The organism is Pseudoalteromonas sp. SG43-5 (assembly GCF_014164345.1).
In the GTDB taxonomy this organism is placed as follows: Bacteria; Pseudomonadota; Gammaproteobacteria; order Enterobacterales; family Alteromonadaceae; genus Pseudoalteromonas; species Pseudoalteromonas distincta.
Genome location: NZ_JACJFA010000012.1, coordinates 57,672 through 115,342, shown reverse-complemented (window position 1 = coordinate 115,342; position 57,671 = coordinate 57,672). Strand labels below are relative to the sequence as shown.

General features: G+C 39.3%; 47 protein-coding genes (2 of these 47 cut by a window edge). 8 read left to right on the top strand and 39 right to left on the bottom strand.

From position 1 onward, the window contains the following. The 4 genes in view from H5161_RS13420 to H5161_RS13405 are tightly spaced (at most 14 nt apart) and all read left to right on the top strand, a layout consistent with a single transcriptional unit that may run on beyond the window. Window positions 1-4,527 carry the 3' portion of an S-layer family protein gene (locus H5161_RS13420; RefSeq protein ID WP_182769506.1) on the top strand. It extends 1,614 nt beyond the left edge of the window, so 4,527 of the gene's 6,141 nt are visible here — the last part of the coding sequence; its start codon lies off the left edge, out of view; its stop codon occupies window positions 4,525-4,527. A 9-nt stretch (window positions 4,528-4,536) separates the two neighbouring features. Beyond that, window positions 4,537-5,370 carry an MBL fold metallo-hydrolase gene (locus tag H5161_RS13415; protein ID WP_182736652.1) on the top strand — a complete coding sequence of 278 codons (834 nt, stop codon included), beginning with the start codon at window positions 4,537-4,539 and terminating at the stop codon, window positions 5,368-5,370. Between the two features lie 14 nt (window positions 5,371-5,384). Beyond that, a complete protein-coding gene (locus H5161_RS13410) occupies window positions 5,385-7,610 on the top strand; it encodes a CHASE2 domain-containing protein (RefSeq protein ID WP_182769505.1) in 2,226 nt (741 codons plus the stop codon). After that, window positions 7,582-9,243: an HD-GYP domain-containing protein gene (locus H5161_RS13405; protein WP_182769504.1), complete on the top strand. Its 1,662-nt coding sequence runs from the start codon at window positions 7,582-7,584 to the stop codon at window positions 9,241-9,243. Before H5161_RS13410 ends, H5161_RS13405 begins: the two co-directional genes overlap by 29 nt. Window positions 9,244-9,533: 290 nt before the next feature. Here H5161_RS13405 and H5161_RS13400 read toward each other — a convergent pair whose 3' ends face one another. From H5161_RS13400 to H5161_RS13340, 13 genes are all read right to left on the bottom strand, one after another. Further along, window positions 9,534-10,961: an NAD-dependent succinate-semialdehyde dehydrogenase gene (locus H5161_RS13400; RefSeq protein WP_182769503.1), complete on the bottom strand. Its 1,428-nt coding sequence runs from the start codon at window positions 10,959-10,961 to the stop codon at window positions 9,534-9,536. 254 nt (window positions 10,962-11,215) lie between these two features. Next, the gene (gene fdx / locus H5161_RS13395) at window positions 11,216-11,554 is read right to left on the bottom strand and encodes an ISC system 2Fe-2S type ferredoxin (protein ID WP_002958430.1); all 339 of its coding nucleotides are present in this window, start codon (window positions 11,552-11,554) and stop codon (window positions 11,216-11,218) included. An 11-nt stretch (window positions 11,555-11,565) separates the two neighbouring features. Further along, the gene (gene hscA / locus H5161_RS13390) at window positions 11,566-13,428 is read right to left on the bottom strand and encodes a Fe-S protein assembly chaperone HscA (RefSeq protein WP_182769502.1); all 1,863 of its coding nucleotides are present in this window, start codon (window positions 13,426-13,428) and stop codon (window positions 11,566-11,568) included. A gap of 41 nt (window positions 13,429-13,469) precedes the next feature. Next, window positions 13,470-13,997, bottom strand: coding sequence for a co-chaperone HscB (gene hscB, locus H5161_RS13385; protein WP_002958428.1), 528 nt, complete (start codon window positions 13,995-13,997; stop codon window positions 13,470-13,472). A gap of 82 nt (window positions 13,998-14,079) precedes the next feature. Continuing rightward, window positions 14,080-14,403, bottom strand: a complete 324-nt coding sequence (gene iscA / locus H5161_RS13380; protein ID WP_002958427.1) for an iron-sulfur cluster assembly protein IscA — start codon at window positions 14,401-14,403, stop codon at window positions 14,080-14,082. Between the two features lie 12 nt (window positions 14,404-14,415). Continuing rightward, window positions 14,416-14,799, bottom strand: a complete 384-nt coding sequence (iscU, locus tag H5161_RS13375) for a Fe-S cluster assembly scaffold IscU (protein ID WP_002958426.1) — start codon at window positions 14,797-14,799, stop codon at window positions 14,416-14,418. A 41-nt stretch (window positions 14,800-14,840) separates the two neighbouring features. Then, a complete protein-coding gene (locus H5161_RS13370; RefSeq protein ID WP_002958425.1) occupies window positions 14,841-16,058 on the bottom strand; it encodes an IscS subfamily cysteine desulfurase in 1,218 nt (405 codons plus the stop codon). A 24-nt stretch (window positions 16,059-16,082) separates the two neighbouring features. Next, the gene (gene iscR, locus H5161_RS13365; RefSeq protein ID WP_002958424.1) at window positions 16,083-16,574 is read right to left on the bottom strand and encodes a Fe-S cluster assembly transcriptional regulator IscR; all 492 of its coding nucleotides are present in this window, start codon (window positions 16,572-16,574) and stop codon (window positions 16,083-16,085) included. A 237-nt stretch (window positions 16,575-16,811) separates the two neighbouring features. After that, entirely contained in the window at window positions 16,812-17,537 is a 726-nt protein-coding gene (gene trmJ / locus H5161_RS13360) for a tRNA (cytosine(32)/uridine(32)-2'-O)-methyltransferase TrmJ (RefSeq protein WP_002958423.1), read from the bottom strand. A 157-nt stretch (window positions 17,538-17,694) separates the two neighbouring features. Beyond that, entirely contained in the window at window positions 17,695-18,450 is a 756-nt protein-coding gene (locus tag H5161_RS13355) for a class I SAM-dependent methyltransferase (RefSeq protein ID WP_010554084.1), read from the bottom strand. Between the two features lie 57 nt (window positions 18,451-18,507). After that, complete coding sequence (locus H5161_RS13350) at window positions 18,508-19,686, bottom strand: response regulator transcription factor (RefSeq protein WP_182769501.1); 1,179 nt, start codon at window positions 19,684-19,686, stop codon at window positions 18,508-18,510. Window positions 19,687-19,825: 139 nt separating this feature from the next. Beyond that, the gene (prlC, locus tag H5161_RS13345) at window positions 19,826-21,865 is read right to left on the bottom strand and encodes an oligopeptidase A (RefSeq protein WP_182769500.1); all 2,040 of its coding nucleotides are present in this window, start codon (window positions 21,863-21,865) and stop codon (window positions 19,826-19,828) included. Between the two features lie 86 nt (window positions 21,866-21,951). After that, window positions 21,952-22,626: a DUF2461 domain-containing protein gene (locus H5161_RS13340; protein ID WP_138488457.1), complete on the bottom strand. Its 675-nt coding sequence runs from the start codon at window positions 22,624-22,626 to the stop codon at window positions 21,952-21,954. Window positions 22,627-22,704: 78 nt separating this feature from the next. On the opposite strand from H5161_RS13340, the gene gorA reads away from it, so the two are divergent. The 3 genes from gorA (at window position 22,705) to H5161_RS13325 (ending at window position 25,908) form a co-directional block, all read left to right on the top strand. Beyond that, window positions 22,705-24,066: a glutathione-disulfide reductase gene (gene gorA, locus H5161_RS13335; RefSeq protein WP_182671026.1), complete on the top strand. Its 1,362-nt coding sequence runs from the start codon at window positions 22,705-22,707 to the stop codon at window positions 24,064-24,066. Between the two features lie 264 nt (window positions 24,067-24,330). Continuing rightward, a complete protein-coding gene (locus tag H5161_RS13330) occupies window positions 24,331-24,963 on the top strand; it encodes a hypothetical protein (RefSeq protein WP_182769499.1) in 633 nt (210 codons plus the stop codon). Between the two features lie 108 nt (window positions 24,964-25,071). Then, entirely contained in the window at window positions 25,072-25,908 is an 837-nt protein-coding gene (locus H5161_RS13325; protein ID WP_024597410.1) for a mechanosensitive ion channel family protein, read from the top strand. Between the two features lie 153 nt (window positions 25,909-26,061). Here H5161_RS13325 and tldD read toward each other — a convergent pair whose 3' ends face one another. The 25 genes from tldD to H5161_RS13200 form a co-directional block, all read right to left on the bottom strand. Further along, window positions 26,062-27,501, bottom strand: coding sequence for a metalloprotease TldD (tldD, locus tag H5161_RS13320; RefSeq protein ID WP_182769498.1), 1,440 nt, complete (start codon window positions 27,499-27,501; stop codon window positions 26,062-26,064). Continuing rightward, on the bottom strand, window positions 27,498-28,337 hold the full coding sequence (locus H5161_RS13315) for a carbon-nitrogen hydrolase family protein (protein ID WP_182769497.1): 840 nt from the start codon (window positions 28,335-28,337) through the stop codon (window positions 27,498-27,500). The genes tldD and H5161_RS13315 overlap by 4 nt, the downstream gene beginning before the upstream one ends. Further along, window positions 28,334-32,191, bottom strand: coding sequence for a YhdP family protein (locus H5161_RS13310; protein WP_182769496.1), 3,858 nt, complete (start codon window positions 32,189-32,191; stop codon window positions 28,334-28,336). Before H5161_RS13310 ends, H5161_RS13315 begins: the two co-directional genes overlap by 4 nt. After that, window positions 32,191-33,663, bottom strand: a complete 1,473-nt coding sequence (rng, locus tag H5161_RS13305; protein ID WP_002958405.1) for a ribonuclease G — start codon at window positions 33,661-33,663, stop codon at window positions 32,191-32,193. The genes H5161_RS13310 and rng overlap by 1 nt, the downstream gene beginning before the upstream one ends. Before the next feature lies 1 nt (window position 33,664). Further along, window positions 33,665-34,234 carry a nucleoside triphosphate pyrophosphatase gene (locus H5161_RS13300; protein ID WP_182769495.1) on the bottom strand — a complete coding sequence of 190 codons (570 nt, stop codon included), beginning with the start codon at window positions 34,232-34,234 and terminating at the stop codon, window positions 33,665-33,667. Then, window positions 34,234-34,713, bottom strand: a complete 480-nt coding sequence (mreD, locus tag H5161_RS13295) for a rod shape-determining protein MreD (protein ID WP_002958403.1) — start codon at window positions 34,711-34,713, stop codon at window positions 34,234-34,236. Before mreD ends, H5161_RS13300 begins: the two co-directional genes overlap by 1 nt. Continuing rightward, on the bottom strand, window positions 34,706-35,548 hold the full coding sequence (gene mreC, locus H5161_RS13290; protein WP_173400216.1) for a rod shape-determining protein MreC: 843 nt from the start codon (window positions 35,546-35,548) through the stop codon (window positions 34,706-34,708). The genes mreD and mreC overlap by 8 nt, the downstream gene beginning before the upstream one ends. Continuing rightward, window positions 35,548-36,591 carry a rod shape-determining protein gene (locus H5161_RS13285; protein WP_002958401.1) on the bottom strand — a complete coding sequence of 348 codons (1,044 nt, stop codon included), beginning with the start codon at window positions 36,589-36,591 and terminating at the stop codon, window positions 35,548-35,550. The genes mreC and H5161_RS13285 overlap by 1 nt, the downstream gene beginning before the upstream one ends. Before the next feature lie 133 nt (window positions 36,592-36,724). Continuing rightward, complete coding sequence (locus H5161_RS13280; RefSeq protein ID WP_024605452.1) at window positions 36,725-38,773, bottom strand: formylglycine-generating enzyme family protein; 2,049 nt, start codon at window positions 38,771-38,773, stop codon at window positions 36,725-36,727. A 121-nt stretch (window positions 38,774-38,894) separates the two neighbouring features. Continuing rightward, window positions 38,895-42,635, bottom strand: coding sequence for an H-type lectin domain-containing protein (locus H5161_RS13275; RefSeq protein WP_182769494.1), 3,741 nt, complete (start codon window positions 42,633-42,635; stop codon window positions 38,895-38,897). Continuing rightward, window positions 42,632-43,123: a hypothetical protein gene (locus tag H5161_RS13270; protein WP_024594530.1), complete on the bottom strand. Its 492-nt coding sequence runs from the start codon at window positions 43,121-43,123 to the stop codon at window positions 42,632-42,634. The genes H5161_RS13275 and H5161_RS13270 overlap by 4 nt, the downstream gene beginning before the upstream one ends. Further along, the gene (locus H5161_RS13265) at window positions 43,113-43,955 is read right to left on the bottom strand and encodes a type II secretion system protein (protein WP_182724172.1); all 843 of its coding nucleotides are present in this window, start codon (window positions 43,953-43,955) and stop codon (window positions 43,113-43,115) included. Before H5161_RS13265 ends, H5161_RS13270 begins: the two co-directional genes overlap by 11 nt. Continuing rightward, on the bottom strand, window positions 43,955-44,494 hold the full coding sequence (locus H5161_RS13260; RefSeq protein WP_024594532.1) for a type II secretion system protein: 540 nt from the start codon (window positions 44,492-44,494) through the stop codon (window positions 43,955-43,957). Before H5161_RS13260 ends, H5161_RS13265 begins: the two co-directional genes overlap by 1 nt. Continuing rightward, the gene (locus H5161_RS13255; protein ID WP_182769493.1) at window positions 44,481-44,972 is read right to left on the bottom strand and encodes a type II secretion system protein; all 492 of its coding nucleotides are present in this window, start codon (window positions 44,970-44,972) and stop codon (window positions 44,481-44,483) included. The genes H5161_RS13260 and H5161_RS13255 overlap by 14 nt, the downstream gene beginning before the upstream one ends. A gap of 9 nt (window positions 44,973-44,981) precedes the next feature. Next, window positions 44,982-45,554 (bottom strand): prepilin-type N-terminal cleavage/methylation domain-containing protein, encoded by a 573-nt coding sequence (locus tag H5161_RS13250; protein ID WP_182769492.1) that lies wholly within the window; start codon window positions 45,552-45,554, stop codon window positions 44,982-44,984. Window positions 45,555-45,576: 22 nt separating this feature from the next. Next, window positions 45,577-46,161, bottom strand: a complete 585-nt coding sequence (locus H5161_RS13245) for a Tfp pilus assembly protein FimT/FimU (protein ID WP_182769491.1) — start codon at window positions 46,159-46,161, stop codon at window positions 45,577-45,579. A gap of 4 nt (window positions 46,162-46,165) precedes the next feature. Then, entirely contained in the window at window positions 46,166-47,386 is a 1,221-nt protein-coding gene (locus tag H5161_RS13240; RefSeq protein WP_182769490.1) for a type II secretion system F family protein, read from the bottom strand. Next, window positions 47,373-49,100: a GspE/PulE family protein gene (locus H5161_RS13235; protein ID WP_182769489.1), complete on the bottom strand. Its 1,728-nt coding sequence runs from the start codon at window positions 49,098-49,100 to the stop codon at window positions 47,373-47,375. Before H5161_RS13235 ends, H5161_RS13240 begins: the two co-directional genes overlap by 14 nt. Then, window positions 49,097-50,239 carry a tetratricopeptide repeat protein gene (locus H5161_RS13230; protein ID WP_182769488.1) on the bottom strand — a complete coding sequence of 381 codons (1,143 nt, stop codon included), beginning with the start codon at window positions 50,237-50,239 and terminating at the stop codon, window positions 49,097-49,099. The genes H5161_RS13235 and H5161_RS13230 overlap by 4 nt, the downstream gene beginning before the upstream one ends. Further along, entirely contained in the window at window positions 50,236-51,138 is a 903-nt protein-coding gene (locus H5161_RS13225) for an ExeA family protein (protein WP_182752290.1), read from the bottom strand. Before H5161_RS13225 ends, H5161_RS13230 begins: the two co-directional genes overlap by 4 nt. Before the next feature lie 2 nt (window positions 51,139-51,140). Beyond that, the gene (mshL, locus tag H5161_RS13220; RefSeq protein WP_182752289.1) at window positions 51,141-52,799 is read right to left on the bottom strand and encodes a pilus (MSHA type) biogenesis protein MshL; all 1,659 of its coding nucleotides are present in this window, start codon (window positions 52,797-52,799) and stop codon (window positions 51,141-51,143) included. After that, entirely contained in the window at window positions 52,783-53,109 is a 327-nt protein-coding gene (locus tag H5161_RS13215) for an agglutinin biogenesis protein MshK (RefSeq protein WP_024594540.1), read from the bottom strand. Before H5161_RS13215 ends, mshL begins: the two co-directional genes overlap by 17 nt. After that, window positions 53,087-53,764, bottom strand: a complete 678-nt coding sequence (locus H5161_RS13210; protein WP_182769487.1) for an agglutinin biogenesis protein MshJ — start codon at window positions 53,762-53,764, stop codon at window positions 53,087-53,089. Before H5161_RS13210 ends, H5161_RS13215 begins: the two co-directional genes overlap by 23 nt. Continuing rightward, the gene (locus H5161_RS13205) at window positions 53,761-54,360 is read right to left on the bottom strand and encodes a PilN domain-containing protein (protein ID WP_259398701.1); all 600 of its coding nucleotides are present in this window, start codon (window positions 54,358-54,360) and stop codon (window positions 53,761-53,763) included. The genes H5161_RS13210 and H5161_RS13205 overlap by 4 nt, the downstream gene beginning before the upstream one ends. After that, complete coding sequence (locus H5161_RS13200) at window positions 54,357-55,280, bottom strand: MSHA biogenesis protein MshI (protein WP_182752287.1); 924 nt, start codon at window positions 55,278-55,280, stop codon at window positions 54,357-54,359. The genes H5161_RS13205 and H5161_RS13200 overlap by 4 nt, the downstream gene beginning before the upstream one ends. A gap of 77 nt (window positions 55,281-55,357) precedes the next feature. On the opposite strand from H5161_RS13200, the gene H5161_RS13195 reads away from it, so the two are divergent. Next, on the top strand, window positions 55,358-56,266 hold the full coding sequence (locus H5161_RS13195) for a 1-aminocyclopropane-1-carboxylate deaminase/D-cysteine desulfhydrase (protein WP_182752286.1): 909 nt from the start codon (window positions 55,358-55,360) through the stop codon (window positions 56,264-56,266). A 3-nt stretch (window positions 56,267-56,269) separates the two neighbouring features. On the opposite strand, the gene H5161_RS13190 is transcribed toward H5161_RS13195, so the two are convergent. Then, window positions 56,270-57,671 carry the 3' portion of an EAL domain-containing protein gene (locus tag H5161_RS13190; RefSeq protein WP_182769486.1) on the bottom strand. 287 nt of this gene lie beyond the right edge of the window, so the window shows 1,402 of its 1,689 coding nt (coding positions 288-1,689); its start codon lies beyond the right edge, outside the window — the gene reads right to left on this strand; its stop codon occupies window positions 56,270-56,272.

Sequence of the window (57,671 nt, the reverse complement as noted above, 5' to 3'; positions counted from 1 at the left end):
GCTAACTTTAATGGTGTTGATCAATTTCAATATCAAGCTATAGACTCATTAGGTGCAACCTCTACAGCCACAGTAACTTTAGTAATAAACAGCGAACCCGATAACCCTGTTGCACAAAATGATGCCTATCAATTTAGCAAAAATAAACTATTTGAAGTAACAGTACAAAATGGCTTGTTAATTAACGACTTTAATATTGAGGCTGGCGATTTATCGGTTAATACCACGGCAATTAATGCAACTCAAAATGGCGAACTTACATTAAATGCTGATGGCTCGTTTACCTATCAGCCAGACTTAGGTTTTATTGGTGTAGATAGCTTTACCTATTCAATTTCAAATGAGCAAGGCTTAACTGCAACAGCTCAAGTAACCTTAAGTGAAAGCGGCGTTAATACTTTTCCAGAAGCCAATGACGATCAATATACGTTAGACGAAGACAGCTCTGCATCTTTATTAGATGTGCTAGCTAACGACACTGATGCAGATGGCGATACAATTACTATTTCTAATATAGAAAATACTGCTGGTGAAGCGACTATTGTCGCCGGAAAAATACAGTTTACTCCACCAGCAAATTTTTCAGGTGAGATAGTACTAACTTACACCATTACTGATGGTTATAGCACTGGTAATGAAGGTATAAACGACAGAACAGCAAGTGTGACGATTACCATTACACCTGTTAATGATGCCCCTACTGCAAATACTGATTCAGTAACGATGAACGAAGATGCTCCTGCGTTATTAGTTAACGTATTAGCTAACGACTCCGACATTGATGGCGATACTCTTGTGATAACAGCTGCTACTGCAGATATAGGTTCTGCATCTGTTGTTGATAATAAAATCCAATATACGCCTACTGCTAATACAAATGGAACAGCAATTATTAACTACACAATAAATGATGGGAACGGCGGTACTGCAACTACTAACTTAACAATTACTATTACTCCCGTAAACGATGCTCCAATAGCAAACGCAGACTCAGCTACAATAGATGAAGATGCAGCGCCAATACTAATAAATGTATTAGCAAATGACTCAGACGTGGATGGCGACAGCCTTGCCATAAGCGCAGCATCAGCTGATATTGGCTCTGTATCAGTGGTTGGCAATCAAATTCAATATACACCGGCAGCCGACGACAACGGCTTAGCAACAGTTACTTATACTGTAAGCGATAGCAATGGCGGCGCCAGTACAGCAACGTTAACTATCACTATTACTCCCGTAAACGATGCTCCAATTGTAAACGCAGACTCAGCTACAATAGATGAAGATGCAGCGCCAATACTAATAAACGTATTGGTAAATGACTCTGACGCGGATGGCAACAGCCTTACCATAAGCGCAGCATCAGCTAATATTGGCTCTGTATCAGTGCTTAGCAATCAAATTCAATACACACCGGAAGCCGACGACAACGGCTTAGCAACAGTTACTTATACTGTAAGTGATAGCAACGGCGGTGCCAGTACAACAACGTTAACTATCACTATTATACCTGTAAATGATGCTCCAATAGCAAATGCTGACACGGCAACGATGGATGAAGATGCAGCACCGCTACTCATTGATGTGTTGATTAATGATTTAGACGCTGATAGTGATAGCCTAAGCATAACAGCAGCGTCAGCCGATAGCGGTTCAGTATCCGTTATTGATAACAAACTACAGTACACACCGGCTGTAAATACCAACGGTATTGTTGTTGTCAGTTATACTGTTGATGATGGGAATAACGCTACAGATACTGGTAGTTTGTCAATTACGATTGCTCCTATTAACGATGCTCCAGTTGCGTCAAACCAAGGTTTTAATATTAGCGAAAACGCAACCGATGGCGACACTATTGGGACTGTCAGTGCCTCAGACATTGAGAACCAAAATTTAAGTTACACCATACTCAGTGGTGCCCCCATATTCGAAATAAATAATGATTCTGGCTTATTAACTGTAAAAGGTGAAAGCCCGTTTGATTTTGAAACAACTCCTCAGTACATATTGAGCCTAGCTATTACTGACGACGGTACGCCTAACGAAACAACTCCTATTAATATAATAATTGATATCACTGATGATATGGAGCCCCTAGTTCCTGTTGAAGATGAAACATTTGGTCGCCCTATAACAGGTGAACTTGAGCTTTCTGGAGTTTTTTCAAGCGGTGAATTTAATGACAGTATTGAGCTAAATAATAACCTTTACTTTGTAGGTTTTAGTAATAACAGCGACAAAGATATTGTTATTGCATCGTATACAACGAGTGGTGTGATAAATACAGCATTTAATGGTGATGGCGTTAAAGTATTAGATTTAGAAAATGATGAACAAGCAACAGCTATCATCTCTGATGGTACAAGCCTCTTTGTTGCTTACACTAGTTTTGATGGCACAAATACCGAAGCATGTTTGTTGAAAATGAATACCGCTGGCGTATTAAGTAATAACTCTGGAGATAATAACTCAGGTATTCACTGTACCGCATTAGCAAGCACCCTCGTGATTAATGACCTTGAATTTAGCGACAATAAAATTCAGGCTGTTGGTAAGTCATTTAATGGTAACGACAGCGATAGCTTATGGATAAAATACGATATATCTACGCTCGCTTATGAAGCCGGAAGCCCTAAAATTGTCGATGTGAGCGGCGCTAGTAGAGATGACGAAGCGTTTGCTATTAAAAACTTTAATAGCTCTGATCTTATGGTTGTTGGCAGTGTCACAAGTGCAACTGGCGATAAAGACATACTTATACGTTATTTAATTTCTGATGGTGAAAACAATGGAAGTTTTAATGGTAGCGCAGCATTATCGCTCGACTTGTCCAAGAATAATAAAGATGACGAACTATTTGCAATTGGCGGCGCTAAAAACACCGACTTTACAGCTTTTGTAGGTGGTTACATAACTCGTAATAGTGGTGAAAAAGAAGCCGTGGTTTTGGCTATTGATAAAACGGGTACTCTTATAACGAGTTTTGGTGATGCAGGTACTGCTATTTACGATATTGATGGTAATGGCGGAAGTGGAAATGGTGGGGCGGATATAACCGGCATAAAATACGAACCTATAAAAAATGAAATTATTTTGTCAGGCACAACTGGGATTTCAGCTACTGAAAAGTTATTTTCTGCTCGAATTCTAACTGCTGATGGTTCACTTGATAGTGCTTATGGCACATCTGGAATTAATATTATTTCGGGTATTAATGGCAAACAATTTGCAAAAGCAGCAACTATAGACTCAAACGACACCGTATGGATAGCTGGCGTTAATGACGACTCAAACACAAAACCTTTCGTTACTGCGATAGACGATCAAGCTGCATTATTTACCAATTTTGCTGATGTTGGCTACCTTACTTTTGATACTATAAGCGCAGAATCTGACGATCAATCAATGCACGTTTTACAACTGAGCAATGGCCCTCATGCCGGTAAGTACATTCTTGCATCAACGGCTAAATCGGACTCAGTTACTAAGTTAGTATTAACACGTTTTACGAGTGCGGGTGATATCGATACTAGCTTTAGCGAAAGTGGCCATAAAGAAATCGCCATAGATTTGAGTAAGTCGCGTGTTGCTTTAACCGAGCAAAGCGACGGCAATTTAGTTATTACAGGCTCTAAAAATAGTGAAAATGGTGAAGCGGGCTTTGTAGCTAAAGTTGATCAGTCTGGTAATTTAGACTCTTCATTTGCTACAGATGGTGTATATACAACTTCTGTCAGTGGCGCAGAATTGGTAAACCTGACAGATATTGCACTTGATAACAGCGGTAACATTATTACTGTTGGGTCAATCGTAATAAGTGGCACTCCTAGCCCAATCGTTATAATGTTGACGCCAGAAGGTACCCTTGAGCCTAACTTTGGCACTGGCGGAAGTATCATAGGCTCAGCTTTTGAGTACTATAACCGCGTACATACCGACAATGCAGATATTTTCATTGGTGGTAAGTCAGTATTAAGTGGCACTTCAAAGCTAATCGCATTGAAGTTGAGCTCAAACGGTACTGAGGTCTTTAAATATGTAGGTGAAGAAACTACAGATACCGACAATAAAATAGTGCAGATTTTAACTGACACAACGGGTAAGTTATATTTAATAGCAAACCTTATTGATTCGCCAAATAAAGCCAATGTTATTAGGTTGCTTGTTACGGGTACGCTTGATACTAGCTTTGCCGTAAACGGTGTCGGTGAATATACTTTGGCCTCAACCGGTAACACTGAGCTAAGTGGTGCAGCGCTAGATAGCAGCAATCAACTTATTTTAGCAGGCAAGGCTAACAATAAAGGAATGTTAGCGCGCATTTTAACTGACGGTACTTTAGATAATACGTTTGGAGCCAGTGGTGCCGGATTTTATGAAGCGAGCCAATGTGTCAGTACGCATGTGTTTACTTCAATCATTCTGCAAAATGATACCCAAGTTGTTGTAAGTACCACCTGTAATGACACTAACTCTAACAATGTTAGTATTTCTAAATTCAATTTTGAAGCAGATGGAGCTTAGCCTTAAATTATGAAAGTTGAATTTTTTGGTGTTAGAGGCTCGATGCCTTCAGCTGGAAGTAATACACACATTTTTGGGGGAAATACCTCATGTGTGTACATTGAACAAAACAACGGTAAAGATCTTATTTTAGACTCTGGTACCGGTATTGTAGAACTCGGTACACGTTTACTAGAAACACAAAGTCCTATCAATATTTTGCTAACGCACAATCATTGGGATCATATTCAAGGGTTTCCTTTTTTTAAACCTATCTACCAGCCCAACCGCAATATAACCATTGTAGCTGGCAACGTTGATGATAAAAAAAGCCAAGATGCCATATTAAAGCAAATGAGTGGTTCGTACTTTCCTGTGTGTTATCAGGATTTACCTGCCAATATTACGCTTAATACTGATTTATCGTCTCAAAAGCAATTTACACTTAACGGTTTTTTGGTTTCTACTGCTCCACTGAATCACCCTGGTGGCGGTACTGCTTATTGCATTAAAGCAGATGAAAAAAAGATAGCTTACGTTACCGACAATGAGCTAAACCCACCAGACAAGCTAAACACAAGTATTTGCGAATGGAGTAATTTTATTGAAGGCGCTGATTTACTAATTCACGATGCTCAATTTATAGATGCAGACTTGCCTCTTAAGCATGGTTGGGGTCATAGCACCATAGATCAGGTTGCTGAGCTTGCTATAAAAGCGAATATTAAAAATGTGATTATTATTAGCCACGATCCATCAAGAACCGATGAACAGTTAGTCTCTATAGAAAAGTATTTACACACGCAGTACGCTCAACAGGTAAAAATAGAATGCGGCCGAGAAGGACGAGTTTTTGATTTTTAGTCTATCAAGGAGCGTTGCTCATTAGCTTCTTAAAACCCATTACCTCAAAGCACTTTTTTATTGGCGCTGTTATTACATTATTAATTGCATCAATAGAGTTATTTTCAACTGGGTCGCTTGCAAAGTTAGTTAACCGTGTAGAAGGTATAATATACGACTCTCGATTATTACTGACGCTTTCAGAGACGCCTAGGCGCATAGATGAAACCGTTGTAATAATTGATATCGATGAAAAGAGCATGCAAGAACAAGGACGCTTTCCTTGGAGTCGCTCAAAATTAGCAGACCTTGTTACAAAGCTTAGTGATGCAGGTGTTATTGTTATTGCATTCGATATATTTTTTTCTGAACAGGAAGAAAACCCTGTTACAAAAATTATGTCTGAGATTCCTGATTTATCAAAAAAGTACACCATCCCCTTTGCTGAAATTACTAAACAAGTCGATGCAGACACAAAACTAGCAAGCGCATTATCTAAAAATGATACTGTTCTTGGTTTTTTACTAATTGATGAACAACTGACTAATCAAAACTTGCCAGCTAAAAACAGTGTTGTATGGGCAAGCGAAGAGCACACTAATTCACAAATAAACCAGTTTCCTGGTGCTATTGTAAATATTCCACAGTTACAAAATGCTGCAACGGGCACCGGCTTTATTAATGCACATATTGACGAAGATGGCTTTATACGTAAAGCAGCTCTTATAAATCGAGTTGGCGATAAGCTTTATCCTTCTTTAGCACTTGAAGTTGCTCGACTTTATACCCTTGCTGAAAACATAGAAACCCGTTCCAATAGGTTAGATGGTATAACCTTATTCGAAGGTATAAAGTTTCAAGATAAGTGGATTCAAACTGATGAGTATGGGCAAATATTAATTCCTTACAAAGGGCGTGCGCATAGCTTCCCCTATTATTCGGCTACCGATATTTTGACCAAAAAAATTGGTTTAGATGAATTAGAAGGCACAGTAGCCTTTATTGGTACTTCCGCCGTAGGGCTTGCTGATTTAAGATCAACACCTGTTGGTTTGCAATACCCGGGTGTGGAGGTTCATGCCAATATATTTGAAGGGTTAATGCACCCAGAGCTACTGCCATCTAAACCTAATTGGTCACAGGGAGCAAGCTTACTCATCATTGCATTGACGGGTTGCGTACTGTCGTTTTTTAGCCACGCTAAGAGCGCACGTTTTATTATTGTTTTGTCTCTTACAGTCACAAGTGTCGTTATATTTTTAAACGTTTATTTATGGTCAGTACAAAAAATTAGTTTACCTTTATTAATGCCTCTTTTACTTATCATTATATTAGCCGGTTATTACATCATTGTAGGCTCTATCGCTGAAATGAAACACAGCCGAAAAATAAAATCTATGTTTGACCAATATGTTCCTCCTGAGCGAATAAACCAAATGATACTTCAAGGTAAAAGTTTATCTCAAAAAAGTGAGCGAAAAAATATGACGGTGTTGTTTGCCGACATTCGTAGTTTCACTTCACTATCAGAAAGTATGACCCCTCATCAGTTAAGTGAATATTTAAACGAATATCTTACGGCTATTACCAAAATCATATTTGATCATCACGGAACTATTGATAAGTACGTAGGCGATATGGTGATGGCATTTTGGAATGCCCCACTAAAAGATGAAAATCACGCTCGCCATGGTGTTGAAGCCGCAATGTCTATGATCCACGGGTTAACGAAAATAAATCAGTTATTTGCAGAAAACAACCAGCCTGCAATAAAAATAGGTATCGGTTTAAGTACTGGCGACATGAATGTAGGTGATATGGGTTCGGTTTACCGTAAAGCCTATACAGTTCTTGGTGATACTGTTAATTTAGGTGCTAGAGTAGAAAGCTTGACCAAATTTTATGGCGTAGCTATTCTTGTTACAGAAGAGACAATGAAGGAATGCCCTCATATTTCATTTCGTCTAATAGATAAAGTGCAAGTTGTTGGTAAAGCAGCTGCTGTACAGTTGTTTGAACCTATAAACTTTACAGATAAGCTCGATGAAGAGCAGTTAAATGAAGTTAAAAAGTCGCAGCAGGCCATAACGCTTTTTTATAATAAAAACTGGCCACAAGCACTTAGCTTATTTAAAGAACTACACAGTACAACCGTATTTAGCCCCAACATTTATGCCATTTTTATTGAACGTATTAAGGGCACTGATTTGCAAACACTAGCTAAGGATTGGAATGGTGCCTTCAAACATACTCAAAAGTAGTAAACATATGCGACAGCACATTAAAGACAAAACAAATCTTCAACACTTTATCGATATTAGCATTAGACTAACAACCGAAAAAAACTCGTCTAAGTTACTTGATGAAATACTGCAAGTTGTAATGTCGATAGCAAATTCTGATGCTGGCAGCATTTACTCTATTACCTCAAACAAACAACTAAAGTTTGAAACAGTAATAAACAAATCATTGAATCTTTATTTAGGCGGCACATTAGGTGGTCCTGTTGATTTTCCTAATATAGATCTTTTTATTGATGGCAAACCAAATGACACCGCTATTGTTGCGCATTCTGTTAATACAGGGGAAGTAATAAATATTCCTGACGTGTATGATGCCTTGCCTTTTGATATGAGCGCTGCACGCAAAATGGATGCTCGTACGGGTTATCGTTCTGAGTCCATGCTAACAATTCCTTTAAAAGATCATGAAGATGACATTATTGGTGTAATCCAGCTTATAAATGTAAAAGATGCGCAAAATAAAAACATTCCTTTTAGTGAAGAGCTCGTCACTCTGATTCGATCTTTTGCCTCTTTAGGCGCTATTTCACTAACTAACTCTACTTTAGTTAAAGATATGGAAGTGCTTTTTTCAACGTTTGCCGAAGCTATCGCAATGGCAATAGATGAAAAGTCTCCTCACACGGGCGGCCACTGTAAGCGGGTACCAGCACTGACGTTAATGCTTGCTGATGCAGTGCATAAAATAGATAAAGGTCCACTAGCAGATTTTATAATGAGCCCAGAGGATCGCCATGAACTAAGTGTTGCGGGATGGCTACATGACTGTGGGAAAATTGCTACTCCTGATCATATTATGGAAAAGTCGACCAAGTTAGAGACTATTTTCGATCGCATAGAGTTTATTGATGCTAAGTTTGAAATAATTAGTCGAGATTTAGAACTCTCTTATCAGCAGCAAATTATTTCAGCAATAAAACAGAACAAGTCGGTTGAGGTTTTACAATTTGAACGATTGCTTGAAACTGAGCTTAAACAACTAGCCCTCGACCGTGCATTATTACAGCGGGTGAATATTGGCGGTGAGTTTTTGGGCGAAGAAGAACAAGCCCATATACTGAGAATATCAAAACAGTATTCGCTTAAAATAAACGGCGAAGAAACACCTCTACTGACTGATGATGAAGTAGAAAACCTCATGATACGACGCGGCACACTTACCCAAGGTGAGCGCGAAATCATGAAACGCCATATGGATATAACTAAAAATATATTAGATATTTTGCCGTTCCCTAAACATCTTAGTAATGTAGCTGAATATGCTTTAGGTCATCATGAAAAACTTGACGGTACTGGTTACCCAAGAGGTTTAACCAAAGAACAAATGTCGGTGCCTGCAAGGTTAATGGCTATTACGGATATTTTTGAAGCACTCTCTGCCGTAGACAGGCCCTATAAAAAAGCAAAACCGGTAAGTGAATGTTTGAATATTCTAGGGAACATGGTTAGTAATAATCACCTTGATCCTGATATTTTTGCTATTTTTATTGAGTCAGAAGTCTATAAAAATTATATCAACGAATATGCTAACCCAAAGCAGCTAGATGAGGTAGATTTTGATAACTTACCTGGTTATACACCTATAAGTTAGCACTTATAAAGTAATATCTTTATTCAAAATGTGCTTATTACAGTCTATGACTATTCAAACAAAAAAATGCCACCTGACGGTGGCATTTACACACGGGGTTATTTCTACTTATAGAAATACTTTTACTTTTTATTTGTTTTTTTTGTATTGTTTTATTAACAAAAAATATGTGCCCAAAGGTAGCATTTAGTGCTTTGTGTAGCAACAGTAAAAGATAAAGTTCATATATCTGCCATATTAACGTCATAAAAAAGCGCGAAGTAAATTCGCGCTCATAAACTTAACGGGCGTTATATTTTAATACACACGTACTTTTCTTCTAAGTACTCATCAAGCCCTTGATGACCGCCTTCTCGGCCTAAACCAGATTGCTTAACACCACCAAATGGCGCTACTGGGTTTGATATAACACCTTCATTTACGCCGACCATACCAAATTCAAGCCCTTCACTAACTCGGTAGACTTGCTTAATGTTTTGGCTGTAAAAGTAGGCCGCTAGACCAAATGGTACATCGTTAGCAAGCGCAAGCACTTCACTTTCTTCATCAAAAGGAATAACCGTCAATACTGGACCAAATACTTCTTCGTGGTAAATATCCATCTCTGTAGTTACGTTGTTTACTATTAATGGGTTTTGAAAGCTGCCACCTAAGTCACTATTATCGCCAATCAACGTCGCACCTTTATCGAGTGCGTCTTGTACTAACTGTTGTACTTTCTCTTTGGCTTTAGGGTAAATGAGTGGGCCAATATCAACATCGTCTTCAAAACCATTTGCCACTTTTAGCGCTGCAACCTTTGGCGTGATTTTTGACAGTACTTTGTCGAGAATATTACGCTGTATAAAAATACGGTTTGCAGCAACACATGCCTGTCCACTGTTTCTAAATTTAGCCGCCATAAGCCCTTCAACAGCTTCATCTAAGTCGGCATTATCAAAAATAATAAAAGGTGCATTACCGCCAAGCTCCATCGAGGTGCGTTTAATTGTGTCAGCACATTGCGATAGCAACTGCTTACCTACACCTGTAGAACCGGTAAATGTAAACTTACGCACGACTTCTGAGTCAGTCAGCATTTTACCTACTGTTTTGGCATCTTGAGAAACCAGTACATTAAATGCACCTTTAACAAAACCAGCTTGATCGGCCAGGTGAGCAAGCGCAATAGCACAAAGTGGTGTGTGCTCAGAAGGTTTAAGTATAAAGCTACAGCCCGCAGCGTAGGCTGGCGCTACTTTACGAGTAACCATAGCAATAGGAAAGTTCCACGGCGTTATACCAGCTACAACACCGACAGGCTGCTTAAAGCTGGTTAAACGGTGCGAGTCATCTGTTGGCGGAATTACATCTCCGTAACTACGTTTGGCTTCTTCTGCAAACCATTTGATAAAACCTGCACCGTAATCAATCTCACCAAGAGATTCTTTGAGTGGCTTGCCTTGCTCTTTGGTCATTAGCTCTGCAAGTGTTTGCTTGTGTTTTACTACTAGCTCATACCAGCGCATCAAGGTTTCGCTTCGCTCAGTGGCATTTGTCGTTTTTAACTTAACAAAAGCCCCTTGAGCTGCGGTTACTGCGCTATTTACACCCTGCTCGTCAATATCGCTTACTTCAACAATACTTTTTTCGGTAGCGGGATCGTTAACGCTAAAGCGCGTATCGGTTTTATAAAATTCGCCGTTAATAAATGAGTCAGAAAAAATAAGATTACTCAAAATAAACCTCCAAAATTACGTTTTAAGGTGTTAGCTTTTAATGCGTGGCATAGAGCCAAGGCTAACATTTTAGGATCTTTGCTCACGTGAGAAGCGCAGCTTCTATATTTATAACCTAGAGTTAAAACACATAACGCCAGCAAGCTTTGCTTGCCTGCAAAATAACTTACGAGCTTTGCTCGTCACGCCTACAATTCACAAACAAAAAAGCCGCTGTATCAAACAGCGGCTTTTAATATATAGATCGTTAAAAACTAGTGCTCTTCATTAACGATATTGAGATTGTACTTAGGTATTTCAACCACTAGGTCTTCATCTCTTATAATTGCTTGGCAACCAAGGCGTGACTCAGGCTCTAAGCCCCATGCTTTATCTAGCATGTCGTCTTCTAGCTCATCACTTTCTTCAAGTGAGTCAAATCCTTCACGAATCACTAAGTGACACGTAGTACATGCACACGATTTTTCACAAGCATGCGCAATGCTAATACCATTTTTAAGCGCAGCGTCGAGTACCGTTTGACCTGTAGGAGCTTCAATTGCAGCGCCGTCAGGACATAATTCAGGATGTGGAAGAAAAACAATTTGTGGCATTCTAATCTCTCTTAAATGTTGTCTACTGACTGCCCTGTAAGGGCCTTTTTAATTGATGCATCCATTCTACGCGATGCAAAGTCGCTACTCGCATTATCGACTTTTTCGATAGCTGATTTAATTTCGCCAGGCTCTTGTGCATTTTCGCGCACTTTTACCAGTTCTGCAATTTCAGCGCGTAAGTTAGCTAGTTGCGTATCGTCAAGTAATGCACCATCGGCTTCAAGTGATGCATTAAGCGCTTCTATAACACGCAACGCTTCTACTTGTTGCTCTTTAAGCATACGCGCTTGCATGTCGCCTTTAGCGTTACTCATTGATTCTTTTAGCATGTTAGCTACTTGGTCATCAGATAAACCAAACGAAGGCTTAACTTGAATCTCAGCTTGTACACCTGTTGATTTTTCCATAGCTGAAACACTTAATAAGCCATCAGCATCAACTTTAAAGGTTACACGAATATGCGCAGCGCCTGCCGCCATTGGTGGAATACCTTTTAAGCTAAACTTAGCAAGCGATCGACAATCATCAACAAGCTCACGCTCACCTTGCAGCACATGTAATGACATGGCTGTTTGACCGTCTTTAAACGTTGTAAATTCTTGTGCGCGTGCTACCGGAATCGTTGTATTACGCGGAATGATTTTTTCAACCAAACCACCCATAGTTTCAAGCCCAAGCGATAATGGTAATACATCAAGCAATAACATGTCAGAATCGGGCTTATTGCCAATTAACACGTCGGCTTGAAGCGCCGCACCTAAGGCTACAACACGATCAGGATCGATTGAAGTTAGCGGCTCTTTATCAAAAAAGCTTTGTACTTGGCTACGTACCAATGGCATACGGGTTGAACCGCCTACCATAATAACTTGCAGCACTTCTTCATTTTCAATGCCAGCATCTTTTACAGCACGACGACACGAGCGCAGCGTTTTTTTAATTAGTGGCATAGCCATTTCATCAAACGTTTCGCGCGTTACTTCAACGGTGTATTTTTGATCGTCAAACTCAAGGCCCACGTTTACTTTAGCGTATTGGCTTAATGCTTCTTTACACGCTTTTGCTTTATTGATAAATAAACGTAAAACTGAAGGTGATAATGCTGACACACCTGTTTGCTGCTTAAAGTAATCAACAAGGAGCGAATCAAAGTCATCGCCGCCGAGGCTAGAGTCGCCACCGGTTGCCATTACTTCAAACACACCTTGGTGTAATCTAAGTACTGATATATCAAACGTACCACCACCTAAATCGTAAACTGCAATAATACCTTCTTGACCTGAATCTAAACCATAAGCAACCGCTGCTGCTGTTGGCTCATTTAATAAACGTAGTACGTTAATACCAGCAAGCTCTGCGGCATCTTTAGTACTTTGGCGCTGCGCGTCATCAAAGTACGCTGGTACTGTAATTACAGCCCCTAAAATTTCTTGGTTGCCAAAACTTTGCTCAGCTCGTGCTTTTAATGCGGCTAAAATATGGCTTGATGCCTTAATTGGACTAATTTTACCTGCCGCAGTTTCTATTGCTAGCGCACCATTGTGCTCACAAAATTCATACGGTAGTTGGCCATAACTTTGCCCTATTTCAGCCTGAGTTTTACCTAAAAAACGCTTAACCGAAATAAGTGTGTTAGCAGGGTCTTGCGTTGCTGCTTGTGCAGCTTCTGCGCCAACAGTAATACCGCCTGCTTGATAACGAACAACCGACGGTAACATAGCCGCGCCAAGATCATCAGTTAACGTGCGGGCTTCGCCGCTTTGCACTGTTGCAACTAATGAATTAGTTGTACCAAGGTCAATACCAATTGCTAGTTTATGTTCGTGTGGTGCCGCGCTTTGCCCCGGCTCAGCAATTTGCAATAATGCCATAATGCTCTTTAAACTCGTGTTGCTCGCTTTGCAGCAAGTAATTAATCGTCAAATAAACTGTCTTCGATACGCTCTAGTTCTTCACGTAACTTATAAACAAACTTCAGTTTACGAATATTATCTGCGGCAAGTTGATATTGCTGCTCATCATTACTTGCTAATTGCTCAGCAAGTTGTGCACTGTATTGCGCGTTTAATTGCTTAATTTGTTTTTCAAAATTTGCAATGGCGGTATCAGGATCGCTAGCTGATGTTAGCTCTTCAAGTTCTTCGCGAAGTTCCATTTGCTGCATTAAAAACATTGGATCTTGCAAGGTTTGCTGCTCTGCACGAATATCAACGCCTAGCTCGCTCAACATATATTCAGCACGTTTTACTGGGTGCTTTAATGTTTGTAGCGCATCGTTAATTTCGGCAGTGCTTTGCACAGCCATTAACTTATCGCGGCTGCTCGCATTCGCGTGGCGATCGGGATGTACAGTACGCTGTAATTCCAAGTAGTGCTTGTTAACCGTTGCTAAATCAATATTGTAATCAACGGGGACTGCAAATAATTCAAAGTAACGCATAACTTCAACCAATAATATTCAGAAATAACAAAGCCCTACATTAACTGGCAGGGCTTATTTATACTACAAAGATATTTAAAGCTTAAACGGTAAAGCTTTCGCCACAACCACACTCATCTGCTTGATTCGGGTTATTAAATTTAAACCCTTCATTTAAGCCTTCTTTAGTGTAGTCGAGCTCTGTGCCATCGATGTAAACTAAGCTTTTAGCGTCAACAATTAATGTGACACCTTTAGCCGCAAAAGTTTCATCGTCTTCGTTTAAATCGTCAACAAACTCAAGTACATAAGCAAGACCTGAACAGCCCGTCGTTTTAATGCCAACGCGCAGGCCTAAACCTTTACCGCGGTTTGCTAAAAATGATTGTACGCGGTTTGCTGCCGCATCTGTCAATGTCACTGCCATGAGTTTCTCTTCTTACTTCGCTTGTTTGCTTTTGTAGTCTGCAATTGCTGCTTGAATTGCGTCTTCGGCTAAAATTGAACAGTGAATTTTCACTGGTGGCAACTCAAGCTCTGCACTGATATCAGTGTTTTTAATTGTCGCTGCTTCGTCTAGCGTTTTGCCTTTAACCCACTCTGTTACAAGTGAAGATGAAGCAATTGCGCTACCACAACCGTAGGTTTTGAATTTTGCATCTTCAATAACGCCAGTGGCAGATACTTTAATTTGCAGTTTCATTACGTCACCACATGCTGGTGCGCCTACCATACCCGTTGCCACTGACGGATCGTTCTTATCTAGAGTACCTACGTTACGTGGGTTTTCTACGTGGTCGATTACTTTATCACTATAAGCCATTATTCTATCCTCATTACCTGCTAGGGTATGTGCTCACACTATTAGTGGTGAGCCCATTCAACTGAATCTAAATCAATACCTTCTTGATGCATCTCCCAAAGTGGAGACATCTCACGTAGGCGACCGATAGAGTTTTTCATTAATTCGACGGTGTAATCAATCTCTTCTTCGGTAGTAAAGCGACCAATACTAAAACGAATTGAGCTATGTGCTAATTCGTCGTTACGGCCAAGTGCACGTAATACATAAGAAGGCTCTAAGCTTGCAGATGTACAGGCTGAACCTGACGATACTGCAATGTCTTTTACTGCCATAAGTAACGACTCACCTTCAACAAAGTTAAAGCTGATGTTTACAATACCCGGTACTGATTGGTCTTGTGTGCCGTTAAAGTATACTTCGTCCATATCAGCCATAATGCCGTCGATTAAACGATTACGTAAGGCGCTGATGTGTGCGTGATCTTTTTCGAAATCTTGCTTAGCAATTTTAAACGCAGTACCCATACCCACTAATTGGTGAGTTGCTAGTGTACCAGAGCGCATACCGCGTTCATGTCCGCCACCGTGCATTTGCGCTTCAAGGCGAGCACGTGGTTTACGACGAACGTAAAGTGCACCAACACCTTTAGGGCCATACACTTTATGTGCAGAGAACGACATAAAATCAACTTTAAGCTGTTGCACGTCGATTAATACTTTGCCCGCGCTTTGCGCTGCATCTACGTGGAACATAATTTTACGTTCGCGACACATTTCGCCAATAGTCGCGATATCTTGAATCACACCTAGCTCGTTATTAACGTGCATGATGCTTACAAGTACTGTGTCGTCACGCATTGTGTCGGCAAGTTTTTGTAAATCAAGTAGGCCGTTTTCTTCAACGTCCATGTAAGTTACTTCAAAACCTTGGCGCTCAAGCTCACGACATGTGTCGATTACAGCTTTATGCTCAGTTTTAGCGGTAATAACGTGCTTACCTTTTTTCTTGTAAAACTGTGCTGCACCTTTAATAGCAAGGTTATTTGATTCTGTTGCACCCGATGTGAAAACAATTTCACGTGGGTCTGCATTAATTAAATCAGCAATATCTGTACGCGCTTGGTCAACAGCTTCTTCTGCTTGCCAACCAAAACGGTGTGAGCGTGACGCAGGATTACCAAACTTACCGTCCATTGTCAGGCACTGCATCATTTCTTTAGCAACACGTTCATCAACAGGCGTGGTCGCTGCGTAATCTAAATAAATCGGTAACTTCATTTCTCTCTCCGCTGCAGGTCAACCTTAAAGTTGACAGCTTACTTGAATGTTTTCCAACTGCTTAATTGCATTATTGATACTGTTATCTTGGCGCGATGCTATTTCTTTCACATCTGATTTTTCCACCAATTCAGCAAGGGTAATATTATTCAAAAATTCTTCTATGCGTGCGCTTAAGTCTGACCACAAATTATGTGTTAAACAACGCATACCACTCTGACAGCCGGTATCGGCACCTTGGCAACGTGTTGCATCGACCGATTCGTCTACGGCGCTAATAATATCGCCAACAGAGATAACGCCCGCTTCACGCCCTAGTAAATAACCACCACCAGGTCCACGAACAGAACTTACTAGGCCATTTTTACGTAAACGAGCAAATAATTGTTCAAGGTAAGACAAAGAAATTTCTTGTCTTTGTGAAATATCAGCAAGGGCTACAGGACCTACACCTGTGTGTAGTGCAACATCCAGCATAGCTGTAACGGCATATCTGCCTTTTGATGTTAACTTCATAACGCCCCCTGCACAAAAGAGTGCAAATTTTAATTACCAGAGTAAATTAGTCAAGTATTATCACTTGATAAAAATTTGATTTATAAACTCTTACTTTTTAAATTGTAGAGTTAACAAACTTTCAATACTTGACCTCTTTGGTCAAGTATTACAGCCATTGTAATTACCTGAGTATTTTAGTCAAGTATTAGCTAGTTATTTACCCATTGGTTTTTATAACTAATAGCTATACCTAAGTTACTTAGGGATAGACTTATTAATTGAAGTGAGAATACCGCGTAAAATATTCATTTCGGCATCTTCAGGGTGAGCTCGGTTAAATAAACGACGTAATTTAGTCATAACTAACCCAGGGTGCTGTTTGATAATAAAACCGGTTTTGAAAAGCGTCTCTTCAAGGTGCTCATAAAACAGTTCTGTTTGTTTTGAGCTTGGGTAAACTGCATCGTCTTCTTCAACCTTTTTAGGTTGTTGATTTAAAAACGCCATACGTGTTTCGTAACTAAGTGTTTGTACGGCCATAGCTAAATTAAGCGAGCTGTACTCTGGATTAGCAGGAATACATACGTGGTAATTACAAAGCTGTAATTCTTCATTAGTTAAGCCGCTGTTTTCACGACCAAATACTAGCGCTACAGGACCATTTACAGCTTCAGCAACGAGTTTTTCACCACATTCACGTGGTTCAACCATTGGCCACGAAAGCGTACGAGAACGCGCACTTGTGCCAATTGTTAATGTACAGTCAGCGATAGCTTCTTCAACAGTACCTACAATAACTGCATTGCCTAAAACATCAGTTGCGCCTGCAGCTAAAGCACTTGCTTGGCTGTCTATTTCACAAGCAGGATCAACTAAATAAAGTTTTGATAAACCCATGGTTTTCATGGCGCGAGCCGCCGAACCAATATTGCCCGAATGTGACGTGTTAACTAAAACAATGCGAATATCGTCTAAGATCATTACTGTGCTACTTTGCTATGCCAAAAAATTGCGCAAATTCTAACATGAAAATGTAATAAGATCCTAGATTCAAAAGGCTAGATCCTAAGATCCAAGCCAATATAACGATTCTTACATGGGTAAATTCTAGGGATATACCACCAATTTGTTTTGATGTTTAAACCATTGCCGCCTTTACATAAACATCAAAACGGTTCTTTTTGGTTTTAATTTGCATACTTGGGGTTTTTTCGTTTAAGAATGGCGCATAATCGGGGCGTTTTACAACGACACGCTTGCTGGCAAGTGGATAGGCAAAATCAAGTAGGTCGTCTGCGTCGTTGTCTGCACCAACAAGCTCTTGAAATACACGCATTTCTTTTTTAACTAATGCTGATTTTTCGCGATGCGGAAACATGGGATCTAAATAAACCACATCGGGCATGCTTTCACATTGCGATAGTAGGGTATGGCTTGAACCAAATATTAGGCTCATATTTTCTTTCATCCACAAACCAATTTCAATATCGCTATAGGCTCGCTTTAAGCCATCGTATAAAAGTGCAGCTACAACCGGATGACGTTCATGTAATATAACTTTGCACCCTAGCGAGGCAAGTACGAAGCCATCTCGCCCAAGGCCTGCGGTAGCATCGAGTACAACAGGCGTTGCACCTTTATTTAAGCCAACCGCTTTGGCAATTGCTTGCCCTTTACCACCGCCAAACTTACGCCTATGGGCGGCAGCACCGGTTACAAAATCAACGTTAATTGCACCTAGTTTAGGCTCGTCGGTTTTAAATAGGCTTAACCCTTTATCGTCGTAATGTAAGCTAAAGCCACTGCAATTTTGCGCCCATTGGGCTAAACCAAAGCGTGTTTCTAATTCATTTAAATAAGGACGTAACTCTTTAAAAGCACACTGAATAACCACAATAAACTCCGACGATAAAATACGCCTATAGTATATCAACCGCTTTACTTTAAAGCACTAAAATAGCTCTATATCACTGTGATGATTAGTATTGACCTTTGCGGCTTCCGCTTTAGTGCGTAAATTAGATATAAGTTCATTGCGGCTTTCGGCAACTTGTTTAAGCTGATATTTGATAAAAGCTAAATCACTATTAGCCGATACAAATAACTGCATTGTTTGATCTAATTGAGATATATATAAGGTGAGATCTGCAGGATTTGCTTGTGTTTGTTGTAGCTTAATGGCGCAGTCAAGCTCATGTAGCTGCTCTATAAACACTTTAGTACTTTTGTTTTGCTCTATATTTTGAGTAGTTAACTGCTTAACAATATCTTGAAGGGCTGTACTTATTTGAGCTGCCTGCTCATAACTGCTTTCGCTTCTTTCCATGGTAATAACCTTCTCGTTGGTTACTTCTAATATATGCGGGAACAGATCTTTATAGCGTCCGTACAAAGCATCGTTATCAACTGGCATATTTTTTATCAAAAGGGATACTTTGGGGTAATTAATTATAGTACTACTACCAATATCAACAAATCGTTGAGCTTGTCTGTGTTGCTCCAGCAGCTCTTGCTCTAACGGGCAAACACCACTTTGCTGGCTATAAAAAACACCTGTTCCTTGATACCAAAACACAACCACAACATCTAAATCTAAAGGAGCAAAAAAGGCAAAAAAGTGTTCACTTAACGATTGAAAGTTATTAGCGTGATAGCTTTGTCCAACGTAGCGCATTATACGGCCCATATCGCCCGACTCTGTCATCGCTATTTCCGCTGTTTTATTCGCTTTTGCTATATCCAGTTTTAGCTTTGCACATTGCTGTCGATATTCGTAAAGCACTTTTATACGCGCTATTAACTCTTCTGCGTTAAAGGGTTTAGTAATGTAATCAGATGCGCCAACACTATAACCTTTTACCCGATCGCTTAACTCTATTTTAGATGAGAGAAACATAACGGGAATATCTTGAGTGCTTTCACTTTGCTTTATCGTTTTACATACGTCATAGCCTGACATACCTGGCATTTCAATATCGAGTAAAATAATATCAGGGTTATATTTATTGGTTAGCCTTAATCCTTCATCGCCATCTTTTGCATGAATTATTTTACAAAACCCTGCTAAAGACTCTTCAATTATATGATGAACATATTTGTCGTCATCAATTGCTAATACCAACTTTGCCATGCCTTAATCCATTTTATTGGGTGTGCTAAAAGCATAGTACGACAGGATGAAATTACTAAAAATTATTAGATAATAATTTTAAAATAATAAAAAAGCGCCATTAAGGCGCTTTAATTTGGTTTGTGCTAAATATTAATTTTTAAACAGCAATACCGCTATGACGTAGTAACGCGTCGACATTTGGCTCACGACCACGAAACTTTTTAAATAATTCCATTGGCTCTTCGCTACCGCCTTTTTCTAAAATGTTTTGCATAAAGGCTTGCCCTGTTTCGGCGCTAAAAATACCTTCTTCTTCAAATTTAGAAAACGCATCAGCAGATAGAACTTCAGCCCATTTATACGAGTAATAACCTGCACTATAACCGCCGGCAAAAATATGACTAAAACCATTTTGAAAACGGTTAAACTCAGGCGGTTTAACGATTGATGTGCGGCTACGTACATCGTTTAGTACTGCTTGAATTTGGCATTGCTCACCCACTTTGTAATCGTTATGGATTTTAAAGTCGAATAACGAAAACTCAATTTGACGTAGCATTTGTACGCCTGAGTTATAGTTTTTAGCAGCAAGTAACTTATCAAGTAACTCTTTAGGTAACGGCTCACCCGTTTCATAATGACCTGAAATAAAGCTCAAGGCTTCTTCGTCATAACACCAGTTCTCTAAAAACTGACTAGGAAGCTCTACCGCGTCCCATGCCACGCCATTAATACCCGCAACAGGGGCTGCATCAACTTGTGTAAGCATATGGTGAATACCATGACCAAACTCGTGGAATAAGGTTGTCACTTCGTCATGAGTAAACAGCGCCGGTTTATCGCCAACCGCCTTATTAAAGTTACACACTAAATAAGCCACTGGAGTTTGTAGTTCGCCGTTAGCACGTACTTTACGACCCATACAGTCATCCATCCACGCACCACCACGTTTGTGGTCGCGTGCATATAAATCTAGATAAAAGCGTCCACGAAGCGTATTGCTACTATCTACAATTTCAAAAAAGCGTACATCTTTATGATAAGTATCAAAATCAGTAACTTCTTTTACGCTAATACCAAATAAGCGATTAACGGTTTCGAATAAGCCACTTAATACTTTATTTGCTGGGAAGTAAGGACGCAGTACTTCATCTGAAATAGCGTATTTTTCTTGCTTAAGTTTTTCGCTGTAGTAACCAAAATCCCATGCCTGTAATTCAGAAATACCATGTTTTTGCTCAGCATAGGCTTTTAACTCTGCCACTTCTTGTTCTGCTTGTGGTTTTGATTTAGCAGCAAGGTCTTCTAAAAACGAGAATACTTGCGCCGGTGTTTCGGCCATTTTAGTTGCCAGTGACTTTTCAGCGTAGCTGTTAAATCCTAGTAACTGTGCAAGTTCATGGCGAAGCGCAAGCTCCTCACTCATAATCTCTGAGTTATCAAATTCACCGGCATTAGGGCCTTGATCTGACGCGCGCGTAGAAAACGCGGTGTAAGTTTCTCTGCGGAGTTCGCGGTTATCTGCATAGGTCATAATTGGTAAATACGACGGGAAATCAAGGGTAAATACCCAACCGTCTAACTCTTTACTTTTTGCAGTATCAGCTGCAAGCGCTAAAGCAGATTCTGGCAAGCCAGCTAAGTCGCTTTCATCAGTAATATGTTTGTGCCAAGCAAGTGTGGCATCCATTACGTTGTTGCCAAACTTTGAGGCAAGTTCTGATAAACGCGCGCTAATTTCGCCGTAGCGTTTTTGCTGCTTCGGCGCTAATGCAATACCCGATAATTTAAAATCACGAAGCGCATTAGTAATTGTTTTTTGCTGTGCTGTAGTCAGCGTTTTAAATTCATCGCTGTTATAAAGCGTATTATACGCGTTGTATAAACCTTGATGCTGACCTACAAATGTTGAATATTCAGATATTAACGGTAAGCACTGCTCGTAAGCTTCACGTAATTCGTCGTTATTCATTACTGAATTTAAATGCGATACAGGGGAGAACATGCGCGATAATTTATCGTCCGCTTCTTCAAGGGGTAATACTAAGTCATCCCACGTGTACGAGCCTTTCGCTAGCACGTCATCAATGGCTTTACGACAAAGCTCAATACCGTCTTTTAGTGCTGGTACTACGTACTCAGGCTTTATTTTTGAAAATGGTGGTAAGCCTTCAAGGCCAATTAGTGGGTTGCTCATAAATACTCTCTTCGCGTTAATGCATTACGTTTTAAATTGGGTCTAAAAGTAAAAAAACAACTCAGCCGCTTTTAAGTTGTTTAATTTTAATAAGGTTGCTCTAAAGCAAAACACAAATAACCCATTAATGAGTCGGCCACTTTATAACGTTCTAGTACCGTATCAACTAGGTTATTACTGCATATTTGCTTTTGAGTAAGTGGGCTAATGGCTATAAAGTCTTTTCGTTTGAGCTCATCTATTAAGGGATGATCTTTTTCAAAACCTCTTGGTGGGCGTTTTAGCGACTCTCCTGACATTTCAAATATAGATTTAAATTGCTCATCATAAATTGCTTTTTTATAGCTATTTGGGTTTTCATCTATGCAGGTTCTAATGGCATTAAGCGCCTTTGATTCTGGTCGCCAAATACCAGCACCTACAAAACATTCGTCATTTGCTAAGTGAAAATAAAAACCAGGGGCGTGTACGTCTTTTCCCATAAAATGGCGAAATTGAATTCCTACATTAATTTTATATGGGGTTTTATCTTTACTAAAACGCGCGTCTTTATGGATTCTCATTAAACTACCGCCGACTTTTTTATCTGATGCGACAAAATGGCTAGAAACCTCAGCAAGTGGTGCTTGCATTTGCCTAATGAAATCTAAAGCGGGCTCTCTTACGTATTCCTCATACTGTGATTTATGGTCATTAAACCAGTCTCTATTATTGTTTTGATCAAGCTGAGCAAGAAATTCGAATGTTTTTTTACTAAACATAGGTCACCTAAACACTCTTTATTTTTAAAACTTAATGTTATGCTAATGCGCATAAAACTCAACGCCTAAGGACATAAAATGACACAACACTTTGATTATATTGCAATCGGTGGTGGCAGTGGTGGTATTGCCTCTGCAAATAGAGCGGCAATGCGTGGCGCTAAAGTAGCACTTATAGAAGCAAAACACATGGGCGGCACGTGTGTAAACGTGGGCTGTGTACCTAAAAAAGTAATGTGGCACGGTGCTCAGGTTGCTGAAGCAATTAATTTATATGCCCCAGATTACGGCTTTAATGTTGAAGTTAAAGGCTTTGATTGGAGCAAGTTAGTAGAAAGCCGTGAAGCCTACATAGGTCGAATTCATAAAGGTTATGACAGTGGCCTTGCTAGCAATGGCGTTACTGTAATTAAAGGCTTTGCTAAATTTGTAGATAATAAAACAGTTGAAGTAAACGGCAAGCACTACACAGCCGACCATATATTAATTGCAGTAGGTGGACGCCCAAGCATTCCGCATATTGAAGGTGCTGAACACGGTATCGATTCAAATGGCTTTTTTGAGCTAAAAGAGCAACCTAAGCGCGTTGCAGTAATAGGCGCAGGCTACATAGCCGTTGAGCTTGCTGGTGTATTACATGGTTTAGGTACTGAAACACATTTATTTGTTCGTAAGCATTCTCCACTTCGTAACTTTGACCCATACATAGTTGAAACACTTGTTGATGTTATGGCTGCTGAAGGCCCTACTCTTCATACAGAATCTGTACCTCATAAATTAGTTAAAGAAGATGATGGCTCTGTAACGCTACATTTAGATAATGGCAAAACTCATAACGTTGACCAAGTAATTTGGGCCATTGGCCGCCAGCCAACAACAGATGCAATTAATGTTGCCGCTGCCGGCGTAGAAGTTAACAGCGATGGTTTTGTTAAAGTTGATGAGTTTCAAAATACCACAGCTAAAAACGTTTATGCTGTTGGTGATATTATCGAAAACGGTATTGAACTTACGCCTGTAGCAGTGAAAGCAGGGCGTACTTTATCAGAGCGTTTATTTAATAAAGAACTACCTGATGATTTAAAAATGGATTACAGCCTAGTTCCTACTGTTGTATTTAGTCACCCACCAATTGGTACTATTGGCCTTACTGAACAAGAAGCTATTTCTCAATACGGCGAAGAAAACGTTAAGATTTACCAATCTGGTTTTACAGCTATGTACACAGCGGTAACTAAACATCGCCAACCTTGTAAAATGAAGCTTGTATGTGCCGGCCCAGACGAAAAAGTAGTTGGCCTACATGGTATTGGTTTTGCGGTTGATGAAATGATTCAAGGTTTTGCAGTTGCCATGAAAATGGGCGCTACTAAAGCTGATTTTGATGCCGTTGTTGCGATTCACCCAACAGGTTCTGAAGAGTTTGTTACTATGCGCTAGGCGCTAAACTTTAAGCGCTCAATTATAAAAAGCCCTTGTTAAGTAATTAGTAAGGGCTTTTTAATGCTTGTTATATTTTGCACAATAAACCACTTAAAACGTCACATTAAAAACATCCATTCAACATTAAAAAAACATCTAAGCCATTATTTTAACAGCAAAAATTTTAGACCAATAAAAAGGTTAAAAGTTTAAATTTTGTTTTGGCTTTAAAGCATTTTAACGATTAGAATCCCGCGCATTTATAGTTTCTCTTGGTTATTTATGTTTTTACTGCGATCTTTTATTTATTTATTATGCCTAGCGGGTGTTGCTCATTTAATTCAACTTGAAGGGTGTGAATTAAAACAGTATGCACTTTACAGTGAAGAAACTCTTACCGAACATATGCAAGATGTTTTAACTTTTTTAAGTTGTATTTTATTTTTTTATGCTTCGCGAATTAACTTTCAACTCAAAATACCGGCTGTATTACTAGCTGCGTTATCGGCAATGATGTTTGTGAGAGAGTTTGATACCTACCTCGACTTATACTTTTTTGATGGCGCTTGGCAAAGTATCGTCTATTCAATTTTAGCTGGCGTGTTTGTTTATTTAATAACAAACAGAGGAAGTATTTTTAACTCTTTAAAAGCCTATAGCCTCACTCCTAGTTATGGAATTTGCTTATCAGGCATGGTTACTTTACTCGCATTTTCGCGAATGATGGGCAAAGGCGCATTTTGGCATTCAGTAATGGGTGATGACTATGTACGTGCGGTAAAAAACATTATTGAGGAAGGTATAGAAACGCTTGGCTATACTTTGATTTTTATTTCAGCCATTGAGCTTGTACTCATATGCCGAAAAAGAATGGCTAAAAATCACAAGCATTGCACTGATCAAGTAACTCAATAACGTAGCTAAATTTTTTATTGGTTACTTTTTTTACACTAAATTTGCTAATTGGTTTAATAAATCAATATACTGAGCCTGTTTTTATCAACTCACGTTTAATTGGATACCATGACTAAAGATATATTGCTGCATCCGTTTCTTCTTTCAATTGTAATGATCACAATTGCATTTGTACTAAAAGTGCTTGTTGATAAGCTTGCTAAAAGTCGCGCAGAAAAAAAAGAAAAAGACATCCGTTACATCGCACACAATATTAAGCACTTTATTAATTTTGTAATGATGATATCGCTGCTATTTGTGTGGTCGACCGAAATTCAAAACTTTGCACTTTCTATTGCTGCTTTTGCCGTGGCGATTGTACTTGCAACGCGTGAGTTTATTCAGTGTGTAATAGGCTTTTTTTACCTCGTAACAACTCGCCCGTTTAGAGTGGGTGATTGGATACAAGTAGGTGATTACTTTGGTGAAGTAGCTGAAACGGATTGGATAAAAACAACCATGCATGAAATTGATATACATACTTATCAATTTTCTAGAAAAACCATATACATACCTAATAATAAGCTGATCACCAGCTCTATTAAAAACTTAAACTTTGTAAAACGCTTTGTTACACATCATTTTATTATTGTCCGAAGAGAGAGCTTTAACCCTTACCCTATTCACGACACACTCACTGAGCAAGCTAAACTGTACTGCGAAGAGTTTCAAGAAGTAGCAAGCCGTTATAATTCGATGATTGAGCGTAAACTTGATGCAAAAATATCTGGCCCAGAGCCGGTAATTCACTTTGGTACAACCGATTTAGGTGAATTTAAAGCAAGCTTTACCTTGTTTTGCCCGACAGAAAAAGCGCTTGAGATAGAGCACAAATTAACAGAGTGCTTTTTTGCGTTATGGTACAAAGAGGCTGAAAAAAATAAAGAAGGTGAAGGAGAGGCATAAACCTCGCCTACACAAAGTAAAAATACAAATCGTAGGTGCGAATTTATTTCGCGCTCTATTTCTAAGTCTGTATTTAAAAAGCGAGGTATAAAACCTCACCTACAATAAACATCAAGCATGTAGGTACGAATTCACTTCGCGCTTGAGTAATATTTAAGCTGTACCACCGACCGTTAACTGATCAATCTTAAGGCTTGGTTGGCCTACGCCTACCGGTACGCTTTGACCATCTTTACCACAAACACCAACACCTTTATCAAGTGCTAAGTCGTTACCAACCATAGATATTTGCTGCATTACTTCTGGTCCATTACCAATAAGCGTTGCGCCTTTAATTGGTTGGGTAATTTTACCATTTTCGATTAAATACGCTTCTGATGCACTAAATACAAACTTACCTGAGGTTATATCAACTTGTCCGCCGCCAAAGTTAGGCGCGAATACCCCTTTTTTAACTGAGCTGATAATATCGGCTTGGGTGTGCTCACCACCTAACATGTAGGTGTTAGTCATGCGAGGCATTGGTAAATGCGCATAAGACTCACGACGTGCGTTACCGGTAGGATTTACACCCATTAAACGCGCGTTTAGCTTATCTTGCATATAGCCTTTTAAAATACCGTTTTCGATAAGTACGTTGTAAGCCGCTGGTGTACCTTCATCATCAACATTAAGTGACCCACGGCGATCGGCCATGGTGCCATCATCAACAACAGTACACAGCTCAGATGCTACTTTTTGGCCTACTTTACCACTAAACGCAGACGCGCCTTTGCGGTTAAAGTCGCCTTCAAGTCCATGCCCTACTGCTTCATGTAAAAGCACGCCAGGCCAACCATTACCAAGTACAACTTCCATCGTGCCTGCAGGTGCATCAATAGCTTCAAGGTTTACTTTAGCTTGGCGTACAGCTTCTTCAGCAAATTCCATCCAACGTGGTTTACCATCAACAAGCTCTTTAAAGTAACCATAATCTAAACGTGCACCACCACCTGCGCCACCGCGTTCACGGCGACCATTTTTTTCAAGCAGTACTGAGCAGTTTAAGCGAATAAGCGGGCGAATATCGGTGGCAAACGTACCATCACTTGCTGCGATTAATACTTCTTCGTATACCGCTGACATTGAGCTAATTACTTGCTCTGCATCGGGTGCTAGTTCACGAATATAGTTTTCAAGTTCGCGTAATAAACTCACCTTGTCGGTATCGCTCATACTCGAAATTGGCTGATGCGGTGCAAACTGCTCTTTAGCTTTAACATCACTAAATACTTTAATCGCTCTATCTTCGCCAGCATCTGCGATGCTACGAGCCGCTGTAGCCGCCTTATTAAGTGCTTCAAGATTTATTGCATCAGAGTAAGAAAAACCTGTTTTTTCGCCGCTTACAGCACGTACACCAACGCCACGTTCAACGTTATAAGAGCCTTCTTTAACTAAGCCGTCTTCAAGCACCCATGATTCGTGGTGGCTTGATTGAAAATATAAATCGGCGTAATCCACTTTATGCTGATGTATGTAAGCGAGCGTTTTTTCGAGCTCTTCTCTATTTAGCTGGCTGTCTTGTAGTAAATGCTGTTCAACCGAATTCATAATAAATGCTCTCTAAATCGTTGATGAGACTGCACGGGCATATCTCGTCTAATTTTTTGTAACTGGTCTAAATCTGCGTTGCAGCTTATAAAACCGGTGCCTGTTGGCAATTCACTCAGGGTATTGCCCCAAGGTGAAATAATAATACTGTGGCCATATGTTTGTCGGCCATTTTCATGTGTACCGTACTGAGCAGCTGCAACTACATAACATTGTGTTTCTATTGCGCGAGCTGCTAATAGCGGTTGCCAATGCGCTTGCCCTGTAGGGACTGTAAATGCACTGGGTACTAAAATAATATCGGCGCCTTGGCGTACTAGTTCGTTAAATAAGCCACTAAAGCGCAGATCATAACATACTGTTAAGCCAATTTTACCAAAGGGAGAATCAACAACCACTACATCGCGACCTGCTTGGGTAAAATCTGACTCTCGATAGCTACCTGTTTTATCATCAACGGTTACATCAAATAAATGTATTTTGTTATACGTTGCAACCAGCTCGCCTAGATTATTATATAAGTGCGATGCTGCGTAATACTTATGTTCGTTAAATGGCTCAGGCATTGTGCCTGCATTTAACCAGATATTATGGTGTTGGCACAATTCACTAAGTTGTAATTTGTATTGATCAACTTGCTTAGCAACACGTAACGTATCGTTACCACTTTTACTAAACACTAAAAAAGCTTCTGGCAAGCAAACAAGTAATGGTCTTGTTGCTGGCAGAGTTTTAAGTGCGCGCTTTAAGCTTGCTATGTTGTCATCAGGGCTTAGCCCTGAACACATTTGTAGGGCAACTATTGTGGGTGTGCTTATGCTTGCTGTTTTGTTCATTGCGTTACTGTTACTTGTGCATCTTTAAGTTTTAAATCGACTGATGCTTGTGGCTGATTTTGCGCAGCTTGAGGTAGTGTAACTTCACGACTTTTTCTGTCGAGTTCTTGAACAATAGGGTCGTTCATTTTACCCGTTACTTTAAAATTGATCTCTGAGATGACGCGCGCAGAATGAATAACTTTATCAAGTGCTAAAGCAGCAAGCCCTGTTACTGGATTAACCATCCACGCAACTATAACCGGAATGCTTGAGGTTACTTGTGGCGCTACAGCAAGGTCGTAATCTATATCTAGCGTATTTAAGTTTGCGTAGCCTTTAATAGTTAAATCGGCAGGCACACCATCCATTTTAGTATCTTTAGTGTAAGCGATACCGTTTTCTAACTGCATAGAGCCTTGCATGCTGTTATAAAAAAAGCCCTTTGAAAATACATCTCTAAAATCAAGTTTCAGTTTGCGTACGAGTGAATCAAGGCTCAACAGCGAAAATACGCGTGCACCACCATCACTTATTTCAGTTAAGTGACCTTCCCCTAAATCCCAAGTAACCTCACCACTTAAAGTTTTCACATCAAAATCATAAGGTGCTGCTTGCCAAGTAAGATCATAATTTAGATCAGCTTTAGAGTCCTTAATTGCAGAGGTAATATCAAACTCGCCAAACAATGCGCCTATATCATCACTTTTAAGCTCACCACTTAGCGTTGTTAAACCATTTTGCCACTGCCCTTTAGTGCGCAGTACATGATCTCCTTTATCGATTACAAGTTCTGATATCGATAAGCGCTCGCCATCACCTAATAATGACGCACTCACTTTATCAAGCTGATAGCGATCAATTTTGCAGTCACTACATTCAAACTCAATGGCAGGTATTTTAGTAAGCCAGCTCAAGTCTTCCTCAGGAAGCACATCTGTTATTTCAATTAATTGCTCGCTAGGCTGTGCAAAATTAAGCCTTAAGTAATCGGCATTAATTCGTATAGGCTGGCTAGGCTGTGATGTAGGAATAAAAGCCCCAGCTCTAAGTTCTTTAGCATTTAGCTTTAGGTATAAATCGTCTTTTGATGGTGCTAAACGCATTTCAAAATCATTAAAGATGATGTTACTCGCATCAAGCATACCTATATTTGCGACCACCTCATTAAGCGGTGGCATAATCCCTTTTGATTCTTTATCTGGGTTTGATTTACCTGCTTTAATTATTTGATCAATCAGATCAAACCAAGGCACTAATTCACTCTGCTCAAGATTTATATTTACGCTTAAGTCTTTTTGGTTTAATCCTAAATCTTGTTTTCCGAGCACAAAATGGGCATTACTAAACTGTGATTTTCCATTTTCTAAAATAGCATTAAAGTAAAACTGTTGATTAGCGTTTGCTGTAATGAGATTAGAAATATCATCACCTTGAACTACTGCATCAAGTGCCCACGCTTGTTCGCTATTTTTATTATAAGGTGCGGGTAAGTTACTCGTTAAGCCAAGTAGTTCTGAGTTTACCTGTGCACGATAATTAAAGCCTTGTTCGGTAAAATTAAGTACTAAACCAATATCAACATCGCTTTGCCCGCTTAAATAATTTTTTAATATACCTTGTCCACTATCAATTAGTGTATCGGCGTCAATTTTGGCGTTTATATCTATGTTTGCTTGGTAATTTTTAGCATCACTTTTGCTGCTGTAATTAATATTTAGCGGCATGCCCAACCACTTCGCAGTCGCATTTTTAAGTGTAATATTGTCGTTTTTAAAATTAAGCTCGCCAGTTAAGTTTTTAAGCTCAATACCTGGCGTTGCTATAAATACTGGTAAGTCATTTAAATTAACTTTGCCGCTAACACTGGCTCCGCCTTTAAACTTAGAGCCTACTAAAAGCTCAATACTGGCATCGGCTTCGCCTTTGCCCTGTACAACTTTAAAAATTTCAGCAAGAGGTTTGGCAATAGGTGTCGCTGCAAAAAAGTCATGTAACTTTTCCATCTCTGCTTTTTTATCAATTTGCACAATAAGTTCATCAGCATTCATTAAATCTGCAATGCTCACCTGTACACTATTACCAATATCTAAATTAACCAACTTGCCTTGCTGGCTATATATGTCCATTCGCTCATTAGCAAAATGTAGCTGTACATCAGCATTAGTGACCGCTGGCCAATCAGGGTCAAACTCATAGGTTGCATTGTCTATTTGTGCTAATACATCAAACTGACCACTACCATCAGTAAATGGGAAACCAGACAAAGGCCCTGCAAATAAGACCTGTGCTTTAGATACTTCTCCGCCTTTAATTGCACCATTTAAATAGCTAACAAGTTCAGGGCTCATCGCTTTTAATGGGAAGTAATGATCTGCAATATTGGCATCTGGGGCGAACGCTTCTGCGTAAAGATCTAATCGAGGATCATCTGTTAGGCTAATTTGTAATTCTGCAGCAAGAGTAACTTCATCATTATCAAACCAGATATTGTCACTACTTATATGCCAGCCATCATCTCGCTTAGCTAAATCTAGCTCTACATTTAGCTGATTATAATTTATGTCGTTACTAAAGCTTTCGCCTGTGACTAATGTGCCACTTTCGCCAAATAAATTTATTCGACCAGTACTTTGGGTAAGTAAACCATTTACTCTAAGCCCTTGCGCTGCTGGTACCGATCTTAATTCTTGCCAGCCAATATTGTTAGCCTCAAACCATAATTGCCATTGCTGTGCATTAGAAAAACTTAAATAAGCTTGATCTATTTGCCCACTAGGTTGGCGTTCTAAAAATGGTTCAAGTGCATTAAAATTACTTAGCCCGGCTAGGTTACTCAGTAATTCAAAATCAACTTGATGCAGCCACACTTTATTTTGCAGCCCTAGTTGGGCTTCAAACTCTAAACTTGGCCATGCTTTATCGTTACTATTAAATGTTAAACCGGTACTTTTTAAGTGCCAGCTATTTTGTTCTGGATATAGATGGAATCCACCTTCACTCAAACTAACTTGGTGGCTTTGCTCTTCTCGCTGCCAGCGTACAAAGCTTGGTAACCACTGCATTTTCACATCGCTTACAAAACCTTTATCTAGTTTTAGCCATGCTTGTAAATTAATATCGCTATGTAGTTGTTGTTTTTGCGTATTTATATATTGCGCTAACCAGTTAGATACATCGACCTTATTAGCCTGCACATAGATGTCGCCCGCAACCTGCTCTAGAGTATCCCCGGTAAGTGCTATGCGCGCGTCAAAGTCTCCGACCGAAATTCCCGGTAGTGCTAAGCTTCCACTGCCAAAGTGCTGCTCATCTTCATTTTGCCAAACAATGTTTTGAAGAAGTAATTTACGTTCTTTACCGTCTTCTAAAATAAAGTTAATACTGGAATTTTCTATTGCAAAATGACCCGTTTTACCCAAAAACAGTTCTTCAATTAGCTCTTTTTGCTCAAAAGAAACTTCGTCGTTATCACCGGTTTTAAATAAGTTGGTGATATTTACACTGGTATGAAAACCATTAATAACAAAATAATTAGATCTAAGTTGCAGTGCTTTTAAGCTTTCCCATAGGTTTAGCTCTAAGCTGGTTTTAGCAATGGTGAGTGATATTGGCGCGGTTTCGTTATCTTTAAACGATAAATTTTCTAGCACTAATGCAGGACCACTGCCCTGCCAACTAGCTGATATTTCGCCAATAGATAAGCTTATTTCAAACTTTTCGTGTAAATAGCTTTCTATGTCACCTTTGTATTCGTTTGCATACGGGAGGGTATATTTTAAAATTGAAACAATAACGGCCAGTAATACCAAAATTATGGCGCAAGTCTGCCATAACTTTCTAAAACAAAAAAAACAGACCGCTTTTGCTTTCATTACATCATTACCACATCAAACTGTTCTTGGCTGTATAAGCTCTCGGTTTGAATATTGACTTGCTTACCAATAAATAGTTCAAGCTCAGCAAGGTTATGATACTCATCGTTTAGTAGCGCCTCACTTACAGCAGGTGCTGCGTACACCATAAACTTGTCCGCTGCGTATGCTCGGTTAACACGCACTATTTCACGTAGTATTTCATAGCAAACCGTTTCAACTGTTTTTTGTGAACCACGACCGGAGCATGCAGGGCATACATCACATAAAATATGCTCTAAGCTTTCGCGTGTACGTTTACGCGTCATTTCAACAAGGCCAAGCGCTGAAAGCCCATTAATATTCGTTTTAGTGCGATCTTTTGCAAGGGCTGATTCAAGTGAATGAAGCACCCGCCTTTTATGATCCTCACTTACCATATCGATAAAGTCGATAATGATAATACCGCCTAAGTTACGCAGCCTAAGCTGGCGAGCAATTGCAGAGGTTGCTTCTACGTTGGTATTAAAAATTGTTTCTTCTAAATTACGATGCCCTACAAATGCACCTGTATTAACATCAACAGTCGTCATTGCTTCTGTTTGGTCAATAATTATATAGCCACCCGATTTTAGCGTAACTTTACGATGTAGTGCTTTTTGAATTTCGTTTTCAACATCAAACAAATCAAATATAGGTCGCTCGCCTGGGTAGTATTCAAGCACTTGAGAAAGCTGTGGAACAAACTCTTCAGTAAATAACTTTAGTTCTTCATAGCTGAGTTTAGAGTCAACGCGAATGCGCTCCATATCTTCGCCTACATAGTCACGCAGGGTTCTAAAGGCAAGCGTTAAATCTTCGTGTAGGATACTGGCTTTACTCGTTTTTCTACGACGTGATGTTATTTTTTCCCATAATTTTCTTAAAAAGCCGGCATCGTGTCGTAATTCAGCTTCGCTAGCACCTTCAGCTGCTGTACGTACAATAAAACTGCCATTTTCATCGCCATATTCTGCGACTATTTTTTTAAGACGTGAGCGCTCTTCTTCAGTTTCTATACGCTGACTAACCCCTACATGGGTCGCATCAGGCATAAACACTAAATAGCGAGAAGGGATAGTTATATCAGTGGTGAGTCTTGCGCCTTTAGTGCCTAGCGGATCTTTTACCACTTGCACCATAATGTATTGGCCTTGACGAACTAATTCTCTAATATCTTGTACTTTTTTTATTGGTACGTCGTCTACGCCTTCAACAATAGAGGCACTATTTACAATATCGGATGCATGCAAAAATGCAGCTTTTTCAAGGCCGATATCAACAAAAGCAGCCTGCATACCCGGAAGTACACGGCTTATTTTTCCTAAGTAAATATTGCCTACAATACCTAGATTACCGATTCGCTCTAGCTGTATTTCTTGCAGTACACCGTTTTCTATTAGGGCAACACGACTTTCGCTCGGTGTGACATTGATCAGTAATTCTGTACTCATGTTACCTTCTTAAGAATGTTTTTAGTAATTGTTCGGTTTCATATAAAGGTAAGCCTACAACAGAAAAATAGCTACCCGCAATGTGAGTTACAAAGCGACCACCTAAACCTTGGATACCGTAGCCACCGGCTTTATCTTGTGGCTCACCTGACTCCCAATAAGCATTAATTTCTTCATCTGTTAAGGTTTTAAAAGTAACATCTGTGCTTACAACACAGCTAAGCACATCATTTTGCGTCGCAAATGCAACTGCGGTAAGAACTTGATGCGTGTTATCCGATAGGCGTTTTAACGTGTGTGTAAAATCGTTTTTATCGCGAGGTTTACCCAATGACTCGTTGTCTATAACAACCACGGTATCACTACCAAGTACAGGGCGATCGGTATATCCAAGCTCTACACCGCTTTGGGCTTTCAAGCGCGCTAAACGCTCAACAAGTGCTCTAGGTTGCTCGTTTGGAAGTGGGCTTTCATCTGCATCAACACTAAATTGTGTAAATTCGACACCTAATTGGCTTAATAACTCTTTACGACGGGGAGAGGCTGATGCCAAATATACTGCGGTAGTCATTACCTGATCCTAAAATGTCTGCGATATTTACGAAGTAGTAAAAAGACCCAAAACCAGCTAACCATTCCGGTTGCTACTGGCCATAAGTACTGTGGATTAAAATAAACCCCTAACAAAAAGTGATTTAGCCAAAACTGCATTAAGTGATACAGCGTTAAAAATAAACCAATTAGTAGGCTTTGTTGCCAAAGCGAAAAGTTACGAATTTTTTGAAAGTTGCTCGCGGTTACAAAAATACATACCGAGAATGTAAGCGAGTTCACGCCCAGCGGTGAGCCAGACGCTAAATCTATTAATAAACCAACGACCCAAGCAGTACCAATATTTAAACGATGCGGTACTGCTAGCGACCAATACATAAGTACAAGTAAAACCCAGTCAGGTCTAAATGGTTCAAACGAAAATGGAAGTGGCATCAGTGCCATTATTAACGCAAAAAAGATGCTTAGCGCAATTAACAATGAATAACGGTTAATCATCGCTGATTTGCTCCTGTTGATTACGCCATAAAATAACCAGCAAACGAATGCGATCTAGTTGCGCAATAGGTTCTGCAAAAACTTGTGCAAACGGTCGCCCTTCATCACGATTTATTTCAGTTACTACTGCCACCGGGTATCCTTCAGGGAATGTGCCCCCTAAACCCGATGTAACAAGTACATCGCCAATTCGCACATCTAAACTGTGCGGAACGTGAGAGAGCTTAACGACGTTAATTTTACCTATGCCTTCAACAACCGTTCGTACATCGTTACGAAGTATACGCACAGGTGTGGCATGTGTGGTGTCGGTCATTAGTAGCACGCGTGAAGTTGTTGAACCAACCTTTGTAAGCTGCCCTACTACACCCATTTCATCAATTACAGCTTGGCCTTCACTAAGCCCGTCAGTTGTACCACGGTTAATAACAACCTGATGACTATACGGGTTTGAATGTACAGAAAGTACTTGAGCAATTATTTTACGATTTGATTGCTTTGCAGATGAGCCTAATAAGGCACGCAGTTTTTGATTTTCTCTGGCTAGAAATTGATACTGCTGAAGTTGCTCGCTTTGTAGCATTTGCTTTTTTTTCAGCGCTTCGTTTTCTGTAAGAAGTTGATCCCGCGTATGCAGGCTTTTAGCACTTAAGCTAAATAATTCGTAGGGTAAATTAGCAACATAGATTAGTGGGCTAACTAGAGTATTAAGGCTGGTACGAACAACGGTACCACCTTGCGTATATCTGTCTCCAACTATGAGTACGATACTCAAAAGCACTGCGACAAAAAGTCGCAGTTGCAAAGAGACTGTGCGTCCAAACATTAATTTCATTAGTCGTAACTAAAAACGTCACCACCATGAACATCGATCATTTCTAATGCTTTACCACCACCACGCGCAACACACGTAAGTGGATCATCAGCTACAACAACCGGAATACCCGTTTCTTCCATTAATAAACGGTCTAAATCTTTTAACAATGCACCACCGCCAGTAAGTACCATGCCGTGGGCAGAGATATCTGATGCCAGCTCAGGTGGTGATTGCTCAAGCGCAACCATTACTGCACTCACAATACCCATTAACGGTTCTTGTAGAGCTTCTAGGATTTCGTGTGAGTTAAGCGTGAATGAACGCGGAACACCTTCGGCAAGGTTACGACCGCGCACTTCAATTTCGATTGGCTCATCAGTTTTGAACGCAGAGCCAATTTGATGCTTAATATTTTCAGCTGTCGCTTCACCAATTAAGCTACCAAAGTTACGGCGTACATAATTAATAATAGCTTCGTCAAACTTATCACCACCAATACGAACAGATGATGAGTAAACAACACCGTTAAGTGAAATAATAGCCACTTCAGTTGTACCACCACCAATATCAACAACCATAGAACCTGTTGCTTCTGATACTGGTAAACCGGCCCCAATAGCTGCTGCCATTGGTTCTTCAATTAGGTAAACTTCACGAGCACCGGCACCCATTGCAGATTCACGTATTGCACGTTTTTCTACTTGAGTCGCACCACACGGTACACAAATTAGTACACGCGGACTTGGGCGCATAAAGTTATTGTTATGCACTTGCTTAATGAAGTGTTGTAACATTTTTTCAGTTACATAAAAATCAGCAATTACACCGTCTTTCATTGGACGGATTGCTTTAATATTTCCCGGTGTACGGCCTAGCATTTGTTTTGCTTCTGTACCTACAGATGCAACACTTTTAGGTCCACCAGCGCGTTCTTGGCGAATAGCAACAACAGAAGGTTCGTTTAATACAATACCTTCTTCTTTTACATAAATTAGGGTATTGGCTGTACCCAAGTCGATCGATAGATCGTTAGAAAAAATACCACGGAGTTTTTTAAACATGAGGCTGGATGACCTTTGAAATACGTTCTTATATTAGCTGCCTCACTTTAACATGCTCAACTATATGAGCAATATAAAGCGCAGCGCCTTTGTGAATTTGTGAAAAAAGGAAGCAAAGCTTCCTTAATTGAGTTTATCGTTCGCGAACTAAGCGAAAACCAATGTAGTTAGATCTAAAATCAGGCGCTAAAATTAAACGCGTAGATGCACGAGCAAGGCTTGGTGCAAAATTCCACGCTCCGCCTCTTACTGCTACATCAGACTCACCTGATTCTTTATCGGTCCATTCCCATACATTGCCTACGGTATCGTATAATCCAAATGCATTTGGAGAAAAAGAACCTACTGGTGATGCACGTCTATTTGACCATTCACTACCACACCAACCACAGTTAGCTAGGTTTTTACCAATTTCGTTACCCCAAGGGTATTCTGTTTCGGTTCCTGCACGTGCTGCGTATTCCCACTCAACTTCGTTAGGTAAACGAAATTGCTGCCCTGTTTGACCCGATAACCACTCAGCGTAAGCTTTTGCATCGTTATAAGTTAAACATACAGCAGGAAAGTCACTGCCTTGCTCAAAACCAGGATTACGCCAATTTAAATTTGCTTCCCATACTGGTTCGCCATTTAAATAATACGCACACCCTTTATTTTTTTCCGCTTGAGTTTTATAACCTGTATTTGCTACAAATTTTTCGTAGGCACCTACGGTTACTTCTTTACTTTGCATAGCGAAAGAATTTGCTATTACTTTTTCAATTACTGGACGTTCATTAGCTAAACCATTGCCATTGATATCGCCCATTTTAAATTTGCCTGCAGGAATAACGACAACCGGCGTTTCAACGTTTGCATTTAATACATTAACGTTTTCACTAACCTGGCGTGTTGTTACTTCTGGTTGCTCTCGAGTATAGGTCGGTGCAGCAATCGACTTAGGCTTTTTTACCAAATTTGCATTAATTGTTTGTGCTTTATTTAAATCAACACGAACTTGATAAGGCTTATAGCCAAGTTTACGTATTTCAATGTTGTGAATACCCGGCGGTAAACGTGTGATCAAGCGTGTTGAGCCAAAGCTTACACCATCGATAAACACTTCATCGTCGTATACGTTTGATCGTAATGTCAGCTCTATTGATTGATCCTTCTTCTTATTAAGGATAGAAGGGTAATCTTTTTTCACCGATGCAGGTTTAACTGAATAATCACGTACTGGCTGCTTTTCTAAACGAGAAACCGACACCGTGTTGCTATTATCCGCGCTATTACTGAATGTTAACTGACTATCAGTAAATGTATTGTTATACGCGGGTTGATAAGCAGCAGTAAGTGGCGTGCCGTACTCAGAACAATAACGGTTATCAATGCTTAATAAGCTACATAAACGGCTACTGTTTACTTCGCCGCGCATGGTTACGCTTAAGTTAACGTTGTAGTTACCTTGGCCGCTAAATGCACTGTTAACTACATGGCTACTTAATATTTGTACTTGAGCGCCCGCCAAATTACGTTTTGGCTCAACAATGCGCTCTTCTGTTAAGTTTGCAAATATTTGATCTACAAAGCGTTTAGTTGCTTTTTGTAGCCCCATTTGCTGACCGCGTTGCTCACACGCTGCTAGCGTTTCTGTTCGCTTACAGTTAATCGTATGGTTAACTTCAAGCGTGCCTTCACGTGTAAACTCGTTACGTAAACGCTCTACTCTGGCTGTAGTTAACTGCTCTTTTAAACTTTCTAAAGTATTTAAAAGCGTATGCTTAGCAACACGAATTTGCTCTATATCTTTACGGTGGGATGCAATTGCCGCCAACTGCATAGAAATATCATCTTTGTTTTGCTTATGATCAATCACCGCTTTTTGATAGCGTGATTGAGCCGCACTAATATTAATAGTGGGATCGTCAATTAAACGACGGTACATTTCGTTCATCGCATCGAGCGCTTGGTTTTTTTCTTTATCTAGCTCTGTAGAACGAGAACGAAGTAGCTCTAGTTGATTTTGTAACTGACTTTCTTCTTTAAGATGTTTTTCAAGTATTCTTGTCGAGTTATCGTATTCTGTCTGTTTAACACTAATCTCTGACTCAATTCCAGTTACTGTAGCTGTGTCTTGTGCAAATGCACTACTAGCTAACAAACTAGCTGAAATTAACAGAGATAAAGGAGTAATTCGCATATATTCCAGTCCCAAAAAGCGGCAATTATTTGGTCGTTATTATTTTTTATAATTAAAGCCTTATGCTATGTACTTGCAGCACAAAACACAAGCTTTGTTCAATTATTATCTTAGTTTACAACTATTCGCGTGTTTCACGCCAGTAAATAACCCGATCATTTCCTCGAAAGCGTCCAAATTGTAAAATAGTACGAGGATCAAGCTGTGTTTCATCCCCCTGCCAATCCCACTTTAACCAATCATAAGTATTATATTCTAAGGTAAATTCACCCAAACCATTTGGCTGCGCATAAATACCATTGTTTGCCGGATACACTCCCGCCTCTAACTGGCCAGATACACCTGTTCCATATTCATAGGCTAATTGCGGGCTGTTAGGTGATATTTGAGTGATTTGGGTATGATCAAATACACTACAATTATCTTCTGCGTTATTTACAAATCCACTGCCGTTGTAATACTGAGCCTGCATAGGAATAAGTAAAGGGTCGAGATCGGAGCCTGCGTTATTACCAAGTACTAAACGTCCAAATCTAAACTCTATTGGTAATGTATTTAGTCGTACACTATTACAGCCACCCGAACATGCTGTTTGTGTATTAGGTTTATCATTTGCATCAATGAGCGTTGCTCCTTCTATGTCAGAAAGTGTTGCCATTAAACTGACCATAGCGAACGGTCCATCTGCTTGCCCTACACCTAATCTTTCGAGTGTCGTGTTAAGTTGGCTCATTTGCCACTGGCCGTCACTTATATCTCCCCAGTTATTATTTCCTAGGTTTACTAATCGGCTAGCAAAATTAGTTGCGGGTACATAGTTAGCTACTTCATTATTTTCGGCATTAATGGCTACACTGGACTTATCAAAGCCCTCTTTATAATTAGCCATTAGCTCACCATTTTGATTTAGCGCTTGTACTGTAAAGCCAAGTTCAAAAGGTTGATCAAGGTAAGTTAAATTACTGCCGTATTGCGTGCATTGTGCGGCAGCTTGAACCCCCACTACCTGAAACTGCGAAGGTGCAAAACGACCAATATTATATAATTCACCTTTTACATCTCCCTCGCCAAAGTAATCGGCATCTTGCAGACCTGCTGTTAAATCAATGATGCCAACTTGGTCGTAATTATACTGCGATATAGATTCACTCAAACTGCCTGTGTCACTAAAGGCAACAGTGCTCATCGCTTCAAGCGTACCTTGAACGCCTGGCGTAGGCGCTTTAAGTAATGCCTCTACAAGTGGTTGCTCTGTAATAAAGTGCTTGGCAATGGTATTATTTATTATATTGCTGTAGTTATCTGGGTAACCATCGTTGTTAGTGTCTTGCCCTGTTTGCCATTGCACCGCATTCATCTTTAAATCAAATGCTTCGCCAGTTAATCTAAATAAACTTCCATCAGCGTCTGCTGCATAACCATCACTTGCAATTTCCATCGCTAATCCGAATGGCTTTACAACATACTCATTTGAACTACCCGTTAAATTTACTGATAAATTAGTGACTGGGTCTAAAATTAAATTGGTGTTTACATTTAAACTCAACTTTCCTGCGTCGGGATAATTTATAACAATCGGTGCTTTAGACTCACTATCAAAGTTTAGCGTGAACGATTTAGCTGCTTGCTCGACCGCAAAGGTATTATTGTTGTTACTAAGTGAAACCGTATCAGAACAACTTGCACCAGCACTGCATGTATACGATAAATCTAAGCTTACATCACCACCAGCGGGAAATGCAGCTTCGCATACGCCCGTAGTGGTATTTGTTTTTACCGCTTGAATAGATAGCGCTTTTGCATTAAATCCAGTATTTGAAGGCTTTGCTGATAACTGAGTAGGAATTGTAGTATTTCCATCTGTATCATTATTAAAAATAAATCCAGCATCAGAAAACGTAACTTTACAGCCACTCAAACCAACATTATTACCACCGATATAACAACGAAGAGGTGCAGAAGGATCAGCAGTGTTATATCCAAATGTAACGCTACCAGTTGTACGTTTAGCAAACTCAACAGTTGTTGAGCCTGTAAAATTAATATTCTCCCCTGTAACCCAACTTTGCTGACCACTATTATCTGGAGAAAGGTTTAAACTAGAGGGTTCCGCAAATAATAAGTCGCAGGCATCATTAGCGCAGGCTGTTAGTGTCATTTCTTTAGCTTCACACGTTAGAGCATTGTTATCGCTTATTGTTAAACGATAATGATCCAGTGTTTCTGGTGTATAAATACCACAAAAACCAGGGATACTTTCGGGTACTGGTAGAGCGTCAAACGTTGAGCTCCCTTCGGTAATAATTTGAGTAGCCGATGTAATTGATCCCTGATACGTCACATTTTGAGCGATTCTTACCTCACCAGTGGCAACAATATAGCCCGCAATATTTGCATCGGCTGCAATAGCAACCGCACCATCAACATAAATAGCTAAATACGCGCCGGTTTCGACCACTATACTTGTTTTACCTATATTCAAAAATGAAGTTGATAATAGTGAGGTTGTGTCTTTTAAAAATATACGTGTAGGCGCTGTTACTCTGTACTCTGTTTCCAGCATACTTAACTGCAACTCATCGTAATAATAGTCGCCAGCTAAAGAAGTAGGTACGGGCCCTGTTGAGCTACCATCATTTGTAACCGTTGGCACCTGCGCCGCTTGATTCGGTTCTAAAGAGTTATAACCACCAGCAACACACGCCTGACCATTACACAAAGGAGGGCTCGTCAGCGCTGTAGAAATTAAATTTGTGGTGGTGACAAACTGCGCATTACCATCGGTTATTTCTACCCCCTGCACCAGCTGTACTTCACCGTTGTTATAAGTAGAAATAGCGCCTGGGAATAACGTATCACAATCTAAAATATCACCATTAAATACAAAGGTACTGGTCATGGCGAGTATTGATGCTTCCTCGTTTACGTGACGGCGCTCGTTATCGCCATCACGGTCTTCGTCAACAACAAGCCCTAGCCTGTCAGTTCTTAGGTTACAGCTGCGTAGCCACCCGCCATCATCTTCTTGGCGTGAGTTTTTACTTGCAACCACCAAAGGAGCCACACTAAAGTTATTAGTAAAACTAAAGTAATTACAGCCATCGCTCCAACCGTCAATTTCAAAGCCTGTGAAAAAAGTTTCCCACGATACCTCAACGCCATTATCGTCAGTAAATGTGCGGTTACTTCCTGGCTCCACTGCCATGTAAGCAACAGTTTCGTTTTTTATGATCCCAAGTGCTGTTTCAGATGCCTCTAAAGCAATATTAACGCCGCTGGCAGATAGAGAATTACTTTCTACTGCAACTGTTAAAAACGGAATTAATGCCTCAGAAGGTGGATTGCTGTCTATGCTATTGAGTGTTTGTAACGAATGGAAAAAGTTTGGCCTTTGAGTAAACGGTTCAGCAAATGTTAAAGACTTATAGCCTTTAGGTGTCAGTGGAGCAAAGCCAGACTTAGAGCCATACTGTAATTCGAGTAATAAGTCTGTACTGCCCACTTCCATAATTGTGCCGTCTGGAAATTGATGCACACCATACTCAACAGCTAAATAGTGCGCCCCCATACTAATATGTCCACCATCTTCTCCTGAAGGTTCAAGCGGTAAGGCCTCAAAGCTAGTTGTGGTTATATTACGTATTCTTATTATTGCAGGGTTTCCACCTTGGTTTGTTGAGAGCATAAATACAGCAGGAGGCGTTATATATTGCTGTTGAAAATTTACTTTTGTCCAAACAGGCGATGTGTATGTATCTTGCAGCTCTATATAACGGCCCTCGATTTTTGGAGGCACTGCATTTGCGTGATTACAAAGTAACACGCAGCTAAAAAATATAATGACTAATGCACTTTTTATCATGGTAAAGTTTTAGCCTCCACACTGAGTGTTCTTTGTGTTTCCCAATAATCCTTTCTGCAATCATTTCCTGCAGGGCAATCAATTGCGGCGCACGTTGCACTACTTTGTAAGTAATAAATATTAACAAGCCCGTTTGTTGTGCTGCTGTCGGGTAGGTCTATATATTCATCGCAACTCACCAACACGTTACAATTAGCTAAATATGCAGTTTGAAAGGTTAAATTAGTTGTAACTGATGCACAGCTTTGCACTGAGCTATTTATTGGAAAGAGTTGCGTTAAACCACTTTCTAATCCACTTTGCGCCGCCATAAAAGCGCGAGCGCCGTAATACTCAATGGTATTTTGTTGAGATGCACCAGAAAGCACTTTAACTAATGCTAATCCTAGTGCTAATAAAGCAACAATAATTACCAAAGAAACAATTATTAAGTTCCCTTTTTGTTTACTGGGTAAGGCTTTTCCGTGATGATTTTTTTTAAGGTACATTAGGAATATGCACCTCATGGTTAAAATTCATTACTTCAGTATTGTTAAATTGCATTTGCGCATTCACATTAAGCACAGCGTTTCTTTGTAGGGAGAGCGCATCAAGAGTAAAAAATAAATCGCTCGCTAAATTATTGGCAATGTAAATACCTAATAAATCACGTTTAACACCACTGCTTATTTGTAAGCTCACGGCATCTAATTGATTAACTGTAAAACCGTAATCGGTATATCTATATAAATACTGCCCTTCAACGCAAAAACTTACAGGTTGAGAGAGTAAATAAAGGCGCTTACTTGGCGACTCTTGGGCAAACGCTTTACTAAATTGCCACTCATCAATTGCACTAGTGGTGGAGCTATTAAATGCTGATAGTTTTAAACGCTTATTATTATTCTCATCGTATATATCAGCGCTGCTTAACGGGTAAGTTGTTGCCCAATCTCCAACTTGCGGCTGCGTTAAATTATTAAGTTCAAAATCAACAGCGCTAACATTAAAAGGCGCTACGGTAGGTAGGTAATTTGTATAGTGAGTCGCTGATAAAAACGGCGTAAATTCTAAGCACTGCTGAGCACTACATGCTCCGCTAGTGCTGTTATCGCAAGAGAGCCTTAATGAGTTTGGCGTAGCGTGGCGAAGCTCTTTACTAAGTCGCGTTATTAAAAAGCGGGCCTGAGCTACTGCTTCTTGGCGCTCAACCCCTTGTGAGTAAATACTGACCCCAGCACCAATAAATGAAAATGCACTTACGGCTAAAATACCAATAATAACCATGACAAGTAATAGTTCTATAAGGGTAAATGCATTTTGGTATTTAGCTCTTTGCATTAGTAATTCCCTTTATATGCACTAAATCCGTAAACTTCGCCTAAGGGTGATGTTACTTCAATAGTAATACGCTTAAAGGTTGTGCCATCGTTGGTGGTCGATTCGTTAAAGTCGCTATCGTACTCAACAGTAACAACTAAATTAAAGTCGCTGTACTCGCTTAACACCTCACCTAAGCTATTAGTAATAGGCTGGTTAGACAGTGCAATATAGTCATCTACATCGTTATAACTAGTTCTGGTTTCTGAGTTATCTACTCCGAAGTCAGCAGGTGCGGTACAAGCCTCAGCACCTAAGGTTGTTTCGCCGCAACGTCTAAAAGGTGCGCTTCTATCACTGTGCTCATCAAACGACTTACTTTGGATTTCGTTCATTAATGATTGACCAAATTCAGAGGCTCTTAAAGCCACAATCGGCTCTGCACTTTTTTTGGCTTGTGGGGCAATTAAAGCTGTAATAATACTTAATGCAATTGCAAACATGACAATGCCAATAATAAGCTCTATTAGAGTAAAACCTTTTACTTTAAGGGCACGCATATATAAGCCCTTCACCACTTATGCATACGCCAGCTAATCCAACATCTATTCGACACTGCGTAGTACAGGTTTGATTTGATTTACCTAAAGGATCAAAACTAATTTGGGTAAATATATTCGCGTTACTATCTAAAGCGCTAAATGTTATATCACTTCTTTGCGTGTTTATTTGTACCACTAAATGATCGGTGTTATTGGTATCTGCTCCACCGGTACATGTATCGGGTGTGGAGGGAGCAATAAGTGTGGAGGTTATATAAAGGGTATGGCAACTTGTTGTTGCTGTATTTTGCATTGCACGTAGCTGCACTGTCCTAAGTGCATTTAAAGTACGGTCTCGATACGAATAGGCGTCTTCTGTTGAGCTGCCCAGAAATTTGGGAACTGCCGTTACCGACAGTATTCCCAATATCACTAGAGTAATAATTAACTCAATGAGTGTGAAGCCACGCAATCGTTGCTTACTACTGCTTTTCATTTATATAAATTAACAATCGTCCGTGAAAAGTTCAACCTTAGGTGGTGTTATTTTCACTGGTCCAGTAGATGCCGTTGCTTCAGTGTACTCAATACGACATTCATCATCTGTAGCTGGTGTCCCTGTTGCAGTGTAACTATTAGGGTAAATAGTAACTTTTGGTACACTACCAGCATTAGTCGGGCCGTTAGTACCATTAGCCGTTACTACAAGGTTAAAGTCTGCCAAATCAGCTCCAGTACCATCGAAATCCACATCCAAAAATGCTTCAAATGCAGCCTCTGTTGCAGCTGGATAGCCATACACAATAGCAACACTTCCTGTATCAACTGCAACAATTTCTGTGTCTTCCTTTTGCGTGCTAGCAATAATAGCCTTACCATTCACAATATTCATACCACTGCGAATAGAGCCTTGTAAGCCTTCAAGTGTTGAAGCATTTGCATCACCTTGCAAGTTTAAAAAACGAGGTGCTGCAGTAACAGCTAAAATGCCTAAAATAACAATTACGATGATCAATTCAACAAGTGTAAAACCTGCTTGTTTATTCATTGGTAAACTTTTTAACGATTGCGTTTTCATAAGTAAGCCTCTTTTTAATTACTTAATTTTTAAATATTTTTACTTTGCCTGTTTTAGCAAAATATGAAAAACCTGTTAACCCTAATATTTCACCCGTATTGGTAGGTATATTTTTAATATCAAGGGTATGAGTTAAATAATAGACGCATTGCGTACTTTCTGCATTGTACCTAACTAAAAAACTTACACTTTTTATTCTTGATATTTCATTACTTAACGTACTACTGGGTGCATCTTGTAAAATTACATTTAAAACTTGGCGACATTTATTAGCATTTATAGCTTCTGCACGAGTATCTTTTTTTTCTGTTTCATCACTTGTTGGTGTACCTAACATTCCATCAACACCAACCATTACTCCTCCATAATTAACAAATGTTTTATTTGACCTACTATTTGGTCTTCCTTCTAATTCCCATTGACCTCTAACCATGCCTACGGCTGATGAAAAACCACCTGCGATAGCATCTACGCTCGCTTTATGCGCTTGATTTTTAATACCTATATATTGAGGTATAGCAAAACTCATAATTACTGCCAATAAAATAACAACAATAACTAACTCAAGTAATGAGAAACCTTTTGAATAAGCCTTTGATGCTATCACTTGGTTAATTACCTTTAATCGCTGACATCATGTTCCACATCGGCATAAAAATACCCAACGCTAAAATCAGCACCATAATGGCAACAAACACAGTTAAAATAGGTTCTATTTTTGCAGTTAAGCTCCGTAAGTCGTAATCAACTTCACGCTCATAATAATCAGCAGCCTCTTGTAAGAGCTCATCAACCCGACCTGTCTCTTCACCTACCGCCACCATCTGTAATACAAGCTGAGAAAACAGCTGAGAACTTTTTGAGGCTCTGAGTAAACTATCGCCCTTTTCTATATCTTGGCGCATAGTAATAATCGCTTTTTCCATATAGCTGTTATCTACGGCATGCGCTGTTAGTGATAAACCAGTGGTCATAGGCACACCGGAGCGCAATACCATAGCTAAACTTTGACTGTAGCGCGCAAGCAATGTCCGTTTTAAAATATCCCCAATAAATGGAATTTTTAATTTATATTGATCCCACTTAAAGCGTCCAGGCTCTGTATTTAAATAACGCCTCCAAGCAAAAAAAGAACCAATACCCATCACCAATAATAACCACCAGTAGTTAACAAAAAAGCTGCTAGTGCCAATTAATATTTGAGTCATTAATGGCAATTCAGCATCAAATTTTTCGAACATACTGGCAAAGGTAGGAATAACAAAAATATTCAAAATAATCATAGCCGCTACTAGAGCCAAAATAACAAAAGTAGGGTAGCGCATAGCTGCTTTTATACGCTTTCGGGTTTCTTGTTCTTTCTCAAAATAAATAGCGAGTTGATAAAACGCATCTTCTAATCGTCCAGAGCCTTCACCAACCATTACCATTGATACTGTTAAACGGCTAAATACCTCGTTATGTATCGCCATTGCACTGGATAAGTCGCGGCCTTGCTCAAGCTGCTTGGTAACTTCTATTAGTACATTTTTAAATTTTTTATTTTGTGTTGTTTCTGCCAACCCAACCATTGCTCGTATAATTGGTATACCAGCTTTTAATAGCGAATACATTTGCCTAGAAAACATAATCATGTCGTCTAGCGTTATTTTTTCGACAAATAAATTATCAAAAATTTTGATGTTATTTTTTGTTTCAACTAAAGAGATTGATATTGGTATAAATTGACGCTTCATTAAACTATCAGCTACGCCAGCTTGGTTACTCGCTTCTAATTGGCCTTTAACCAACATACCTTTGCTGTCTTTCGCTTTGTAGCTATATAGTTGCATCAATATCCCCTACTATTTCTGGGATATATTCAGCCACTTTAAATACTTCATCTAAGGAGGTAATTCCTTGCTTGGCGTAGTTTAATGCCATTGTTGAGAGTGGCGAAAAATTCGCGCTATTTTTAGCGGCTTTTGCAAAACCTTGCGTGTCGTTAACTCGTAATGCATCCATCATTGCATCATCCATTTCAAGCAACTCAAAAATACCTACACGCCCTTTATAACCACTATGGTTACATGCAGTGCAACCTTGCCCTTTGGAGAATTGAGCTTCAGTAACATCTTCGCCTAAGTATTTTAGCCAGCTTATTTCTTGATGATCTGGCAAGTACGGTACTCTACAGTCATTACATACTCGCCTTACTAATCGTTGGGCAATAATAGCGCGCAGTGAACTTGCCACTAAGTAAGCTGGTGCCCCCATATCAATTAGCCGCATAGCACTAGTAATTGCATCATTAGTATGTAGCGTTGATAACACAAGATGACCTGTTAAAGCGGCTCTTAACCCAATATCTACGGTTTCTTGGTCACGCATTTCGCCAACCATTATAATGTCAGGATCTTGCCTTAAAGCGGTCCGTAAAATACTTGCAAAGCTCAGCCCTATTTTATTATTTATTTGTACCTGGTTAATACGGCCAATACGATACTCAACGGGATCCTCTACTGTAATAATTTTATTTTCTTGTTGGTTTAACTCACTTAATGCACCGTATAGTGTGGTTGTTTTACCCGAGCCTGTTGGCCCAGTAACTAAAACCATGCCATGAGGACGTTTTATAATGCTGCGTACACGTTTTAATATGTGTACTGGCATGCCTGTTTCATCTAACGATAGTAATCCTGCGGATTGGTCAAGCAGGCGCATTACAACTGATTCACCATGCTGAACCGGCATGGTAGATAAACGCACATCAATACTATGGCTGCGTACTTTTATATTAAACCGGCCATCTTGAGGGAGGCGTTTTTCAGATATATCTAATCCCGACATAAGCTTTAAACGTAACACTAATGCCGATGCTATTTTTACTTGGTTAAGAGTGTGCTCTTGTAATATGCCATCTACACGTTGACGAATGCGAAGCAAACCCTCATCTGGCTCAATGTGAATATCGGATGCACGAACTTGCACAGCATCTTCAAATATTGATTGCAGTAGCTTTACAACGGTTGCATCAGATGTTTCATCACCTAAAGAGTTTAAATCAAACTCTTCTACGTCTTGATATTCTTCATGGAGTTGTGCTGCAAAGTTAGTAATTTCATCTGTACGACGATATACGTTGTCAAACGCAGCCATTATTTGACTTTCTTGTACAACAGCTAAATCTATTCGTTTAGGAGCAAGCATAGTTGCAAGTTGATCAAGCCCCCTTAAATCAGCAGGATCGCTCATCCCGACTAAAACAGAGTCACCATTGTCTTCAATTACTAATGCTCTGTAACGACGCGCATATACTTCAGATAAAAGCTTAGATACATCAGCTGATATTTTTCGCTGTGATATATCTAAAAAAGGTACTTGTAATTGCTGCGCTAAAAAACGTAATAGTTGTGGTTCACTAATAAACTCAAGTGTAATAAGCGTCGAACCTAATTTACGACCCGTTGCAGCTTGAACGTTTAGCGCTTCGCTTAGTTGCGCTTCGGTGATCATGTGCTCATGAACAAGTAAGTCCCCTAAGCGCATTTTTAAACTAGGTCTCATACGGCCTCCTTTAGCGCAACTAAACGCTGTAATGCATGCTGCGTCATAGCTGTATTTAATCCACCTAAATCTAGAGCCACTTTGTAAAGCTGTTTAGCATCGAGGTACTCTCCTAATGCATCTTTTGAGGTTGCAAGTGCCAGCCACCACTTAGCTTGACTAGGCTGTAGTTGTGTAAGATGTTTAAAGCTTTCAAGTGCTTTATGGTGCTTACTCGCACTTTGTGCTGCAGTACCTTGCAACACCCAAAAATCAAGATTCGCCTGGGATTCAAATTCATCACTTAAAAGCAGTAATACTCCTTCATACTGTTGTTGCATAATGAGTATTTTGCTTAGCATTACACGCCATTCAAGTACGTTAGGGTTTTGGCGAATACCCGCTTGCAAAACCTGTTGTGCTGAATTTATATCTTGTTGTTTAAAGTAGGTTGCAGCTAGTAAATTTCGAGCCTCTACGTGTAAAGGCGATTGCGCTAAAATAATATTTAAATCACTAATGGCTTCGTTGTATAAGCCAAACTGTATTGCTTGTTTAGCTGCGGCTAATTGCTCAATCAATAAAGCCTGTGGCGACTTAGCTTCTGCCACGCTTTTAGTCATAGTATTTTGAGACTTAGTTTTAATCATTGGAGTAATTTTTGGTTTGCTGACAATAGCTTCGCTAGTTACCAGTACATTATCTTTAGCTAGTGCAGGGCTTTGTTTAACCTCGGCAATTACAACTGGCTCAGCCGTTGGTTGAGAAACCAGTAATGTTGCTTCACTCAACTTGGATTCAGCTAAATCATTCACTTCTGGTTTTATTTGCTCAACTTGCACAACCGTTTTCACAACATCTTGCTCAACTAAAGGTTCTACATTGCTTTTTTCATCTTGATAATCAGATAAATTAGAGCTTAGAACCGCGACCATTTTTTGCTGTGGTAACACAGACTCACGTTGAGTCTCTTTTTTGTCGGCGGTCGGTAAATATAGGTATGCTAAAAAAATGACACTTAGCATAATAAGTAAAATTACGGCTTTAAATACAATGTTTTTTACATCATATATCGGCTTTAAACTTATACCTTCTTGAGTACTTACTTGTTTAGCTTCTCGTTGCTCAATATTTTTAAGCATATTATTTATAACGCTCATAACCACTGCCTCCATACCCATATGGCAGCAATAGCTAAAACACTAAACATTAAAGCACTGTAGCTCCAATATTGTCCGGTTCGATACTTTGCGCAGTCTTCGGTATCTTTTATGGCAAGTTGAATATGGCGATTTGTTATTGTATTTAACCCTTCACCGTAAGCTTGTAATAGTGCTTTGTGGCATAAAATATTAACTAATCTAGGAATTCCACGGCTAGCTCTAGCAATTTTGAGCCCCATACTATTATTAAATAAAGGAGGCCTATTAAACCCTGCAACTTGTAAGCGGTGATTAATATAATAAACAACCTCAGCGCCAGTCATCGCCCGTAATTTATAGGAAAAACTGATACGTTGGCGTAATTGCCTTACTTTGTTGTTTGCCAGCTTTTCATCAAGTTCAGGTTGCCCAAATAACACAACTTGAATTAGTTTTTCACTTTCTGTTTCTAAGTTTGTAAATAATCTCAGCGCCTCTAGAGTCTCCCAACTCAAGCATTGCGCCTCATCTATCAAAAGCACTACACGCTCATTATCTTCTTGTAAGTCGAGTAAGTGATGATTTATAAGCTGCCCTAGTGCTTGCTGATCTAATGCTTTATCTACATCCATACCCAGCTCAATTGCAATTGCCCATCTAAGCTCTTCTGGGCTTAAATAAGAGTTAGGTAAATAAGCCACAATGTAATCTGGCTCAAGTTGGTTTAATAGCTTTCTACAAAGTAGCGTTTTACCAGTCCCAACTTCACCAGTGACTTTAATAAACCCTTCACCCATTTCAATAGCTGTTGTTAACACTTGCATCGCTTCGTGGTGCGGTTCAAGTGCACAAAAAAACTCTGTGTTAGGGGTTAACGTGAAAGGCATTTCACTTAAATTAAAAAAGCTTAAATACATAGTTAGTTTTCATACCATGTTTTTAAAAGCTGACGGCTTTCACCTTGTTGCTTTTTCCACGTATCTGGCATAACAACCGTTGGTTTGATTAGAATAATCAGTTCTTTTTTCTCTTGGCGTTTACGAATACTTTTAAATAAATTGCCAAATAGTGGGATATCACCCAACACGGGGGTTTTTGATTCTTCATCCTGTGTTGATGTTTGCATCAAACCACCAATAACCACTATTTCGCCACTTTGAGCGCGAATAACAGTATCTGATTCTCGAATGTTACTTTGTGCTAGAGGCAACTCAAAACGTTGATCGTCTAATGTAATTACTTTTAGCTGCTCTTCTGTTTCAGTTACTGAAGGGTGAACATGTAAAATTACTGAGCCATACTTGTCAATCTGCGGTGTCACATCAAGGGCAATACCAGAAAAGAACGGCGTTAAATCAATCTCAGGCGAGGTAGTTGTAGCAGTACCTGTTACCGTCGTACTTGATACGTTAGTAACAAAATATTCGTCTTGCCCTACTTTTATAACTGCTTTTTGATTGTTTGTAGCGGTAACTCGAGGGTTAGATAGCATTTGCACATCACCTTGCGTTTCAAGCAAATTAATAACCCCGTTAAAGTCTCCTTTTTGAATGGTTAGCGATGACGCTCCACCAATTGCGGCTGAAATACTATTACTAATAGTAGAACCCGCTGTTGTAGCAAACGAAATACCGCCTTCTAAACCACTCGCTATACGCTCCCAGTTAACCCCCTGTTGGTACTCATCTTTTAAAGTTACTTCTATTATTTTTGCTTCTAGAATAACTTGGCGTTGCAGGTTTTCTTGGCTTTGACGCAAAAACTCTTTTAGCTGACTAATTTCGCTTGGTAGTGCATTTACGGTTACCAAACTAGCTTGTGGGCTTGCAACAACATAGCGCCCATCGCTTGCGCCAATTAAGGACTTAAGAGCAACTTCTAATTCTTTCCAAAAATCATTTTTATTAATTGTTTGGATTCGAGAACCGTTTAAATCTAAGCTTTGATTATCGCCGCCAAACTCATTATTTTGCTGGTTACTACTACCTGAACTTGAACCACTCGAACTACTGCCACTTTGTGCAAATTGACTAACCCCACCAGCAACCACACTCACTGTAGACTGACCATGGCGCTGCATCATTAAATAATTTACAGGTATTGTTTCTGTGCGCATTTTGGCTGGCAGTACTTGTACTATTCGTCCTTCATTAACAATATCTAAAGGATACATACGCTTAATAACTGCAATGACTTCATTAAAAGTAACGCTTTTAAGATTTAAACTAATTGTGCCATTTACCTCGGGATGCACAGCAACACTAAAAGGCGTATCGTCTGTTAAGCCTGCAAAAAAGGCGCCTATTTCAACGTCATTAGCGGCTACATCAAAACGCTTTATAGATAAATCATCACTTATAGTTTGCTCATTATTTATTGATGATAGTAGGCTTTGGGTAAGCTCACTCGGCATCTGTAAAGGCGCAATCGCTTTAGCTTCTACAGGTTTTTCAGCCAGCTCTTGTTCTATATGAGTTTTAACTTCTTTACCAGGCTTAAAGCTATGGCAAGCCGTCAAAAATGTAGGCAATAATAGGAGAACAAGCCACGGGTAAGATAAATTATTTTTTAATTTCATAGTCATATAATTCTAATTTTATTTGTTTATCGTCATTTGCTAGCACAACCTGTTTTGAGTTTATGCTTAGCACCCGAAAATCGTCTACAGCATCACCCACTCGATAAATATGGCCAGAAATAATAGCCTTAAATGCTGTACTGTTTTTAATAATAGATTGCAATTTAAGTTCTGTGTTTTGAGTTACACTCTTGTTGTTATTTACATACATATTTGGTTGAGTAGGATCGCGTAATTGCGCTAATGCACTGGGTGCGAAAGTGAACAAAAGTAATAAAAAACATAAATTATAATGCGATAAATTTTTCATTAGCGCTCACTGTAGCAATTTGTAAAGTTAATTCAGCTTGTGGGTACGTTAGTACCTGATAACTAAACTCTTGTATTAATAATTTTTCTTGATTATTTTTTAATGCTGCTAAATATTTTTGTAAGCTAAAATAACTACCTTCCAAAGTAACCACCATTTGATGCTCAAAAAATAGTGTTTGCGTATCATGCACACCCAGTTTTTCAACATCTATAGCCTGTGCAGGCTTTACATTAAAGCTACTAACTCTCACATCGCTACTATCTACGAGTAAATCTTTTAAAACAGCAGGTACATTTTTAGCCGCTACAAAGCCTTGGCTAAAACTATTAAGTTGATTATTTATTTCAGCTAATTCATCTCTGGTTTGTGCAATTTGACTGCGTAAAACCTTAGTGTAGTCGTAGTTTAGTGCTTGATTTAACATGGAGAGTTGCGCATTTATCTGCTGTAACTCCTGCAATGCTGCATTTTGTTCAGAGCGAATATGAGCAACTTCATCTTGCTGTGGAAAAATAACAAACCACAGACCGAGGTAAATCACCATGAATAAGCCTACAAATACAGTGGAATATTTCTCACGCTTTTGCAGCGATGCAAATTGAGCTCGATACTTTGCCCAAATAGGCCAACCTTTGTCTTTCTTGTTGTTCATGGTTTAACGCCTTTATCAGCAAGGTCGGTCGCCACATTAAATTCACTCAGACCATCTTTTGTTGACAGTTCTAAAACTGAAAATTCTTTATCAATAAAAAAAGGTGACTGCTTTAAATTATTAAACCACATAGGTAAAAATTTTGACTGCGATACTTGCCCTTCAAACGTGACACTTTGCCCTACAAATTTAATATGGGTAAGCCAGATATTAGGCTCGTGATACTTGGCTAAATCTTGCATAACCTGCGCATAGTCGGTTGCGGATTGATCTGAGCTTTGCTCTAAATAACTAAATATTTGCTGCTTATGCAAAACCTCTTGCTGAAGTGTTTTTAGTTCATTAATAAAGATTGTTTTATTTTGCTTCTCTGCTAGCTGCTGTTTTACAACTTCTAACTGAGCTTTTCCTTGTTTGAGATATTCCTTTTTTTGTTCTAAATCAAGCTCACTTGAATAAGTTTTATAACTGTAAAAAGCCCACGTGATTGCAATAATTAATAGCGCACCTAACCACAACGTAATCATTCCAGACAAAGGGACTGGGTCTCGGCGTACTCGTAAGGTTTTTTGATAAAAATTAATCCGGGTTTTCATAGCACAGACTCCGGATCTGTTAATTGATAGGCTGCCCCGAGCGCATAATAAAAGTTTGGCTCTAATTGCTGCGCTAATTCTAAGTTAGGCGCAAAATCTACAACTTTTACTTGTAAAAACTCTGCAAGACCGGCTCTAAGAGTTAATGAAGATAAATCATCGCACTGTAGCTGTATGCTGCGAATTGGCGGTTGCTTGAGCTGGCTTTCAAAAAAGTCCATCGAACGCTGAATTTCTAATCCTAACGCTTCTACCAATTCTTGATTTTGATCCTTATCTGAAATACCTAAAAAACCATTTAATCGCCTAGCTAATACTAATTGTCCATCACGAATAATTAAGATTCGAGGTTCATGATTAGCATGCTGCACAATCAGCATATGCGCCTCTTTATATGAGCCAAACAAGGTAACCAGAATCATTTCTTCAGAGGTCATTGCACGCAAAACAGGTTTGGTTTGTTCAAAACTGTCTATAAACGGAAGTAGTTGCAGCTTATTAGTAATAAACACATTCATTTTGCTGCTTTGCATCGGTAGCGTTATTGGATAATCGATAAAATCAGCAACAATATTTTCAGGGGCTATATCAACTAGATCTTTTGTAGTCCAAGGGAGCGACTGAATGATTTCTTCATCACTAAGGTTTGGTTTATCCATTTGCACTATTTGATAAAAGTAATGCGGTATAACTAAATTAACCGCACAAATGTCTGTAGAAACTTGATTTGTGCAAGCAACAATAGCAGCGGTATAATCGGCTTGTTCAGATACGTTGACACTATGTGAGCTGTGAACTATCCATTGGTCTCGTTGTTTTTTTAAACATACCGCGTTAACAGTATCTGCATAAGCAGCAACACCTATAGCTGTATTAGGATCCAAACTACGATTCAACCAAGAAAACAGCTTTTCTTTCATATAGCTACTATTGTTAATGATGTATTAACCAAGTGTCGTACATTTTATTTACTTTGCCAAGTTGAAAACTAATAAATATGCATAAATCATTTGAAACTAAAGAAAATAACTATATTCAGCAAATAGATACAACGTTTCTAAAAAAGAGAAATATTTGTTTAGGTATAAAACGTGACGATCTACTCCATCCGCTAATAAGTGGTAACAAATGGCGTAAATTAAAATACAATTTAGCGTATATGCAAAAGATAAATAAAACAGAGCTTCTGACTTTTGGTGGTGCGTTTTCAAACCATATTCACGCCTGCGCAGCCGCAGGAAAAGAATTTAATATAAAAACTCACGCGATTATTCGCGGACCAGAGCTTGATAACAACAACCCAACAATCCAATTTGCAAAACATTGTGGTATGAACCTACATGTTGTTAATCGTATAGAGTATCGAAAACGCCAAGACAGCGATTACCTTAATGCTTTGCAAGAGCGTTTTCCAAACGCTTATATCATCCCTGAAGGTGGTACAAATGAACATGCTTTATTAGGGTGTCAAGAGTTAGTACAAAGCTTACCCGAACATAGCTACTTAGTTTGTCCTACAGGTAGTGGTGGCACGCTTGCTGGACTAATAGAAGGCAGTGCTTCAACAACACAAGTTATTGGTATAGCGGTATTAAAACAAGCTGAATATTTAAATGAAGAAATAAAAAAGCTGAGCGCTAAAGCTAATAACCAAACTAACTGGCAGTTACTCACAGAGTTTCATGATGGGGGTTATGGTAAGTTTTCACCTGAGTTATGGCAGTTTTGCCAAGATATGAGTCACACTTATAATCTGCCACTTGAGCCTATTTATAGCGGAAAAATGATGTATGCATTGTGGCAGCTTATTGAGCAAGATTATTTCCCATCTGGGAGTAAAATTATTGCTGTTCATACTGGGGGGCTTCAAGGCTTAAATGGGCTTAAATATAGAGGGTTAATCTAGACCTTAATTAAATACCGCTTGCGTAAACTCTTGAAGTGGCTCTGAAAAGTAAAAACCTTGAGCTCCTACCACTCCCAATTTGGTAAGCGTAAGTAGCTCTTTTTGAGTCTCTACGCCCACCGCGTATACGGGTAGATTTAAAAGACTAGCGGCTTCGACTATCCTTTTTATTTTCTTTTGACTTTGAGTTTTTTCATCTAATAAATGAACCAGTTCGTAAGATAACTTAAGCCCACATACTTGGTTATAATCAACTAGCATGGCTACTTTCTCACTGCTTTTTACATTATCAATCACAATATGTGAATGCCCATTTTTAATAACATTGAGTGCATTAGTTATCGATTTTCTATGAGTAAAAAATTCTGTCTCGCTTATTTCAAATTGTAATTTAGCACTTAATTTAAGCTCTGCCATTTGATTGGCTAACCACTCCCAAAATACAGTATTGAACCAATTTTTAGGATGTAGATTTACACTAACTGTTTGAGCCGAAGATTCACTCAGCATTAGCTTTTTAACTTGTGTTATTACAGCTTTATCTAATATTAAAGCGTCTTGATCACTATAAACCTGCTTAATAAAGTAACGAGCGGCCAGTAAACCAAGTTGGCTATGCCTAACCCGAATAAGAGCTTCATGCTGCAGGATATCTCCACTAGAGAGTTCAAATACAGGCTGAAAGAATAATATAAATTTATTCTTTTTAATGTTTTCTATAACCTGTTTGCTAGAGAGGTGTTTTTCTTGGCAGTGATTTAACGTTAAACGGTGGCAATGCTGCAATAGGCTGCTTTGTGATAGCGCGAGTGCTGATTTTGCTAGCTTATAAACCGCCACTTGATCAGCGCCTAATTGATAATCACACGCACCTATTTTAATATTTTTATGAGTAATATTTTTTTGATGATTTTGACATATTAAAAACACATTTTTATGAAGCTTTTCAACGTAGCTATTCAACTCGCTAATAGAAATGTTTGGTAAGGTAACCGCTAAGTAATTAGAGTTTAGTATTTTTACCGACACACCTTTAAGTTCGGCTAATTTTTTAGTAATTAAGACTTTAAAATTGGCTTCTATATCCGTTTTTTTATCATAGCTACAATCACACTCAATAAGTAAAAATAAGTTATGTGATGCAGTATTAACTCCATACAAAGAACTTAAATCACATTTTTTTGCCAGTTCGATTAGTTGAGTATTTTTATGCCTTTGTTGAATAATTTTAGTCGGCTGTATAACTGTATTTTTAAGCATTACTTTACGGTTGACTTTTAACAGGCTCCACCAGCGATAAGACCAATTAGCAGCGCCTAATATAATCAGATTCAAAAATATAAATAAGTAGCTTTGTGTTACCCACACTGGATAGTGATAAAGGCTCAAACTTAACGTTTTAAAA

Excerpts from the sequence above, each read along its gene's own strand:
- H5161_RS13415 (WP_182736652.1), top strand. The coding sequence starts at position 4,537 with ATGAAAGTTGAATTTTTTGGTGTTAGAGGCTCGATGCCTTCAGCTGGA.
- H5161_RS13405 (WP_182769504.1), top strand. The coding sequence starts at position 7,582 with ATGGTGCCTTCAAACATACTCAAAAGTAGTAAACATATGCGACAGCAC.
- fdx (WP_002958430.1), bottom strand. The coding sequence starts at position 11,554 with ATGCCACAAATTGTTTTTCTTCCACATCCTGAATTATGTCCTGACGGC.
- hscA (WP_182769502.1), bottom strand. The coding sequence starts at position 13,428 with ATGGCATTATTGCAAATTGCTGAGCCGGGGCAAAGCGCGGCACCACAC.
- hscB (WP_002958428.1), bottom strand. The coding sequence starts at position 13,997 with ATGCGTTACTTTGAATTATTTGCAGTCCCCGTTGATTACAATATTGAT.
- iscA (WP_002958427.1), bottom strand. The coding sequence starts at position 14,403 with ATGGCAGTGACATTGACAGATGCGGCAGCAAACCGCGTACAATCATTT.
- iscU (WP_002958426.1), bottom strand. The coding sequence starts at position 14,799 with ATGGCTTATAGTGATAAAGTAATCGACCACGTAGAAAACCCACGTAAC.
- H5161_RS13370 (WP_002958425.1), bottom strand. The coding sequence starts at position 16,058 with ATGAAGTTACCGATTTATTTAGATTACGCAGCGACCACGCCTGTTGAT.
- iscR (WP_002958424.1), bottom strand. The coding sequence starts at position 16,574 with ATGAAGTTAACATCAAAAGGCAGATATGCCGTTACAGCTATGCTGGAT.
- trmJ (WP_002958423.1), bottom strand. The coding sequence starts at position 17,537 with ATGATCTTAGACGATATTCGCATTGTTTTAGTTAACACGTCACATTCG.
- H5161_RS13350 (WP_182769501.1), bottom strand. The coding sequence starts at position 19,686 with ATGGCAAAGTTGGTATTAGCAATTGATGACGACAAATATGTTCATCAT.
- prlC (WP_182769500.1), bottom strand. The coding sequence starts at position 21,865 with ATGAGCAACCCACTAATTGGCCTTGAAGGCTTACCACCATTTTCAAAA.
- H5161_RS13340 (WP_138488457.1), bottom strand. The coding sequence starts at position 22,626 with ATGTTTAGTAAAAAAACATTCGAATTTCTTGCTCAGCTTGATCAAAAC.
- gorA (WP_182671026.1), top strand. The coding sequence starts at position 22,705 with ATGACACAACACTTTGATTATATTGCAATCGGTGGTGGCAGTGGTGGT.
- H5161_RS13330 (WP_182769499.1), top strand. The coding sequence starts at position 24,331 with ATGTTTTTACTGCGATCTTTTATTTATTTATTATGCCTAGCGGGTGTT.
- H5161_RS13325 (WP_024597410.1), top strand. The coding sequence starts at position 25,072 with ATGACTAAAGATATATTGCTGCATCCGTTTCTTCTTTCAATTGTAATG.
- tldD (WP_182769498.1), bottom strand. The coding sequence starts at position 27,501 with ATGAATTCGGTTGAACAGCATTTACTACAAGACAGCCAGCTAAATAGA.
- H5161_RS13315 (WP_182769497.1), bottom strand. The coding sequence starts at position 28,337 with ATGAACAAAACAGCAAGCATAAGCACACCCACAATAGTTGCCCTACAA.
- H5161_RS13310 (WP_182769496.1), bottom strand. The coding sequence starts at position 32,191 with ATGAAAGCAAAAGCGGTCTGTTTTTTTTGTTTTAGAAAGTTATGGCAG.
- rng (WP_002958405.1), bottom strand. The coding sequence starts at position 33,663 with ATGAGTACAGAATTACTGATCAATGTCACACCGAGCGAAAGTCGTGTT.
- H5161_RS13300 (WP_182769495.1), bottom strand. The coding sequence starts at position 34,234 with ATGACTACCGCAGTATATTTGGCATCAGCCTCTCCCCGTCGTAAAGAG.
- mreD (WP_002958403.1), bottom strand. The coding sequence starts at position 34,713 with ATGATTAACCGTTATTCATTGTTAATTGCGCTAAGCATCTTTTTTGCG.
- mreC (WP_173400216.1), bottom strand. The coding sequence starts at position 35,548 with ATGAAATTAATGTTTGGACGCACAGTCTCTTTGCAACTGCGACTTTTT.
- H5161_RS13285 (WP_002958401.1), bottom strand. The coding sequence starts at position 36,591 with ATGTTTAAAAAACTCCGTGGTATTTTTTCTAACGATCTATCGATCGAC.
- H5161_RS13280 (WP_024605452.1), bottom strand. The coding sequence starts at position 38,773 with ATGCGAATTACTCCTTTATCTCTGTTAATTTCAGCTAGTTTGTTAGCT.
- H5161_RS13275 (WP_182769494.1), bottom strand. The coding sequence starts at position 42,635 with ATGATAAAAAGTGCATTAGTCATTATATTTTTTAGCTGCGTGTTACTT.
- H5161_RS13270 (WP_024594530.1), bottom strand. The coding sequence starts at position 43,123 with ATGTACCTTAAAAAAAATCATCACGGAAAAGCCTTACCCAGTAAACAA.
- H5161_RS13265 (WP_182724172.1), bottom strand. The coding sequence starts at position 43,955 with ATGCAAAGAGCTAAATACCAAAATGCATTTACCCTTATAGAACTATTA.
- H5161_RS13260 (WP_024594532.1), bottom strand. The coding sequence starts at position 44,494 with ATGCGTGCCCTTAAAGTAAAAGGTTTTACTCTAATAGAGCTTATTATT.
- H5161_RS13255 (WP_182769493.1), bottom strand. The coding sequence starts at position 44,972 with ATGAAAAGCAGTAGTAAGCAACGATTGCGTGGCTTCACACTCATTGAG.
- H5161_RS13250 (WP_182769492.1), bottom strand. The coding sequence starts at position 45,554 with ATGAAAACGCAATCGTTAAAAAGTTTACCAATGAATAAACAAGCAGGT.
- H5161_RS13240 (WP_182769490.1), bottom strand. The coding sequence starts at position 47,386 with ATGCAACTATATAGCTACAAAGCGAAAGACAGCAAAGGTATGTTGGTT.
- H5161_RS13235 (WP_182769489.1), bottom strand. The coding sequence starts at position 49,100 with ATGAGACCTAGTTTAAAAATGCGCTTAGGGGACTTACTTGTTCATGAG.
- H5161_RS13230 (WP_182769488.1), bottom strand. The coding sequence starts at position 50,239 with ATGAGCGTTATAAATAATATGCTTAAAAATATTGAGCAACGAGAAGCT.
- H5161_RS13225 (WP_182752290.1), bottom strand. The coding sequence starts at position 51,138 with ATGTATTTAAGCTTTTTTAATTTAAGTGAAATGCCTTTCACGTTAACC.
- mshL (WP_182752289.1), bottom strand. The coding sequence starts at position 52,799 with ATGAAATTAAAAAATAATTTATCTTACCCGTGGCTTGTTCTCCTATTA.
- H5161_RS13215 (WP_024594540.1), bottom strand. The coding sequence starts at position 53,109 with ATGAAAAATTTATCGCATTATAATTTATGTTTTTTATTACTTTTGTTC.
- H5161_RS13210 (WP_182769487.1), bottom strand. The coding sequence starts at position 53,764 with ATGAACAACAAGAAAGACAAAGGTTGGCCTATTTGGGCAAAGTATCGA.
- H5161_RS13205 (WP_259398701.1), bottom strand. The coding sequence starts at position 54,360 with ATGAAAACCCGGATTAATTTTTATCAAAAAACCTTACGAGTACGCCGA.
- H5161_RS13200 (WP_182752287.1), bottom strand. The coding sequence starts at position 55,280 with ATGAAAGAAAAGCTGTTTTCTTGGTTGAATCGTAGTTTGGATCCTAAT.
- H5161_RS13195 (WP_182752286.1), top strand. The coding sequence starts at position 55,358 with ATGCATAAATCATTTGAAACTAAAGAAAATAACTATATTCAGCAAATA.